Origin of the sequence: Pseudoalteromonas sp. MB41 (genome assembly GCF_020966275.1) — a bacterium.
In the GTDB taxonomy this organism is placed as follows: domain Bacteria; phylum Pseudomonadota; class Gammaproteobacteria; order Enterobacterales; family Alteromonadaceae; genus Pseudoalteromonas; species Pseudoalteromonas lipolytica.
Window position 1 is genome coordinate 519,045 of sequence record NZ_JAJJZF010000001.1, and the last position, 57,671, is coordinate 576,715.

Here is a 57,671-nt window from a genome sequence, read left to right on the forward strand (position 1 = left end):
TTGTTTGACTGCTCTGATATGCTCTGCGTTAATTTGCGTTACTAAGCCTGCGTAATTCTCATACCGCTGACTAAATGGCAACGTAGCATCAGGCATATCAAATACCTGATAACTTACTGTGTGCCACTCGCTATCGTTCGGTTGATGTGTGCGAACAATCCCGCTAAGGTTGGCAAAATCTTGGCGTTTCGTCCACAACTCACCATCGAGCCAAACATCAGGCAATGGGGCTGTAAACCAAACGGGTGCATGGATGAGGTGACCATTACGAGTGACAAGTTTATTTCCTGTCCAAATGGCTCTTATACCGTCATACTTTTCGCTCACTAAGTAATCATTAATATTTACCTTGTCTGCATCATAAACATTAGCAAGGAGAACATCTGGGGTGACTGCTGCGGTGGATGAAAAACTGATAACGAGTAAAAACACGGACAGGTGTTTTTTAATAAAGGTAATCATAATTGCTTCCTTGCAGTAATTAATAACAACGTGACCATAATCGAGTAGTCACGTTTTCCTTTACTATAGTTTAGTTTGTACCCATTTGAAAACTTCTTGAAGATTTGCCATGACCGCGGCTGCTTTTGAAAAATCGTGTTCAACGGTAAAGTGATTAGGCACTGCAAACACACTAACATTAGCGTTATTTGCTGCTGTAACACCGGTAAATGTATCTTCAACAGCGATAGCCTCATCGGCATTAATATTCAGGCTTTTAAGGGCGAGTTGATAGGGTTCACCTGCAGGTTTAGGGTTTTTGACATCGTCTTTCGTGACAATACAATCAAACCAATCAAATATGCCATATCCCTTTAAAATCGGATACGCTTCATCTTTAGCACTTCCTGTTACTAAGGCCATTTTTAAACCACTTTCTTTAACTTGCTCAAGCACGTCTTTTGCGTGTGGCATTAAAGCCGGTAAGTTTGCACTCACAAAATGACCAAATGCAGTGTATTTCGCGTCTGTAAGCGCCTGAGGCGAAATAGTTAATTGATAGTTTTCAACCACTTCTTTCGCTGCCTCAAGGGTTGGCCTGCCCGAAAATCGCTGGCAAAAAGTGGCTTCATCATAGTGAACGCCAAACGGCGCTAAAATGTCATTCCAGATATTAAAATGCACACTTTCAGAGTCGACAAGTGTGCCATCCATATCAAACAATACTGCTTTTAAAGTCATCCTCATTCCTTTTACAGTCTAAAAGATAAAAGGTGCCATTTGGCACCTTCGATAAATATAATATGTTACTCAGTTAAACCCGCAGGTGGCTCTGCAAAAGCCTCTTCACCCGTTTCAACATCAACCAACTCATAGCCACGCTGCTTTCTAACCACTTTCAATATAGGTTTTGAAAAAGCGGTTTTTAAACGATCTGCATCGGCTTCTAGTTCTTCAACAGTATGACCAAACGGTGCGGCACCTGTTTCAGACCAATTGGTCACTTTGCCATTGAGATTATATTCAACTTCGTGAATTTGATATTGTGCAGCCTCATCTTTAGTCGCTTCACAAAAAATGACACGGTAATTCCAAAATCCAGCCATGATAGTTCTCTTATAAATTAAGTTATAACCCGTACTTTATCAGTAACAAGAAGGTTTATAAACGAAAAAACCCGCTATAAAGCGGGTTTTAAAAACGTAACGTTTAAGGTTAGAAGAACTTAACCTTAAACTCTACACCAACAAAGCGGCCTTCATTAACCATTGCTGTGTTGTTGTTGAAGTCGATTGCACCAATTGCTTGTTGCTCGTCAAATAAGTTACGTGCAAATACAGCAGCTTCATACTCATAGTCACCTTCTGACCATGCATAACCACTACGTAAACCCACTTCTGTTAATGACTTGCCTTCAAACTCAACTGACTCATATAAGAAGTAGTTGATTTCGCTACGGTAAGACACGTCAGCATAGGTGAAGAATTCACCGCCAGCGAGTTCTTTACTGTAACGTAGTGTAAGGTTTGAAATCCACTCAGGTGCATGTGGTAAGCTGTTTCCATCAATAAACGCTTTGCCATCAACAACCGGGTCGGTAATTGTTAAACTTGGACGCTGTGGAACCGCAATAGATACGTTTTTGTCTTTAAGTTCAGTGTTATTATAACTTAAGTTAAATGTTGCGTTTAACTCATCAGTTAACATCCACTCTGTGTCTAGCTCAAAACCATAACCAGTTGTTTTATCAGCATTAAGTAAGCGAGTTGTGTTCGCTGTACCACCAACAGCAGTTAACTGCTGGTCGTCCATATTAAAATAGAACACGGTCGCATTAACACGGCCACGGCCGTCTAATACATCTGATTTAACACCCATTTCATAAGATGTCACGGTTTCTGAATCCGCTTTGGTTACTTCGTCTGCAAAAGTAATACGGCCCTGAATACTAGGTGCACGGAATGTATTAGCAACACGCGCATATAGATTTACATCATCATTTAACTTGTAAGAAGCTGAAATATCCCAACTGATATGATCATCACTCGCATCTTCTGTACGCGTTATATCAGTTTGGCACTGCATTAAGTCGTTGTTACATTCGTTTAAATCAGCTGGTACAATTTTACGGACCGCAACAAAGTCTTTATCGTCATCTGAGTAGCGAAGGCCCGCTGTTAGCTTTAAATCGTCGGTTAAAGTGTAATCGACCGTACCAAATACAGCCCAAGCTTTAGTATCTTGCTGCTGATTAACATAGCCATTCAATGCACCACCAGCCAAAGTATTATAACCAAAGTTATCAATGCTTACTGACTCGTCGAAGTAGAATAAGCCCGTTTGATAGTTAAAATCACCGACAAAATTACTCGAGATACGAAGTTCTTGTGTGTATTGGTCATGCTTTGGTAAACCACTTTCACTTTCTGAAGGGAAAGGAATAATACCAGGACCTTGGTAGTCGCCTAAGAATGCTGCGCCATAGCCACCATCAATATCACCACGAGAGTTAACTTTTGCACTTTCCCAGCCTGTGATTGAAGTAATCGTATGGGCTTCAAGATCATACTCAAGTTTTAAGCTTACACCTTCAGCATCTACTCTTTGGAATTCACGTGCAGCGGCATCATGATAGACCACATCGTCTTTAAAGCCATCGACTAAGTCGTTTGAACCCGCTTTGATGGCATTCGCACGGAATGGAATTGGAGTACCTTCCATGTTACGAACGTGGTAATTAAGTAATGCTGAAAAATCGTCTTTTTCATACAAGAACTGTATACGAGCAGCTCTATCGGTATAGCCACCTAGTATGTCATCTTGTTCAAAACCTGGGGCGCGATTATCAATATAATCATCTTTATCTTGCCATAAAACAGAAACACGAGCTGATAAATTATCTGTCAGGCCACCACCAACAGCACCTCTAAAGTCAATCGCATTATTAGTACCGTAAGAAACTGAGCTAAACCCGTCAAACTCTTGACTTGGTTTTACTGTGTCAAACTTGACAAGACCGGCTGGCGTGTTGCGACCGAACAACGTACCTTGTGGACCACGAAGTACTTCTACACGTGCCACGTCAAATACAGGAAAGCCTTTTAAGATTGCGTTTTCTTGAACGACATCATCAACAACAAGCGATACCGGTTGTGAAGCATTTAAATCGAAGTCAGTGTTACCTAGACCACGAACATAAAAGCGAGGGAATGTACGACCATACGAAGATTCAATTGATAAGCTTGGAATTTTCGCATTCATAAAACGAATATCCATACCAGCTGAACTATAAGCATCAAGCTTATCACCCTGTAGAGCCGAAACAGCAACAGGTACTTCCTGTGCGTTCTCTACACGCTTACGCGCGGTGATTTGAATGACTTCTAATTGGTTGGTTTTTTCAGCAGTGGCTTCTTCTGCAATAGAAGAAAATGAAGTACCTGCTACTGCAGAGAACAACGTTGCATTAATTAGGGTTGCTAACGTAGATCTTTTCATTGCTTTCATGTCGGGTTTTAACCTTTTTAATGCACTCTTATTCAACGGTGATGATGTTGCGTCAATTCATTTGACGGGTTCGGCCAATTTTTCGCGCCTTGTAATAAGCTGCGCGGACCTCTTAATCGAGAGTGCAAAACGAGGTAAAGAGGCTGAACGAACGCTGACGATTATAACACTTCATAACGCTTTTACTGCATTAAAAATGATAAATAAACAAGTTTTTTACAACAGTTAGCGACAACATCGACACATTTAGAGGATTTTATGCAAATATTTTTTATTTTAGCGGACATATGTCCTGTTCAATTAAATACAAGAATGTGTATACATTATGCACAAATGATAACGACTGTCATTTAAGCGTTCATTGTCACTAATCGGTTACTCGCGCAAATTCTGGGTTAGCAAGCTCACAATGATGCTCGTTCAACAACCCCAAAATAGCCAAGTTCAACTCCTCAATTACTTCCATATAAAATGCAAAATCAACAGGCTCTACGTAGCTTAGTACATCAACTTGCAAAGCCCAAGGTGTAAAGCCTTTAAAGCGTACCCGACATGGCTCAAACGCTATGTGTTGATGTTTCTCTAATAACTCTCTCACTGCCTGCATGAAGCTTTCTAAGTTCTGCTTGGGTGTGTTTGCACTAAGCATCAGCTTTGGCCGATACGAAATACGCTCTCGCTCAGAAATATTTTCCAGTTGCATATCAACAAATTTAGCATTGGCCACATAGATAACAGAGCGGTCTAATGTACGAATACGCGTGGCTCTAAGCCCTATCTCTTCAATTGTTCCAAGGTGGCTGCCAAATTTACATAAGCTACCAATTTTGACCGGTGCCGAGATATATAAGGTGATTGCGCCTATAATATTTTCGACCGTTTTTTGTGCTGCAAGCGCAATTGCTAAGCCACCTATCCCTAAACCAGCCAATAACGTCGTCGCATTAAACCCCAAATTCTCAAACCACATAAACAGCACAATAATGACGATGCTGGTTTTAAGTACATTGCTTACAGGACGTAATAAAAACACTCCCTGTGGTTTATCTTGCATAATGAAGCGATTACTTAGCCTATGCTTGGCGATATCAACCGCTCTTAAGCATACCCATGCCCAAGCTATTAATAACACCGTTGCGCCATGAAATAGAGCCAGTACGGCAATGGTCACATTAGATTGATCACTTAACGATCGCGACATTAATACGGCCAGTAATAAACAAACAGGCCCGTTAATAAACCGTACGACATCTTTTTCGACTGGAACCTTTAAATGCGCAAGCACAAAGGTCACTATGCGCGTTAAAATGACTGCAACCACTAAAAATAACAAAAATGTGAATGCAAAATAAATCCACTGCCAGAGCATTACCCCTAAAAACTCGACATCAGGCAAGCGCTTATATAACCATTCACCCACTCGATTATATCCATACTCTTTCGTCAGTAAGGGAATTTGACTTACCGTTGCATTTGAAATTTTCCAAATACGGTTGCCTGTTTTTTCATCTGGCACGATTTGCAATAAAATTTGCACCTTGCCCTGTGATGTCGAGATCTCTCCCACTAAGTCACGATAACTCGGCACACTTTCATTTTGCTTTCCTTTTGGCTTATTACTTAAGCTATCAACATCAACCCATAAGGTTCGGTCGAGGACCACAGATAAGTTTTCGGCAAGTTGTGCCTTACCAATAGCTTCAACATCTTTCGGCAGGTTACGATAATCGAGGTAAAAACTGGCACGTTCAAAGTCACGGGCACGGGTTGCTTTTAAATAGCCTTGCATTGAACTTCGCGGGGTCATCCGAGAAAAGGCATCGAACGGTAATTCATCAGTCGGTTCAACTAACTTAGAATCAGGTTGTGAGGTAACGGCTTGTTGGGTTTGGTTCTCGGGTTTTGTTTCGGTGTGCTCTTCTTTATTGTCTTTATCGATAAGCGACTTAACGGTCACTTCGGGAGTTGTCGTTGCAGTCACAGGCTGCGAAAACAGTACCATGCAACACAGTAATAACCCAACTAGCTCTAGCGTAAACTTCTTAGCTATACTCTTCACACTTCTTTCCTTGTCCGAAAAACTTTAAACCATAGAAAAATTTATCTTTTTAAATTAGAGCATGCTTTCATTAACTGTACAAAAAATAATTAAATTTCTTTGCAAGCTGTATCTGAAATGTTAGTTATAGAGAGACTTAAGCAAAGGAAAATTATCATGCACATTTCAAATTCGCTGGTTCCACATTGGTCCTCCTTATTCATTCACGGTGTTATCGCTATTATTTTTGGTTTATGCGGCTGGCTTGCGCCTGAAGCATCCCTCGCCGTATTGATGTTTATTTTTGCTGCATACTTTTTTGTTGATGGCTCGATTAGAGCCTGGTTAGCGTTTGCTTCTAAAAAAGATAACCCGCTATGGTGGATGCTCCTCATAGGCGGTCTAATTTCTATTGCAGCAGCTTTAGTGACCTTATTTGCCCCCAATGTCACTGCGATTCTAATGCTTTATTTTATTGCAGCTTGGGCTATCGCTATTGGTGTCATTGAAATTGTCATTGCAAGTAAGCTACGTAAAGAAATAAGCAATGAATGGCTTTTGATTGGCAGTGGGGTTATCTCAATTGTTTTTGGTGGCTACCTTATGTTTAATCCGGGTGCCGGTATCATTACATTACTATGGCTCGTTGCTAGCTATGCGATTGTGTTTGGACTCATCATGGTGCTTCTGTCGTTTAAACTTAAAAAACTGCATGAGGCAACGTAAAAAAAGCGGCAAATGCCGCTTTTCTTATTGTTATTTTGAATGTGTTCTTTTCAAGGCTATCTGCCCATCAATATGAATATCGCGCTGTGGGAAAGCTATCGTTACATTATGCTCAGCAAAAATTTTATAAATGCTAAAGCGTAATTCACTGCGTACCTGACGAAGCGGGGCTTCAGACTCAGCACACACCCAAAATATTGCACTAAACGTGAGTGAACTGTCAGCAAAGTCATCGAACAATACTGACGAGGCTGGTTTTTTTAAAATAGCAGGATGCTCATCTAGCACTTGCTTAATCAGCCTTTCAACTAACACCACATCAGAGCCATATGCAACACCCACGTTTACCGATGAACGCGCATTACGGTCAATCAACGTCCAGTTAGTGACTGTGTTTTCGAGCAATTGACTATTTGGTACCAACATATGCACGCCATCATTGCGACGAATACGAGTTGAACGTGTATTAATTGTCTCAACCACGCCTTTTGCATCACCCACCTCTAAGAAGTCACCGATTCTAATCGGGCGTTCCCACATGAGTATCCAGCCACTAATAAAGTTGTTAATGATATTTTGTGCACCAAAACCGACGCCAATTGCTATCGCACCAGAGACAAATGCAAATGCCGTTAACGGAATATTCAGTACCTCAAGTGAAGTAAACACAAGCACTGCGATGGTAACAACAAGGTAAATACGCGTGAATAAATGAACTGTGTCTGGCCCTAGGTTTTTTGCCAACAGTGCTTTTTTAATTAATCGACCTATCCATGTGACCACAAACCACATTAAAAACAGCACCAAAGGTACTTGAATAACTTTTAGCACAGTGATTTGTACATCGTTATATGTAAACAAAACAAACGATAATGCAGATTGCAAATCAGCAAGGGTCATAAATGAACATTCCTAGTAAAAAGTCGTGTTTGATTCAGTTGTCACTAAGTTTAACACGGCATAATAGATGAAATCTTAGTAAATTCTAAGATCTTTATGCGCAAAAAGCGCTATTTATTAACTCTTTTAGACCATAAGTGCTATATACATAGTGAAAGCTTTTAATAGCATGAGGAGAGCACAATGTCACAAATGACACTTACACAAAAACTTGCAACATTACAGCCACTCGTTGACTTAAACCTTTTTGAATCAAGTCTAGAGTATCGCAACCGCATTTTGAACTTACTTGCCGAACAAGAACATTCATTAGCATTAATTAACAAAGAGTTCGGCAACGCCATGCCAGAAAATTTTGGTTCAGAGAAAAAGTTTGTCTTGGGTTACAACTAACTTATGGCACGCTTTAAAGCATCCATCAATATGGGACAGCGTATACCACTTTTTATCTAGCGAGCCATCACACTAATTGATGGCTTTTTTAGCGCCACCCACACCAAATCGACTAATTATTTCTAAAATACGAAAAATAAAAGATAAATATTGTTATTTGGCATCAAAAATTTGATAGATTATAGAAAATTTATCCACATTATTGGAGCCATCATGCGTAAGACCCTAATAGCCACCACCGTTGCTAGTGTATTTTTATTATCAGCTTGTAGTCCAGAGCAAGCTAACACACAAAGTCAACCTATTGTTGAAACACAAAAAAAGAATACTGAGTCTATATTTTTCAAGCCGAGCCCTTTGCAATATATGGCTCCTGAGTTTGATAAAATATCAACAAACGACTACGAACCTGCATTTGAAGCAGGTATTGCCGAGCAAAAAACTGAAATCTTAAAGATTGCCAATAACCCAGAGCCTGCAACATTTGAAAATACACTCGTTGCAATGGAGTTATCAGGTGAGCTATTAGATCGCGTATCCGATGCCTTTTTTAACTTATCTGGATTAATTTCTGACAGCGAGTACCAACGCATTGACGCTAAAATGGCGCCAATTTTATCTGCTCATACCGACGATATTTATCTAAACCAAGCGCTCTTCAATCGTGTGCAAGCTATCTATGACAATGCAGAAAACCTCAGTGCTGAAGACAAACATTTAGTCGATTTTTATTTTAAAAAATTTATCAACGCGGGCGCTAAACTAAACGAAGCAGACAAAGTAAGAATGCGTGAAATCAACGCTGAACTTGCAAAACTTTCAACCGATTTTTCACAAAATCTCTTAAAATCGTTCAAAGAAGATGTAATTTTAGTCACAGATAAAACCGAACTTGCTGGTTTATCTGATGGTGAAATTGCAAGCCTTGCAGCCGCGGCTGACAAAGCGGGTAAAGAAGGTTATATGATCACACTGGTGAACACCACTCGCCAACCTATTTTACAAAGCCTTGAAAATCGTAAACTGCGTGAAAAAATTTGGACTACATCTGCAAATCGTGCGCAAGCAACAAACGGCCCTATCATTCTCAAGGAAACCAAATTGCGCGCTGAAAAAGCGGCATTACTTGGTTTCAAAGATTGGGCTTCTTATGTATTGACGATGCGAATGGCGAAAACGCCAGAAAATGTATACGGTATTTTAGATGACTTAGCACCAAAGGCAGTTGCTAAAGCCGAAGCGGAAGCGGAGCAAATTCAACAGGTAATCAATAAATCAGGTGAAACGTTTGCTCTACAACCTTGGGATTGGGCATTTTATGCAGAAAAAGTACGTCAAGAAAAGTACGACTTAGACCCAGCTTTAGTTAAGCCTTACTTTGAAATGCAATCAGTGATCCACGATGGCTTGTTCTTTGCCATGAATAAACTCTATGGTATCACCTTTAAAGAGCGTAAAGATTTGCCTGTATATCACGAAGACGTCATGGTGTTCGAAGTATTCAATGAAGATGGCAGTGCCATTGGCCTATTTTACATGGATCCATATGCACGTGAAGGCAAACGAGGGGGTGCATGGATGAGTGCCTATGTAGGTCAAAGTGGTTTAAAAGGCACCAAGCCTGTCATCTACAATGCGCAAAATATCCCCAAACCTGCAGAAGGCCAACCAACACTGATGACCTTCTCTGAGGTGACAACTTTATTTCATGAGTTTGGTCACGCTGCTCATGGTTTATTCTCTGACGTAAAATACCCAAGTTTAGCGGGGACAAAAACGTCTCGTGACTTTGTCGAATTCCCATCACAAGCAAACGAAGACTGGAATGTTGAGCCGACGGTACTTGCGAACTATGCCAAGCACTACAAAACAGGTGAGCCAATTCCAAAAGAGTTACTTGCAAAAGTACTTGAGTCACAAAAGTTCAACCAAGGCTTCGATACAACTGAGTATTTAGCTGCGGCACTCCTTGATATGGAATGGCACTCATTCGGTGTTGATGCCGATATCACAGACGTACAAAAGTTTGAACATGATGCGTTAGACAAACATGGTATTGCGTACTACCCCGTGCCGCCGCGCTATAAATCTTGCTACTTCAGCCACACTTTTGCCGGTGGTTACTCAGCAGGTTACTACGCTTATCTTTGGACTGAAGTATTCGCTGCAGATGCATTCACTCATATGACTGAAAAAGGCGGCTTAACCCGCAAAAACGGTGATCACTTCCGTAAAGAAATTTTATCTAAAGGTAATAGCCGCGACTTAATGCAAAGCTATATTGAGTTCCGTGGTCAAAAGCCAACAACCGACGCGTTATTAAAGCGTCGTGGCTTAGTTGAATAACCTCAATGTTGTTTAGAGTATGAGGGGCACCCCTCATACTTTTTAAGTATTAATTAATTTTTCACCCCGCTTTTACTCCTATTCACCTCAAAGCAATTGTCAGTTAACTCGTTTTTGCTAATCTCAAAGAAAAACATAAGTTCACACATGAAAAACGCTTTACTTTTAGGACTTTGCTCAGCTTTAGCTGCATGTTCATCAATCCCAGATGAGCACGCCGACATTGTTATCGATAACGCTCAGATCATTGATATGCACACTGGAGAAATCGCAGCAAACCAATCACTGGCTATTCGTGATGGCATTATCATACAACGCAGTAACCAGCCACTCAGTACCCAATATCAAAGTTCAACATTTATAGATGCAAAAGGTCAGTATGTCATGCCGGGTCTTTGGGATATGCATGTCCATTTTGGCGGTGGTGAAAAGCTCATAGAAGAAAACAAACAATTACTCCCCCTCTATTTAGCCCACGGCGTGACAACGGTGCGTGATGCTGCGGCTGATCTGAGTGAGTCAGTTCTCAGTTGGCGTGAACAAGTCAAACAAGGTCAGTTAGTCGGCCCAACTATTTTTACATCAGGCCCCAAACTTGAAGGAAAAGGCTCTATTTGGCCCGGCGACTTAGAAGTTGAGACGACTGAAGAAATGCACGCAGCAATGGATTTGCTAGACACCATGAATGTCGACTTTATCAAAATTACCGACAGTGCATTAACGCCTGAGCTTTATCTAAAGGCAGTAAAAGAGGTTAAAAAACGGGGTTACCAAATTTCAGGTCATATCCCGTTTTCGTTGTCTGTGACTGATGTCTCCAAGGCAGGTCTTGATGCCATCGAGCATATGACTTACATGCTAAAAGCAGCCGCCAAAAACGAAGCGAATATTTCAGCCAAAGTAGCCTCTAAAGAACTCACCTATCGCACCGCTCTGCCTATTATTACCGCTCAATTTGATGAATCTACAGCCAGAGAAAAGTTTACGGTACTCGCTAGCAACGACACAGCGGTTGTGCCTACTTTAATTGGTGGCAAGATCACCGCCTATCTCGATGAAGATAATCATCAGCAAGACGCTTTTTTAAATTACATTGGCAAGGGCTTAAAAGCGACCTACCAATGGCGTGTAGACAGAGCTAATAAAGATACCCCTGAACAAATCATTCAGCGAAAAGCTCGCTTCACAAAAACGGCACAATTGTTACCACTGGCACAACAAGCGGGTGTAAGCATTATTGCAGGCACCGATGCAGGCTTTTTAAATTCGTTTATCTATCCTGGGCTTTCTTTACATCAAGAGTTAGCAATCTTTACTGATTATGGTCTTACACCGTTGCAAACACTTCAATCAGCAACACTTGCAGGGCCTAAATTTTTAAATAAACAGAAACAGTATGGGGCACTTACCAAAGGTAAAGTGGCCGACATCATTTTGCTTTCACAAAATCCCCTAACAGATATTCGAAACACCAAAACGCTTAGCGGTGTGATCAGTCATAACACATTTTACGACCGTAATGCTTTGGATAGATTAAAACAGCAAGCAAAAGCGTTCGTGGCAAACCAACCCTAACCCCCCCATTGCCCATGGCTGCGTATTATTGTCATGGGCAATTTTAATTATTTGTTATCTCATATACACTGCCCCTTTTATAACAAAACTAAAACAACATGACTTACTTATTCGCTGTTACCCTTCTGTGGGCCTTTTCATTTAGTCTTATTGGCGTGTATTTAGCAGGGCAAGTAGATGCGTGGTTTAGTGTGTTAATGCGAATAGGCTTAGCAACGTGCGTGTTCTTACCCTTTTTACAATGGCGAAAAACCCCTAAAGCCTTAGCACTAAAGCTCATGGCAATAGGCGCGGTACAGCTTGGTGTCATGTACAGCTTTTATTACCATTCGTTTTTGTACCTTAGTGTGCCCGAGGTACTACTATTTACTGTTATGACGCCACTTTACATCACCCTGTTAAACGATTTGCTTGAAAAACGTTTTAATGCCAAATTTTTATTCGCCGCAATGCTGGCTATTTTGGGAGCCGTCGCTATACGTTACGAGGGCGTTGATGAGAACTACCTCATTGGTATGTTAATGGTTCAGGCTGCCAATATCTGTTTTGCTACCGGGCAAGTAACCTACAAACGTTTGATGCAAGATGAGCAGCTACCGCACTCTCGGGTATTTGCTTGGTTCTTTATTGGTGCCCTAATTGTTGCACTGATTTGTTACGGTTTGTTTGGCGATACCAGCAAGCTGCCCACCACAACGACACAATGGGGCGTACTCATTTACTTAGGCACGATTGCCTCTGGGCTTGGCTACTTTGCATGGAATAAAGGCGCAACTATTGTGAATGTTGGCGCGCTTGCAGTAATGAATAACCTACTGATCCCAGCAGGGATAATAGTTAACATTGTTATTTGGAATCGTGATGCCGATATCACCAAGCTTGCCATCGGCGCGGCGATTATCTTATTAGCACTTATTATAAATCAGAAACTTAATAAAACTGCCATGGAGTAATGATAAGCTAAACTCTATTCGATTAGAGGGATGCTGTTATGCGCGCATTTGTTTTATGTTGTTTAGTGTTCATTATTCAAGGCTGTAAGAATCTGCCTGTAGATCAGGTGGTACAAGTTGGCGCTAGGCCTTACTATTTAATCGACAATATGCCTGATGGGCCGTTAAAGCAGCAACTTGCTGCATGTGGCAATGGCCCTTTTTACAAAACTGATTTTGTCATTGGTCATCGCGGTGCCCCCATGCAGTTTCCTGAGCATAGTAAAGAGTCATATTTAGCCGCAGCAAGAATGGGGGCTGGCGTACTTGAATGTGACGTTGCCTTTACCAAAGATAAGCAACTCGTGTGTCGTCATTCACAATGTGATTTACACACCACTACCAACATTTTAGCTATTCCAGAACTCGCTGCAAAATGCAGCCAACCTTTTACCCCGGCCAAAGACGGCCAACCGGCTCAGGCTAAATGCTGCACTAGCGATATCACACAAACTGAGTTTTTAACGTTAAAAGCAAAAATGGATGGCGCCAATCCAAACGCAAAAACGGTTGCAGAGTATTTGCAAGGAACGCCAAACTGGCGCACTGATTTATATGCAAACAGTGGCACAGTAATGACCCACCAGCAAAGCATTGCGCTGTTTAAAGAACTCGGTGTGAAAATGACCCCTGAGCTAAAAAGCCCAGCAGTTAGCATGCCCTTTGATGGTTTTAGCCAGCAAGATTATGCGCAAAAAATGCTTGATGAATATCAGGCCTTAGGCGTGAATAGCCAAGATGTTTATCCGCAATCATTTAATCTTAACGATGTGAAGTATTGGCTAAACAATCACCCTGAATTTGCAAACAACAGTATTTACCTTGATGGCCGAGATGAGCAAGCACACTTTAATGCTATGGATGAAACAAGCTGGCAGCCATCAATGCAGGCTCTGTATGACGATGGAGTACGCATTATTGCACCGCCAATGTGGATGCTATTAAGTCTTGATCAGTCAGGTAAAATCGTGCCCTCGCTGTATGCTATTAAAGCTAAACAAGCCGGACTGAACATCATTACTTGGAGTTTAGAGCGCTCAGGCCCATTAAGTAATGGTGGTGGATATTATTACCAGTCGATTGCCCCTGTGATTAAACAAGATGGGCAAATGATGACTGTGATAGACGTCCTTGCTAAGCAAGTGGGAGTGATGGCTATTTTCTCTGATTGGCCTGCTACTCTTACCTATTACGCAAGCTGTATGCAGTACCCTGCCTCAAAGAATTAACTGAGCATCAATAAATTTCAAGGGCTTTTACTCGTCCAAAAGGTGGGGCTGAGGTATTATTGGTTAAACCGTTTTTAGAGGATTAACATGATTATTCAACACCATAGCCACGACATAGATACCCAAACAGGTCTGATGCGAACCAGCATTTACCGCCCAGCTGTCGAAGGCCAATTCCCATGTATTATTTTCTACTCTGAAATTTTTCAAGAAACAGCCCCCATTGCACGCTCTGCCGCTATGCTCGCAGGCCATGGTTTTATCGTGTTAGTGCCTGAGGTTTTTCATGAGTTAAACCCACTCGGCACGGTGCTTGCCTACGATGATGAAGGCAAAGATAAAGGCAATGCCGACAAATGGGCTAAACCACTTGAAAGCCAGGACACTGATACCACAGCCCTTATCGCATTTGCCCGCGCGCAAGCGTATTGCACAGGCTATGTGGGAGCGATGGGTGTATGTATTGGTGGTCACCTTGCTTATCGTGCCGCACTGAATCCTGATATCAAAGCCGCATTTTGTTTATATGCAACAGACATACACAGTGACACATTGCCCGCACAATCAGGCAATAACTCGTTTGAGCGCATGGCAGATATACAAGGAGAAATTCACTTTATTTGGGGCAAACAAGACCCACATGTACCAAAAGAAGGCCGCCTTAAAATTTACCAACAAGCCATTGCTACCGGAATTAATTACCAGTGGCAAGAAGTTAACGCACAACATGCATTTATGCGCGATGAGGGAGAGCGTTACGACCCAGCTCTCGCTTTAACTATGTACCAACAAGCTGTTGCATTGTTTAATCGTACTTTGCGTTAACCCTGTTTGCTTAAATACCCATCGTGGCAACTTGATTAGCAAAATAATCCTTTAAGTAATCAAGCAATACTCGCAATTTTTTGCTTCCCGCAGCCCCAGGCGGGAAGACACCATACAATTCAATATCAGCCGATTTATACTCATCCAGTACGGTACGTAAAAGCCCGGCTTTTACTTTTGGCCACGCGTCATAAACAGGGATTTTTGCAAGACCATGCCCCGCTTCAACAAATGCCGTGCGCGCTGCGGCATTATTAGTGCTAATCCCGCCTTTAAGGGGAACATCAAAGCGACGCTTATCTTTTTCTAGGCTCAGTGTGGCGCTACTTCGCTGATACACAACCCAAGTATGGTTCGCTAAATCATCTATGCTTTCGGGCACTGGGTGCTTGGCAAAATAACCAACAGAGCCACATATACACGTTTTCATTGTTGCCAGTTTAGTTGCTTGTAAACTTGAATCAGCAAGCGCAATACCTCGGATCGCTAAATCTATCCCCTCTTTAATAATGTCGACAACGTCATCGCTTAGTTGCAGATCAATATCGATTTTTGGATACAAGCGTTTAAATTGTGCAAGCGCAGGCACAATAAGCTGCAAACCAGCATTCACTGGGCAACTGAGCTTTATCACCCCGACAGGTTCATTTTTTAAGTTTTCTAGATGCAAATTAGCCGCTTGGGCATGTTCAGCAATTGCGTGACAACGCTCATAATAGACTTTACCCGCTTCTGTTAAGGTCATAGTACGCGTTGAGCGGTTTAATAAGGTAAGCTGTAATTGCTGCTCTAGTTTCTTTAAATGATAACTCACCACAGCGCGAAAGACCCAGTTGCTCGGCTGCCTTCGTTAAACTCCCCTGCTGCACAATATGTGCAAATACCACCATACTTTTTAACTGTTCAAACGATACATTCATGGCATTCTCCTAAAACCTCGCTCGATTGTATCAATAATTAAACCAATGAAGTCAATTTTATCTGCGTTGTTAAACTTAGCTTTAACCCCTATAGTGATATCAACGCTATTCATTAAACAATTAACGAGGATTAATTATGTCAGCGAAGAAAATCTTAATGGTACTTACTTCACACGATGAATTAGGTGACACGGGTCATAAAACAGGGTTTTGGGTAGAAGAATTTGCAGCCCCTTACTATGCCTTTATTGATGCAGGCGTCGACGTTACATTAGCATCTGTGAAAGGGGGGCAACCGCCTGTAGACCCAAATAGTGCCGCTCCTGATGCTGCAACAGAGGCAACTAAACGCTTTGAAGAAGACAGCGCCGCAAAAATCTTAATGGCAAACAGCAAACCGTTGAGCGAAATGAATGCCGATGAATTCGACGCTGTATTTTACCCAGGCGGCCATGGTCCGCTGTGGGATTTAGTTGATAACCAAGACTCTATTCGTTTAATTGAACAGTTTTTAAACTCTAATAAGCCTGTTGGTGCGGTATGCCATGCCAGTGCCGTCTTATTAAATGCCAAAAATGCCGAGGGTAAGTCGGTAGTGTTTGACAAAAAAGTGACGGGGTTCAGTAACTCTGAAGAAGAGGCTGTACAACTAACGAATGTTGTACCACTTCTTGTTGAAGATGAACTCATTAAACAAGGTGGTCAATACCAAAAAACCGATGACTGGGGCGTGCTGGCTATCGAAGATGGGTTATTGATCACCGGCCAAAACCCAGCAAGCTCAGAACTTGCAGCTAAAAAACTACTTACTAAACTTGGCTAAAAACACAGATAACAACCAGTAAACACCTTGCAAAACAAGGTGTTTACCTTCACTCTTAATACGTTATACTGATTCAGTCGAATTGATTTAAGAGCCTTCAACCATGACTGAAAAATCAGCTACTAAACTTCCCCCTATCAGCAGTAAACGGTTCGCTATTCTGGGCATAATGCTACTGTGTCTTGTACTACAAATTATCAATACACTGCCCGGTATAAACCTTAATGGCTTAGGTATCTTGCCTCGCCAACTATCGGGCCTTTCAGGCATATTTTTTGCCCCCTTTTTACACGGTGGCTGGGCACACCTTTTTAGTAATTTAGTGCCCTTTGCAATTCTCGCATGGTTAGTATGTCAATACAGTGTAAAACGCTTTTGGCTGGTATTTGTCAGTACTGCATTGCTTGGAGGATTGTTAGTGTGGATATTTGGCCGCAGCAATATACATGTGGGCTTAAGTGGCGTAATTTATGGCTTGTGGGGCTACTTAATTTGCTATGGTATTATGCATCGCTCATTCAAAGCGATTCTCATCAGTATTGCTGTCGTCATACTTTATAGTGGCTTAATTTGGGGTGTATTCCCCCAGCGTATTCATATCTCGTTCGAAAGCCACTTGTTCGGCGCTATTAGCGGTGCATTTATCGGTTATCTCTTTGCAAAGCGAGACAAACAGCATCTTCGATAATTTTAAGGAGTTATGAATTTAACTCCTTAATGCTAATGTAACCATTACCACACCATGGTCGGTGCTTTGATCATCGTAGGCAAATTGTGGATTGATTAAGTGCTGATCATAGGTGTGATAGTCGATGACTTCGTAGAAGCTACCTTGAAAGCCTGCATCAAATTCTCTGGAAAGCAAAATGTAATCAAACACCGAACTGCTGCTACCAAAGTAATGGGTTGCCTCTCTCTCATTGTCCGTTACAACATGGCGTTGATAAAGTTGCCAACTATCTTGCAGCGCATACTTGGCGGTAAACGCTTTGCTATGTCGACTAGCGGTGAATCGCAATGAGTCAGTGATTAAATGGTTAAGTACGCCATCATGCAGTTCATTATTAAAATCTCCCATCACAATAACAGGATTGTCTGTCTGTGATCTGCGATTGATAATTTCAATTAATAATAACGCCGCTTCACTGCCCCTTTGTATGCTTGATGCCCAGCGCCCTGCTACTTGGTCTTTTAGCTGCAAAAGCAGATTTTGCTCCTCGGTTTTGCTGTTATCTTCAACGCTATTAAGCAGGCTACGCTTTGATTTAAAATGCACAACATAACAATCGACATAACCAATATGTGGCACATCTATCGTGGCGCGAATAATCCGACGACTGTAACAAAACTCCCCGACAAGCCCCATTTGCTGTGCATAGTGAGGGTCGGGTTCAACCTCAGTTAAAGCCATAATTTTATAGCGAGAAGCAATTGCAACAACCGGGTCTCGATATATAAACTCATCGATAACGCTCGGCTCATCAACCACCGCAAAGTGCGCATAGCCTGCATCGTTCACTTGCTGTTTTAATGCATCAATACTAAACACTTCTTGAAAGCCAATAATATCCGGTTGCTGATTGTGAAGATAATCAGCCAACCAACGCTGCTTCTTAGCCCATTGCTCAGCACTATAAATACGCTGAAAATCATAAAACGCATCGGGGGGTGCTAAATAATTGTATAAATTAAATGTCGCTACCTTTAATTGATTAGTTGCTGTCACTGATTACCTTTTCGTGCAACCATTCGGTTGCAATTATTGCATCTTCAAAATACTTCACTTCACCCGTTGTGAACCAATTACCCACTTTGCTGGCTACTTTTTGCCACTTTTTATTACCCAGTACCGCAACACGACAAAATTCCTTGTTGTGTTTCAGCCCTAATTTAAAGTCATCCCAAGCCGCTTGTAATTCCCACCCTTCCAGTTCTGTAATATCTACATATGCTCTAATTTTTGCGCGAGGCACTGCTTTAAGTGCATTATCCACTAAAGGGGTGAGCGTTTCGTAATCAGCGTGGGTAAGCTTACCAACGACTTTAAAAGTTAGGTAAAAGGTACTACCAATGCGCTCTAAACCAATGGCCAAACCGTGTTTTTTCATCTCATGCTCCTTAACAGTCGTCGACTTCGGTATTAAATTACTTTAAATTTAATTACTTAGGTACTTATTACACTCAGTAATAATGCTATTTTCTAACTCTACTTCCCTTGACTAGGTTGATCAACTAGGATGGTAATCTCGTAACAACATTCATTAAAGCACAATTTAGGGAGTTTCAATGAGTAATACCGACAGTTATACGCCACCTAAAGTGTGGCAATGGGACGCTGAAAATGGGGGAGAATGGGCTAAAACAAACCGTCCTGTAGCGGGTGCAACCCATGAACAAGACTTACCTGTTGGTAAGCATGCTTTGCAGCTGTACTCACTTGCGACACCAAACGGTCAAAAAGTGACAATTATGCTCGAAGAGCTATTAGAGCTTGGTATCGACGACGCTGATTATGATGCGTTCTTAATTAAAATAGCGGATGGCGATCAATTCTCTTCTGGCTTTGTTAGTGTCAACCCGAATTCAAAAATTCCAGCCTTAATGGATCATAGCACCACGCCAGTTACCCGCGTATTTGAATCGGGCGCTATTTTACAGTATTTAGCAGAAAAGTTTGATGCGCTTATTCCCAGCGACCATACCAGTAAAACAGAGTGTCGTAATTGGTTATTTTGGCAAATGGGTTCAGCACCCTACTTAGGCGGTGGTTTTGGCCATTTTTACAGTTATGCACCGTTTAAAATGCAATACCCTATTGACCGTTTCACCATGGAAGTAAAGCGCCAGTTAGATGTATTAAATCGTCACTTAAGTGATCATGATTACATGGCTGGTAGCGAATACTCCATTGCCGATATTGCTATTTGGCCATGGTACGGCAGTTTGGTACTGGGTTATTTATACGATGCTGCTGAGTTTTTAGATGTTGAGTCATACAGCCATGTATTACGCTGGGCAAAACAAATTGAACGTCGCCCTGCAGTTAAACGAGGTCGCCGTGTAAATCGTACGTGGGGTGATGAAGCTGAGCAACTTGTAGAACGCCACAGTAAGAACGATTTTTAACAGTGGGGCTGCTATGCAGCCCTTTGCTACATAAATTCCTCTATCCGATTCAAAGATGAAAAAGCTCAGTAAAGAAGACATCTATCAAAGACTCAGCAATACCGAAGACGCTCGCGCCTGCAAGGCCATTGATGAGGCCGCGTGTAAGGTTGTGCCAGGTAACTTTATTACCCTTTTAGTGAGTCAACTTTTTAGTAAATTTGCCGATGCTCTGCTCAACCCAAAAGTAACCTTGCCTTGGTTATTACACAGCATTAATGTGCCCAGCAGCTTCATTGCGTGGCTAGTTCCTATTAGAGAGTCTGGCTCGATGTTGCCGCAACTTGCTATTGCCAACGTTATCCGCCAACTTAAAGTACGCAAGTGGGTGTGGGTTGTCGGCGCCATTGTGCAAGCATTATGCATTGTAGCAATGCTCATTACCGCATTAACCCTAACAGGAAGTAGTGCCGGGTATGCCATTCTCACTCTTTTAGTTGTGTTTAGCCTTGCTCGGGGCTTTAACTCTATCGCCGCTAAAGATGTACTTGGAAAAGTGATTCCCAAACAGCAACGTGGCAACATTAGTGGTCTTGCCGCCAGTTTTGCAGGCTTTGCGACACTTACGTTTGGTTTAGGCTTATGGTATTTACAAACGTTAGGCTACGAAAATGGTGTTTATGTTGCGTTGATGCTGGCAGCCCTCATGTGGATATTTGCTGCCCTGAGCTACAGTCGCATCAAAGAATATGAAGGGGCGACTGAAGGAGCTAAAAATGGTTTATTGCATGCGTTTAAGAAACTAAAGCTACTGTACGAAGATAAACAATTTGCCCACTTCATTGTTACGCGTGCTTTATTGCTTTGCTCTGCACTTAGCGCTCCTTTTTATATTGTTTTAGCCAGCGAACAAGCTTTTGATTTTTCTTTGCTTGCTACTTTTATGGCCCTTTCTGGGCTTGCAAGTCTCGTTTCAGCACCCATTTGGGGTAGGTTGAGTGACCTATCAAGTCGACGCGTTTTAATTTTTGCAGCCATGTTAGTCACTCTCAATGGCTTAGCCGTTTATTTAATCGCACACTTTAGCCCTGCAACCCTCCGTGAGTTTTGGCTTCTCCCGTTATGTTATTTTTTGCTCACTGTTGCTCATCAGGGAGTTCGTCTTGGTCGTAAAACGTACTTGGTAGATATGGCTGAAGGCAACAAACGAACCGATTATGTATCGGTAAGTAATACGGTGATCGGTCTTATATTATTGGCACTTGGGAGTGTTGGCTTATTAAATGCGTATTTAAGCACCGCAGAGCTGATTCTATTTTACAGTGTGCTGGGTATTGCTGGCGCTATCAGTGCTTGGTTTTTACCTGATGCCTAGACCCCGCCTCAAAAAAAACGCATAATCATGCCGTTTTTATTACATAAAAAGGATTTATCATGAAAAAGCTCTGCTTAGTACTTGCGGCTACACTTGTTTTATCAGCATGCAGTACAAGTGTACCTATTCGTAACTTCGACAGTAACCCTGTCCCACAAACCGCCAATAAAACACACACTGCTGACAGTGTTAAAACAAATATTCTCAAAGCATGTATGAAACTTGGCTGGACATGTCGCGCGAGCGAAGACGGTAAAATATTAGGAAAGCTTGATATTAGAAAGCACCAGCTGCGTGTTGATATTAACTACAACGCCACTGAGTACTCAATTGATTACAAAGACTCGATCAACTTAGATTATGATGGCGATAAAATTCACCGCCAATACATTAACTGGGTTTCAAACTTAGTCAGAAATATTGATGCAGAGTTAGCTTATTAATAAAAAGGCGACCTAAGTCGCCTTTTTTAGTCGCTTTTTAAATGTTCATCAAAGAAATCTAAAAACGCTTTTAATGTTGTAATACGATAAGGCTGATGTGACAGATAATGATCTCCCTCTTCGAGTTCAATATACGTGACATTTTTTCCTTCATCGCTCAGCTCATCTTCCATCTCACGGCTATGATAAACAGGCACAACGTTATCGTCTGAACCATGCACGAGCAAAACTGGACGGTTAATTTGCTTTGCAAAATTAACCGGTGAGTATTTTGCCAACTCATCGTCGTCGGTACCAAATTGCTTACGCACAATTTCTTTATTTGTAAAGTAACGCGCTTTACTCACAATGCGTTCTAAATCGGTGACACCCGCAAAACTCGCGGCACATGTAAATGTTTCAGGATGCTTAACAACAGCCATCAACGCGGCGTAACCACCATAACTTGCGCCGCCGATGCAAATTTTATCTTTATTAGCGATACCTTGTGAAACTAACCAAAGAGCGGCATCTTGCAAATCATCTTGCATTTTTTTACCAAACCCTTGCACTGCAGCCATTTCAAATTCATGACCATACCCACTTGAGCCTCTAAAATTCGGTTGTAAAACGGCATACCCATTGTATGCAAGTAAAGCAGTCCAATAATCAAAACCTGAGTAGTCACGCGCCATAGGTCCCCCATGAGGGAATATAATTGTTGGTAACGTATCCCCTTCTTTATAGCCCACGGGCAAGGTTAAGTACCCTTCAATCGTTAAACCATCACGTGCCTTATAACTAATTTTTTCTTTCCCTGAATAAACACTGTCATCAATGTCTGGGTACGCGCTGGCGAACACGGTGAGTTCATTGGTGTCACGGTTACCAAGCATATATGTTCCCGTGCTTCCATCACCTGTCAGGTAAAGTACATATTGGCGCTGGTTTTCACTGGTATCGATTATATCAATATCAAACTTATCAGCCGGTAATACCGCACGCAGTGATGTATACAGCTTATTTAAATCGTCATCCCAATAACGGATCCCTTCTTCAATATTTGAATGAGTAAACCCTGCAACTTCGCCCGTCAGAGGAGAGTAAAAAATCCCTCCATCAAAGTCGTAATTATCATCACTAAAAACGAGCTCTTGCTTTTTCGTGGTTAAATCCATTTTAAATAATGCGTCATAGCCATTTTGAATGGCTTTAAAATAGATAATATTGGGGTCTTTATCAAAGCCTAATATTGTCACACTCTCTTGGCTAAATGCTTTAAATTTGAATAATGAGCGGCGGTCTAATGAATCTTCGTCATACAGGAAATATTCAAATTCATCTTCATCCATTTTTCGAGCAATACGCACATTACCTTGACGGTCAGCTATCCAATCGGTCACTTTGCTGCGCTCGCGTTGAACTCTTTTCTTTCTTAGCGTGTTAAGATCGAGCTCATAGACTCCTGGTGTATTTGCTATTTCAAAGTCGCCTTGAATCAAGATTTTATCTTTTTTGTCAGGTAAAAAACTTATAACTTGATCAGCAAACTGGGGTTGGCGTTCATCACGTCCATAGTTAGGCTTAATGGCAAGCTTTGCTTTGCCTTTATCATTAATATTGTACGCATAAAGGCGAGTAGATGAATATTTAGGGCCGCCAATTTGACGTTGTATATAGCGTGCACCGAGAAGTAATACCTCATCGTTTGCCCACGTATACCAATCAAAGAAAATCGTATGATTATCAGCGCGAATAATGGGAACGGCTTCTTGTGTTTTGCGGTTGTACACCATTAACACCAGCTCACCTTTTATATTACGAATAAAGGATAAGTGCGTGCCACTTGGTGACAATTTAACCTGGCTGGTAGCTCTTAATGAAGCAAATGATTCAACAGACAGTGACGGCTTTTCTTCTGCGCGAGCAGTCAAGCACAGTACTACAAAAATACTTAGCATTAAGTATTTCATATAAAAGTCCTTTTTTTAAAATTGTTAAATGAGCATAACATTAAGCATTTAAAAAGTGCGAACAGAAATTATAGCAGCGTTGCAACCGTTCTATTAAAGCGAACGTATCACTCAATTTTTACCATTATTATTTCATTCATACCCTCATTATAATCGTTACATCAATTCAGTTTCTTAGGTGACATGATGAAAAAAGTACTTGTGTTAAATTCATCTTTAAATGGTGAACAAGGTAATTCGACTAAACTTAGCCAGCTATTTGTTGAGCAACTATCAAGCAAACAACAAATTGCTGTCACCACTCGCGATTTAAGCAACGATGCTATTGCTCACTTAACGCAAACAGAAATGGCAGCATGGATGACTGACGCTAACGAACGTAGCGACGAGCAAAAAGCACTGGCGGCTATCTCTGACGAGTTAATTGCAGAACTTACTGATAACGAATTAATTGTTATTGGTATGCCTATGTATAACTTTGGTATTCCATCAACATTCAAAGCATGGATTGACCGTATCGCACGCGCTGGTATTACGTTTAAATACACAGAGCAAGGCGCTGTCGGTTTGCTTGAAAACAAAAAAGTCGTTGTACTCGCTGCTCGTGGCGGTATATACCAAGGCACTGACATGGATACACAAACTAAATACTTAAAAGATGTACTTGGTTTTGTGGGTATCTCAGATATTAACTTTATCTATGCCGAAGGCTTAGCAATGCCGGGGGCAGAGCAAAGCTTGCAAGCTGCAGAGCAACAAATTAGTTCATTTACAGATAACCTGTAAAAAATGGAGCGGCCACGATGACAGTGGCCGCTTTTACTTTTAGATACTCGCCATTCAATCGTACACCTCGCCATAATCAACTATTTCTCTCCTTGAATAATCATATCTGCGTTCTCATACGTATCAATCACGTGTTCAAGCAATTAACTATCAAGCTATGCCCACTGCAGGGAAACAAAAAATCAATATAGTATGGTTTAAACGTGATTTACGGCTTTCTGATCATGCACCACTCGCACAGGCCGCCGATTCACCTTTACCCTGTTTGCTTATCTATAATTTTGAGCCAATTTTGTTAGATGATCCTCATTATAGCCACCGTCACTGGCGATTTGTTTATCAGTCATTATGTGATCTCAATGCACAGCTAAAAAAACAACAAGCCGAAATTGCAATTTACAATCAAGACATGATCTCCTTGCTTGAATCTTTATCTAATGAGTTTGATATTAAGGCCATATACAGTCATCAAGAAATTGGCTTACTCAATACCTTTGAACGTGATAAAGCAGTGCATAAATGGCTCAAAGAAAAAGCTATTGTTTGGCATGAAACGCCCTTAGGTGCAGTCGTAAGGGCACGACCAGCGCAATTTGATTGGCAGCAGCATTGGCAAACCGTGATGCAGCAACCTTTAATCACGCCTAACTGGCATTCTTTTAATGCTATTTTACCTTCGGGCTACAGTGCTTGCGAGCATGTAAAACAGTATCAAACAAATGATGAGCAGTTTCAGCACGGAGGACCCCACGCAGCCAGAGCCGTATTAAAAAGCTTTATAGAGACAAGAGCTCAGAGCTATCAACAAGGTATTTCGAGCCCATCAAAAAGCAAAGAGTCGTGCTCACGTCTTTCACCCTATTTAGCATGGGGAAACTTAAGCCTTCGTCAAGTGTATCAAACTCTCAGATACTACTTACCCAAACGCCCTTCGAGTTGGCGCCGTTCGCTGCATGCATTCGAATCACGATTGCATTGGCACTGTCATTTTATGCAAAAGTTTGAAACTCAATGCGGCATGGAGTTCGCACCGCAAAATCCTGCGTATCAACACTACCCCTATCGAAATGACGACAAGGTTAGCGAGCACCTATCACGGTTTGAACACGGCAACACAGGCATCCCGCTTATTGACGCCTGTATGCGATGTCTTGCAGCTACAGGCTATATTAACTTTAGAATGCGGGCGATGTTAGTCAGCTTTATGACCCATCATTTAAATATTCACTGGCATTGTGTCAGTCTTATATTGTCGCGCTACTTTTTAGATTTTGAGCCCGGGATTCACTATCCTCAAATACAAATGCAAGCCTCTGTCACTGGCACTAATACGATTCGACTGTACAACCCCATAAAACAATCCGAAGATAAAGACGCAGACGGCATATTTATTAAAACATGGTGCCCAGAGCTTAGTAATTTACCCATCGAGTATATCCACCAGCCATGGCAACAGCCACCAATGGAAGCGTTATTTAATAATTTTAAATTGGGTGAAGATTACCCTGAGCCCATGGTTGATTTAACGCAAGCAGCAAAGGAAGCCCGCGAAAGGTTGTGGGCGTTTAGAGAGCGTGATGATGTAAAACATGGTGCCAGAGCGGTACTCAAAAAGCACATCCTCAGTTTACAAAGGCAACACAATGGCACATAAAAAAGTGAACTTACCGACAAAAATATGCCCTGTATGCCAGCGCCCTTTTGCATGGCGTAAAAAATGGCAACGAGACTGGCAACACGTTAAATACTGCTCAGAACGTTGTAAATACACTAAAAACAAAGCGGAATAAAACAATTTAAAAGGAGGCTTAAAGCTCACAAAGCAAACAGTTATCCTGTTATACTCACGGTGTGCGCACACTACAGCACAACCAACGTGTTACTCATAGCACGTTAAAATCCTGATTTATCACTGCTTAACATTCAGCACTTATTAACACCTTTTACTATGCATCACTTTACAGCGTAGGCTTTCGCTTGCCTGTGAATCCTTTTCGAGTTTATTAACACATGCGTTAATGAACATATAATCAAGGTTGTAGCATGAATAAATTAAAGATCGGCGTCATTGGCACTTCACGCAAAACAGATGAACGACGTTACCCTATTCACCCAGAGCACTTAAAACGGATTCCTGAAGAACACAGAAAGCAGCTTATTTTTGAACAAGGCTACGGAAAAGACTTTAATATAACAGATGATGAAATCGCAGCGCTTACAGGCGGTATCGCCTCTCGCAGCGCACTTTTAAAAGACCTTGGTACAGTGATTATCGCTAAACCCGTTCTTGCCGATTTAAACGAATTAAAAGAAGGCGGGACTCTGTGGGGGTATGCTCACTGTGTTCAACAACGCGATATTACCCAAGCAGCATTAGATAGAAAATTAACCTTAATAGCCTTTGAAGATATGTTTGTTTGGTCACCAAATGGGCATGCGGGTCGTCACACTTTTTATAAAAACAACGAAATGGCTGGTTACTGCGCCGTTATCCATGCATTGCAATTAAAAGGGGTTGACGGTCATTACGGAAATCAACGCAAAACCGTTATTTTTAGTTTTGGTGCTGTTAGTCGTGGCGCAATTTATGCGTTACAAGCTCATGGTTTTAGAGACATTACAATTTGTATTCAACGCCCTGATCATGAAGTTCGTGAAGAGGTTTTAAACTGTTATTACGTTAAAGTACGTCAAGGCTCTGAGGGAGAAGCCCGGATGATGGTCGTAGAACACGACGGAACACACAGACCCTTAATCGACCTCATTAGTGAAGCCGATATTATTGTTAATGGCACTTTTCAAGAAACAGCGAACCCAGTGCATTTTGTGATTGAGTCAGAGGCTGACTGCCTTAAACCGAATAGCTTAATTATAGATGTAAGTTGCGATGAAGGTATGGGGTTCTTTTTTGCTAAACCCACGTCATTTGCCGAACCAATGTTTCGTTATAAAACCATTGATTATTACGCTGTTGACCACACGCCTAGCTATTTATGGGAAAGTGCAACACGTTCAATCTCTGCTGCGTTAATTGTTTATCTACCCAGCGTGTTAGCGGGAAGAGCGCAATGGCAAAAAGATGAAACAATTCGACGCGCCATCAATATTGAAAACGGAATAGTAAAAAATAAGGCTATTTTGTCATTCCAAAACCGCCAGTTAACATCGCCCTATCAGGTCCTCTAAATTTACAAAATAAATCGACGTTATTTTTATGTGGTGTTAATTGTCCCAAGTTAGATTGAACGCAAACAGAAAATAACGTCTTACCAATCAGCTAACGCCATACTAACTTGTTCATAGCGAACGGCTTGTGCACAGTCACCTTGGCCTTTAAGTTGCAACGTATCGTGTAAGTGACACTTTTTTCGGCGAAAACCATGAAAGCATTTCACACTCGCCGAAATAATTACAAAGGAGATGACTATGACGATTAAAAAAACCGCACATTCGAGCTGGTCTGGCGACATTAAATCAGGTAAAGGAAGTATTAGTACCCAAAGCGGTGCTTTAGATAAACAACCGTATGGGTTTAATACCCGCTTTGAGGGCAAGGCTGGTACGAACCCCGAAGAATTAGTTGCAGCAGCACACAGTAGTTGCTTCAGTATGGCACTGTCGCTGGCATTAACAGAAGCAGGGTTTACTGCCGATGACATTACAACCAAAGCCACCGTCAGTCTTGATGAAGTCGATGATGGTTTTGAGGTCAGCCATATCGCTCTTGAGGTAACAGCAAAAATAGCTGATATCTCTGAAGAGACGTTTAACGAGCTGTGCCAGCAAACTAAACAAGGTTGCCCTATATCAAAACTGATGAATGCAGAAATTTCCCTTAGCCAAAAATTAAATTAACTAAACAAAAGCGCCACTTCATTGAAGTGGCGTTTTTACGTTTGCAAATGATTACATATTTCCGAGCTTTATCATCATCGCGGTGTACATTTTTAAATTCAGCGCTAATTGCTGCTCAGTAATAAACTCATGTTCTGAGTGACCCGTGTATTTTTTACCTGGCATTGATGGCCCAAACGATACAGCATTATCAAACAGCTTTGCATTTGTGCCCCCGCCAATCGACACAAACCCCGCGTCTTCATCACCCGTAAAGTGCTTAAAAATATCCAATAAAGCTTGTGCATGCGGTGCGCTGTCTAACAGCATAGGCGTGCCAATAACAATATCAGTGTCTTTTAATGTCACGTTATTACGTGTTTGCCACGCAGTCAGCGCATTATTAATTTGCTGCTTTAATACGTCTTCTTGCTTTCCGACAGGGCGACGCATATTAACCGACAGCTTAATTTCATTCCCATCACGTGATAACAATGTTGGCGACACAGTCATAGGCCCCATAAAATCATGTTGATAAGCAATTTCACCAAACTGAGCGCCATATAAGTCAAGGCCAATTAACTGGTTAATAAACTCGATTGCTTGACCGTCGCTGTTGTTTTCAAGGTCTAGTCCTTTAAATATTTCAGCAAGATGCGCTATGGCATTTTCGCCCGACTCCGGCTCAGACGAGTGAGCTGAGGTCCCTTTTACTTGCACCAATAAACCTTCTTCTTGTTCTTTTATCGCCACTTTCACGTTTTTAAGTTTACCAACGTTATCGTGTAATTTTGCCACAGTCGCGGCATCCGCATTATGCACTAACACACTGGCATCTTCTGGTATTTGACTTACAAAAGCACCGCCTTTTAAATCAGTGACATATAAGCCTGTTTGCGCTGAAGTGGCTGAAAATGTTGGCGCAATTAAACTCCAGCCTTTTTCTGCCACTACGACCGGATACGACGCATCAATCGTCACCGCATACTTAGGTTGCTGGTAGGTTTTCATAAACTCTTTAAGTGGCGCCCAATCCGACTCTTCAGCAAGGTATACCATCAGTTCAATACGGTTATTTAGAGTAACCCCTTTATCTTTAATGGCTTTCATTGCATGGAGTGCTGTGGCAATTGCGCCCTTATCATCCTCAGTACCACGGGCAATCAGCTTTCCAGGTTCAGAGGTTTTATCCATTTTAAACGGGCTTTGTTGCCATTTACTGGCATCAGCAGGTTGAACATCCCCGTGCGTAACAATCGTTACTTTCTCAGCTTGGTTGCCCATGCCTATTAATACTGTGTAGCCTAAATCTTGATAATCAAAACCAAACTGCGCCGCTTTCATTTTTAAAAATGATTTAAAGCCAATAAAGTCTGGATTATCGGGCGTAGCTAGGCCCTCTTTATTGACCGTTGGATACGAAACTAGATTTTCGAGGGTATGAATTTGTGCTTGTTGATAGCGCTCGACCGCATAGTTAGCCAGTTGTTCACTTTGTTCAGCGATGGCAGCCTGACCAGAAAAGGCACTAAATAAGAATGCAGCAAGTAATGAATGTTTCAAGATAAGCTCCAGAGTTTTAGAAGGTTTTCGCAAGTAGACCTTGATTGTAACGGTTATAATCGCGACATGATATCTCTTGTGCGACGAAAACTGCTCGGCTTCTGAGCAATTGCTCTGTACAATACTGACTGGCCTATCCCATAACTTACAAAGTACCATGAACCGTAGAAAAAAGATCTTCACTAAACTGAAACAAAAAGACAAACGCGCCAATGCTAAATTACACAAAAGCAGTAAGCCTGCGTATGTTTCAAAAGCTGAGCGTGAAAAACTAGCGCAACAAGAAAATGAGATGTAGCCGCGATTTTACATCACATAATTTTTTAGCATAAACCTGGGGCACATCTCATCCCCGCTATTTTTAGGTCGTGCTTTAGCGCGTCTTTATTTTGCCCTAAAGCAACACCTGCTAGCACGCTACCTATTTACTCAATATCAATTAAACTCAAAATGCGCAATTTCAATCAGGTAACCATTTAAGGGTCATGACACACTTAACACACTTCTGAATAAGCATTAACGAGTCATCATGAAAACGAAGCAACAACAACGTATTGAGCATGTTTGTGATTATATTAGTCAGCATCTCAATGACTCTTTATCACTCGACACTTTGAGTGATGTAGCCTGTTGTTCAAAATATCATTTTCACCGTTTATTTGCCGCTTCAGTGGGAGTCAGTGTGACTAAGTACACGCAACTTGCTCGCTTAAAACGTGCATCATTTCGACTAGCATTTGAGCATCAAGTCAAAGTGATTGATATTGCACTCGAAGCACAGTTTGATAGCCCAGAGGCATTTAGCCGCGCCTTTAAACGCACTTTTACACAGTCTCCTAGTGAATTCAGAAGCAAACCAAACTGGCCTAACTGGCACTCTCAGTTTGAATTTTCTTTACCTGATAAAAAGGACTGTTTTATGAATGTAAACATTGTCGACTTAAAAGCCCAGCCCGTTGCTTTATTAACCCATCAAGGCGCTGCAAATACCCTTATGAATACCGCCGCACATTTTATTGACTGGCGAAAAAGCTCAGGATTATCACCGGTTAAAACCAGCAACACCTATGGTATTCCATACAGTGACCCTGCAACAACTGAAGATCATGCCTTTCGTTTTGACTTTGCCGGCAGCATTACAAAGCCAATTCCTGATAACCCACAAGGAGTCAGAAATGGCGAGATCCCAGCGGGACGCTGTGCCGTAGTGCGCCATAATGGTTCACACGATACGATTAGCGATACAGTGTATTATTTATACCGCGAGTGGCTACCACAAAGTGGTGAAGAAGTGCGTGATTTTCCGTGTTTCTTTCATTACCTCAATTTAATTCATGAGGTGGATGAATGTGATTTGCAAACTGATATTTATTTGCCGATTAAGTGACACGAAGCGTGTAAGCAGGTTGTAGGCGCGATTTGACATCGCGCCTACAAATACAAAACCCCTTGCCTAAAACCGATAACTGATACTGGCATTATAGGAGCGACCTTGTCCTGCTAGCTGCTCAAAGCCAGTGCGCATATCGTGCTTATAATTAGCAATGTTCACTCCGCCAAGTGGCTGCTGATAATACGCATCAAGTAAGTTAGTAATTGCTAACTTAAAGGTTAAATTTTGCCATGTTTTTTTACTTGAAATGCCTAATAAATTATAGCTATCGGTTTGGTTTTCTAATCGGCGCTCATCCACCTTGTCTTTACTGTCAACCCATTGCCAACTCAAGGTGCTTTCCCAGCCTTTATACGCGTGTTCAAGGCTTAGTTCTGTGTGCCATGGCATAATTTGATATAAATCTTCGTGGCTGTCATCGCGCTCGCCATAATTGCTGGTATACGCTCCTTTTAACTGCCATTTACCTGCTTGCTTCGAATTATACAGCTCAATAAGGCCTGCTAATTTTAGCCCATACAACGTCGCATCTAAATTAGTAAAAGTAAGAATATGTCGCTTGGTATGAGCACTGTCAGTGCGGTTAAAGCTTTGCGTCACTTCAGCATCAATATAGTCATTTACCTGCGTGTACCAGGCATTCGCCGTTATTTGCCAGCTATCATCTTTTGCCTGCTTAGTGTAGCTAGCGCTTAGCGTATGAGCGGTTTCGGCTTTTAAATCAGGATTACCAATGTAGCCATTACCATCACCAAACCAGCCAATCATGGTACTTGCCATAGTGCCAACACCCCAGCTGTAACGCTCATATAAATTAGGGGCTCTGTTTTTACGGGCAAAACCAAATTGCAGCTCATCATTGCGACTTATTTGGTAGCGTGCAAGCAGACTAATATCAACTAAAGTATCGTCACGTTTGCGATCCCGCTGATTAAATTCCATCGCAGCCTGTGCATCGGTTTTTGACATGTCCATCATTGAGTTCATATGACCCACACCGCCCATAGCCCCTTTGTTATAGGCTTGTACGTCGCCTGTATTTGTTGTTACCTGTTCAATACGCATGCCTGCCGACAGCCACCATGCTTGATTAACTTGACTTTCATACTCTGCGAATGCACCCAGACGATTACGTTTACCATCATTAATATTTACGTATTCGTTCGGCCCCATCATCATTGACCCTTCAACAGCAGGCCACCAATCATCGATACGATAACTGTAATATTCGTGCCCAAACAAAAGTGACGATTCTGCAGATAAGTCTAAACGCCAGTGCAACTGATAACTGTAGTCTTGTGCGTCGGTATTCATAGGCATCATGCCGGGTTTCTCTGTACTAAAAAAACCCATTTTGTGCTTCACGTCGTGGGCATTTACTTGTACATGTAATGCGCCCTCTTCAAGATCACGTTGGTACTGTGCCACCATCCCAAAGCTTGTGTTATCCGTCATATCCATGTATTGATTTGGAAAACCCTGATAGGGAATTTTTTGATGGCTAAATTTTACTATAACCTGCTGTTTGTCATCACGAATAGCACCTGTTAATGCATGATTTTGCACACGATATAACGTGTCGAGTACGCGCTCCCCATGACCATCGTTATAACTGTTAGCCTCTTCAAAGCTGCCTTGATAAGACACGCTTACATTGTTGCTCGCAATACCCATACCTAGCCCATAGGCTTGGCTGTCGCTAACGCTTTTATATTGTGCGGTGGTATAACCTGAGCGCCAAGTCAGCTGCTCCGAATCGCTAAACTCAGGCGCAATAGTATTCACACGAATAACCCCGGCAATATTATCGCCCCCGCTGCTAACCGGTGATACCCCCGCAACAACACTGTACGATGTTACTTGATTAGCTGAGACATAGGACAAGGGTGGGTTCATTTGATTAGCGCACGCCGCAGTGACATCCGCACCATCCACTAATACTTTAACCCTGTCTCCCATCATGCCATTTAATACAGGTAAGCTTGATACACCACCCGCCGCTGAAAAATCAACGCCTAAATCAGATAACAGCGAATCGGCAGAGCCAAGCAATTGATGACTATTTTGGGCATGACCTTGCACTTCGATCACTTCAATCGAATCATCAGCAACAGCAGAGACACTTAAAATAGCGCAAATCAATGCAGCAACTTTAGTAACTAAAAAACGAGGGGGAGTTAAATGCGTGTTCATAAGTCTATAAAATAAAAAGTTAATTTATAAACCGATTATAAAACGCATTAATTTGGCTGAACACGTGACATATTGTCGCACCCGCTGCGCAGCCAAAACTGACAGAACACAAAAAATACTAGCGTAATACCACCAACGGAATACGGCTATCTTCAAGCATTTTTAATGTGGTGCTGCCCAAAAAGAATTGTCGCCATTTAGAGTGACCAAATGCCCCCATCACCATAAGATCAACGGCATGGTCGCTTTTGTAACGCCATAACGCCTCATATACATCGCCATCGAGCATGCGTGCTCTCACATTAAACCCATGCTCTGCTAAGCGTGCCGATGCGGTGTCCAGCTTATCTTGGCAATGACCATCATGCTTATCGACCATGACTAAATGACAACCTAAGCCTTTTAAAATCCCCCCTTTAATAATTTGGCTTATTGCTTGGTCAGTACTGTCACTGCCATCGTAAGCCAGCATAAAATTAGTGGGAGCATGAAACTGCGGCGGCACAATTGCCACAGGAGTATGAACTTGACGAATTAAGGTTTCGATATGCGACCCTAGCATCTTAAAATTATCACCGTGTCCTTTTCCTGCACGGCCAATAATCATTACTCTGGCACTGTCTTCATGTGTCAGTAACGCATCGACTAAACTCATTGAAAGCTGTTGTTTTTCAACAGCGGTCAGCCCTGCATGCTCAGCTTTCTTTACAGCTTCCTCTAACAGTAAATGGCCATGTTGAGCAGCGACTTTATTGCGCTCTTGTTCAAGTTTGGCAAGCTGTTCAAGTAATGATGTTTGCGAACCTAAGCCAATAATCGCCGTAAGGTCATCACTACCCTGTTGCAAAGGAGGCTCTAGCGCATGTAAAAAACGTATGGGGTGCGAAGTACGTTTGGCTATCCAAATAGCAGCCTCTGTCACTGCACTGGTGATAGTTGAACCATCAATACAGGCGAATATCTTTTCCATTGCCACTCCCTCCAAAGCCAAGTCTATATACACAGTATAGTTGGGATTTATATTTGTATTTATTTTGAAATGCTCAGCCTTAAGAAGTTCAACTTTATTCGTTATAGCAAACTAATATAGAACGTTCCAAAAAGTACTGGTTTACTCTATTTTATTTGTATTACAATAGCGCATCGCACCTCTTATCATCAGAACGCAACATGGTTCTGGCATTTTCTATTTCTCTTAAAACATGTTTTAAAGGAGTTACATGACTAACGTCACCAAAACTCAAGGCCGCGAAAGCACCTTTACAATCTTAATCGTATTAGCCTTAGGAACATTTATTCTTGGCCTCTCTGAGTTTTCAATGATGCCAATGCTGCCGCTTATTAGCGAAACATTTTCATCAACTCCGGCACAAAGTGGGTATGCCATTAGCGCCTATGCTATTGGTGTGGTGGTGGGTGCGCCACTTTTTATGATCACCACAGCCAATATGCGAAAACGTAATGCCCTGCTTATGTTTGTTACTATGATGTTTTTATTCAATGGCTTAAGTGCTTTTTCACATTCTCTTGAGCAATTGATTTTATTTCGCTTTTTAAGTGGCTTGCCCCATGGAGCCTATTTTGCCGCCGCTATTTTACTGGCCGCCGACATTGCCCCTGCCGACAAACGAGCCAGCTTTATGTCAAAAGTATTTATGGGCTTAACCGTGGCGACCATCGTGGGTGTACCAATGGTGACGTTAGTGGGACAAAACTTTAGTTGGCGCTATTGTTTAGCTGGCACCGCAGTGCTTGCTCTTGTTGCTTTAGTGCTAATTGTAAAATACGTACCAAACGTTAAGAACTCATCACCCACTTCAATTCTAGACGAATTAAGTGTGCTGAAAAACAAGCTAGTATGGACTATTTTAGGCATCATTATTATTGGTTTTGGCGGCGTATTTTGTGTTTACACTTACATTGCCGACACTATTTTAATTGTGACTCATACGCCCGCTTACACGATATCAATCGCTATGATCATGTTTGGTATTGGCTGCACCTTAGGCAACTATGTGTTAGGAAAGGCAGCCGACCATTCACCACTAAAAACCACAGGGGCAGCACTTATAGGTGCCGTCGTATTTGCAGCAAGTTATGTCAGTGCCAGCCACAATATTTGGCTACTTTATACGGTGATTTTCTTTATTGGTTTTAGTGTTGGTTTGGGTACTGTTATTCAATCACTATTAATGGATGTATCACCACAAGGCCATGCCATGATAGGTGCACTCGTACAATGCGCATTTAATACAGCCAATGCCATTGGCCCTTGGCTTGGTGGTATGGCCATTGCCCAAGGTGCATTGCCCAGTCAAACGGGTTATGTCTCGGCAGCCCTCTTTTTAGGCGGCTTTATGATGTGGTCATTAAGCGCAATACAAATGAAAAAGTTACGCGTTGAAAGTTAACCAGTTAGTCAAATTTGTAGCCGCGATTTCATATCGCGTAGAAGGAGTGGCGTTAAAACGCCCCCTTCAACTTGCTACTCTCTTTTTATTCATCCCGAAATATCTCTTCGTTCCTTACGTTAAATACACTTTATAAAAACATATATACACTCGATATGTTGATTTTTTTGTTTCAAAAAAGGCAACGCACTTGCCGTGAATCTCATAATATAGTATTAATCAAGAGTGTGCGTGGCATGAACAAAATCGGTCCAGGCGATTAATTTTAATAAAAAGAAGATAACACTATGAGTACGGCGCTGTTTTTCGTTGGTGAGTGGCAAGTTACCCCCAGCACAAATTCAATACGACGTGGCGAGCAAGTAAAACACATCGAACCAAAAGCAATGGATGTATTATTGCTGCTATGCGAAAAACAAGGTGAACTGTTAACCAGCGATGAAATTATCAATCACTGTTGGCCAAATGTAGCGCTTGGCGATAACCCGCTACATAAAGTGATCACGCAGCTACGCAAAGCATTTGACGATAAAGCAAGTAACCCGCAGTACATCGAGACCATTCGTAAACGCGGTTACCGCGTTATTGCCGAAATCAACTTTGTGCTCAACGAAGAACAAAAAGCCAGCCAAACCAGTTGGCAAGGTGATTCGCCTTTTGTTGGCTTAAGTGCGTTTGCACCTGAGCAAGCCGATGTGTTTTTTGGCCGTAATAAACAAATAGAAACCTTATTACAGCGAGTGTCAGCTCAAATAGAGTTTGGTCGCGCGTTTTGCTTAATATTGGGGGCCAGTGGTTCAGGTAAATCGTCGTTAGTTAACGCAGGTGTATTGCCCGCTTTAATGTCGAGTAATGGCTACGATGGCATTAGAGTACACAGTTACTGCCAACTCGACTTTGCCGATGTGAGTAAAGAGCGCTTACTGCTTGATTTAGCCTCAACCTTGCTCGATTTAGAAATAAACGACGCACCTGTACTTCGCGATATAAGCGCCGATACACTGGCTGAATTGTTATTAACAGATCCAGAACAGGTTATTACCCGCTGTAAAGCAGCCCTTGCAACGCTAAATACAGAGCACACTACGCCCTATTTATTTTTATTTATCGACAGGCTCGAAGTGCTATTGTCATCGCCGCTATTTAGCGATGACGAGCGCAACCAGCTTTTAGCACTTATTGAGCGCTTAGCAACCAGTGACTGTATAATCATTTTTAGCGCTTGTCGTAATGATTTTTACCCACAAGTGGTGAGTCAACCAAGTTTAATGGCAGGTAAAGCCAATGGCGCACATTTTGACTTATTAGCGCCAACTCGCTCTGAGCTTAAGCAAATGATCCGTTTGCCAGCACTTGCAGCAGGCTTAAGTTGGCAACATCACCCAGAGCATCACACACCGCTTGATGAACAACTTTGTAACGACACCGCCAATAACCCTGATGCACTGCCGATGCTGCAATACACTTTGCAACAGCTTTACTTGCAGCGCAGCCCAGACAACGAACTGCTGTTTACTGAATACCAAGCCCTAGGCACCATCGAAGGAGCCATCGGTCAAAAAGCCGAACAGGTATTTTGCCAATTACCCAAAGAACAACAAACTGAACTTGCCGCAGTCCTTTCAAAGCTGATCACGCTAAACCCAGATGGCGAAACACTCACCAGCCGCGCAGCACGTTGGAGCGAATTAACCAGCCCTGCTGCAACCAAGCTTGTTAAGGCCATGGTCGACAGCCGTTTGTTTGTATCGCACCTTAAAAATGAGCAAGCCTGTTTTAGCCTTGCCCACGAAGCGTTGCTGCGCCATTGGCAACGCGCTATCGATTGGGTGCAAGAACACCAACAAAGCTTAGCAATAAAGAGCCGCGTGCAACTAGCTACCGAGCGTTGGCTGCTTGAACAAAAACACAGCGACTTTTTATTAGCCCAAGGCAAACCGCTGCAAGAAGCACACAGCCTAGTTAAAAACCCTATGTTTAGCTTATCAAGCGACGAACAAGCGTTAATTAAAGCTTCTAGCAATAAAGCGAAACGTAAAAAACGCGTGTTACAAATAACGGTGGCTGCACTTGTTTGCTTAACCTTTATTGCCACATTTATGAGCGTGCGCAGCTACCATGCAGAGCAAGTAGCAAAACAAAAACGCCAAGAAGCTGAGAGTTTATTGGGTTTTATGGTCGGTGAATTTGCCGACAAACTCAGAAGCGTTAATCGTATGGATTTACTGGATGGTATTAGCAATAAGGCTCTTGAGTATTTTTCCAATCAAGACGAAGAAGCTGCCTCGTTGTTTGACTTTAGCGATAAACAAGCTCAGTTTAATAACCGCTTTCAATACGCTCAAACCTTAGAGGCCATGGGCGAAGTCGCCTATTCGCGCGGCAAAACCGACGAAGCCTTCACCGCCTTTGAAAATGCGCGAACGCGCCTAGAATCTTTACTAAAAATTCAACCCAACAACCTTGATGTTTTAATGCTTGCAGGGGCTAATGCTTTTTGGCTTGGTAACTTAACTTATGAGCAAAGTAATTACCTAGCTACTGAACCAATGTTTAAACGTTACTTGGCTTACAGCGAAAAAATGTATCAGCTTGCCCCTAATGACTTTAATTCGATTATGGAGCTATCTTACTCACACAATTCACTGGGTTCACTGTATTTAAAGCAGTTTAATTACGCACTCGCAAAGCAGAGCTTTACTGAGTCTTTAAAACTTAAAAACCAAGCCCTTGAGCTAAAACCTAATAACAAAAATTTATTACGCGATAAAACAGACACCATTAGTTGGATTGCAACCACAGAAGAAAGGCTAGGTAATTTAAACGCAGCTCTCGAACTGCTTGAACAAGCCACTCAAGAACTAGTCAACATGCTTGAAACGTCACCGAATGATGCAAGCTTACATAATTATTTAGCAAACACTTATATGCAACAAAGCTTTTTATTGAGCTACTTCCCAAATAAGAGAGCGGCATTTTTAAAAGCAGAAAAAGCAACTAATGCGATTAATAGAGCTAGGATCCAAGATCCAAAAAATCAAAAGTTTCAACGCACTTTTTATAGAACGCTTGCATATCAATTAATGCTATTAGATAAAAGTAAAACAAGTGACAGAGTACCAGAAGTTTTAAGTTACATTGATGAACAGGGATTTTCAGATACGACTTTAATAAACGTTCAAATAGGTGTGATTCATTATTTAATAAATCGAAACCTTTTAAATGAAGCTGAAGAGCTACTATTAAAACTAGAAAGCAACTCAGATTTTATTGAGAGAATATCTGACACTAGCAAAATAGAAAACAACTCTGCACTAATAAAAGCTAATTTAATTAAAGCAAAGCTCGCTAAAGACAAAATATCAAAACAACAAGCATGCCAAGAAACTATTAATACAATCGAAGAAAACAATAATGGTAGTAAAAGCATTAAAATGACCTACCCCCTAATTCAAGCATATACTTGCTTAAATAAAGAAAGTGAAATCAATACACTAAAAAACAAACTGATTGAGTTAGGTATCACTAACTTTGAACTATAAAAATTAAAGGGAAAAACATGAGCGAAAATCAAACTTACAATTTTACAGTGAATGTTTCACTTAACACTGAAAATGAAGCTGTATTTACATACTTCCAAGACGGTCAGCAAGTTTCTGGTGGCGGTACTGTTAACCAAAGAAACAGCCTAGGTATCTATACATTAGATGAAACAACGAGTGCAGCAGGATTTGTATTTACAGGTGCTAACTTTTCAAATATTGAGGGCGAATGTGCGCAAGACTTTAACCACTCTGTTACTGATAATGGCCAAACGATTCAGATTTCAGATTCTGATGAGAATAGCGGTAAAGCATGTATGGTTTTCACTGTAGAGTGCAATGGCATAAGTTATGAAAGTGCCGATCCGCAAGTAAACAATGAAAAAGAAAACTAAACAACACCCACATAAGGCTCCATCAAGGAGCCTTTTACTACTTATAAACAATAACTTAAAACCAGAAGATTACCGGAAGGTTAATTTGCACTTTTTTAAGTAACTTTATAGACACCAAAATCGTTTGCATCGGCAAAAAGGAAACGAACGTGTCTACTAACAAAAATGAACAACCAAACACAGCTAAATCAGAAGCGAAAAATACACTGTCGCAGTCTATCAATTCAGAGCAACTTGCACTAATTGTACAAATGTTTCAGAACATTCCTGAGGGAGTGTTTATCATTAATGGTCAAGGCACATTTGAATTTGCAAACCCGATGGCGGCACAACTTTTAGGTGATAACCAAGAAGCGTTAATCGGTCAAAACCTGTTACATTACCTACACGACACCGACCGTGACAAATACATGTATACCCTACTCAGTTGGTTAGATCATAAAGACTCGCCCATTAGCCTTGGGCCAAACGAAGTTAAAATTAACCGTGCCGATAGTAAAACCCTTGAAGCGGATTTATGTATTTCAAGCTTGCCAAAAAATATAGCTATTGCAGAAAACTTATTTATTTGTGTATTACATGATTTATCATCACACAAAGAGCAATATAATCGCTTAGTTAAACAAGCCACCACTGACCATTTAACCGGTCTTGCAAACCGCCTTACATTAGAAGAGTCATTAAAAAAACATTGGCAAGAAAGCGTACAAACTAATCAAGCGATTAGTACTATATTAATCGACATTGATTATTTTAAATTATTTAATGACCGATTCGGTCATGTTAAAGGCGATAAATGCTTACAAAAAGTCGCGAGTATAATTGCCGAATCATTGCCTTCTCGCGATTGTTTAGCTGCGCGTTATGGTGGCGAAGAATTCGCCATTATATTACCTCGCTGCCAAAAAGACACCGCAGAGGCCATCGCTAAACATATTCAAATTAAAATAAATAATACGCTATTTACCGACATTGGTTTACCGAGCGACTTTAGAATAAGTGTAAGCCAAGGTATTGCATGTGAATATAATAATCAATATCGCACATCAGAAGCGCTAATTTGTGCAGCCGACACCGCGTTATATCGTGCAAAGACAGAAGGCAGAAATAAAATTAGCACGAGCCTATAAACACTTAATTAACAAACTAAAAACCTAGTTAACAAGTCGTATTGGTTACGCATATACTATACTTTAATATTATTTGTTTGTTCCCACTTTGCATTTTACACTGCGCTAAAATAGATAAGTCAGATGGGAATCAACAATGGCATTATTCAACAAATTACCTTTGCAACTTGCAATTGCAAGTACGCTTGCTGCATCAGTGACTGCAATCGCTGCTGAGCAACCTGCTGAAAATACAGCAAAAGACATTGAAGTTATTTCAGTGACGGGCACACGTCGTAGTTTACGTAGCCTGTCTGAAAGTACAGTACCGGTTGATTTATTAACAAGCCGCGACTTAGCAAGCACAGGTCAGCTTGAAATTAGCCAAGTACTGGCCTCTCAATTACCAAGCTTCAACTACCCAAGTGCGACCCTTGCTGATGGTACAGACCACGCAAAACCTGCTGTATTACGTGGCCTTGCACCTGATCACACACTGGTATTAGTCAACGGTAAACGCCGTCATGCGGGTGCACTATTAAATTTAGGTGGCACAGTGGGTCGTGGTTCAACGGCAGTTGATTTAAATAATATTCCTACCTCTGCGATTAAGCGCGTAGAAGTACTGCGTGATGGCGCAGCGGCACAGTATGGCTCCGATGCCATTGCTGGTGTAATTAACATTGTACTAAAAGATGCCGATGAAGGCGGTAGTGTAAGCTACACCTATGGTGAGTACGACACGCAAATGGCAGGCTCGCCACAGTTATTAAGCACAGGCACAGACAGCGAAGGCAACTTAAGCTTTGCAAAAGGCGCTGACCGTAAATTAAACGATGGTATTTCACGCACCGCAAGCGCTAATGCGGGTTTTTCATTTGCAGATAATGGCTTTATTAATATTTCAATTGAATCACGTAATAACGAGCCAACCAACCGCTCAGGTATTGACCAGCGTGAGCAATATAGCCGCGATGCAAACGGTAACCTAGACCCACGTGAATTCGACTTTGACCGCTACAACCACCGTTTTGGTAAAGCTGATATCGAAGATATTGCTGTGTTTTATAACCTAGGTTACGAGTTTGATAACTCGCTATCACTTTACTCATTTGCCAGTTACTCAAACCGTAAAGGTAACTCAGCGGGTTTTTACCGTCGTGCCAAAGACTCTCGTAACTTAACTGAGGTTTACCCAGACGGTTTCTTACCAGAAATTGATACCGACGTAGATGACTACTCATTTGCTATTGGCCTTAACGGCGAAACCAATGACTGGGCATGGGATATAAGCAGCAATTATGGTCGTAATGACTTTGCGTTAGGGGTAAGCAATAGCTTGAACACCTCAATGGGTGTAAATAGCCCAACTGAGTTTGATAACGGTGCGCTTGTCTACGAGCAATACCTCGTTAACATGGATGCCAGCAATACCCTTGATTTAGGTTTACCCGACGATGTATTTGTGACAATTGGCGCTGAATACCGCCACGAAAACTACCAAATCAAAGCAGGTGAAAAAGCCTCTTATATCACAGTACTTGATGAAGAAGGCAACCCTGTTGCGGCGGGTGGCGCACAAGTTTTAGCGGGCTTTTCACCAGAAAGTGCCACCGACAAGAGCCGCCATAATGTCGCGGTATTTGCTGAGTTTGATACGTACCTAACAACCGACTGGAATGTGGTTCTTGCGGGTCGCTTTGAAGATTACAGTGACTTTGGCAGTACCTTTACATCGAAACTGGCTTCGCGTTACAGCATTAATGAATCACTGTCGCTACGCGGTGCAATCAGCACAGGATTTAGAGCACCATCACTTGCACAAACGTCTTACAAATCGGTAAGCACAGTGTTTGAAAATGGTATTCCAAGTGAAGTTGGTTTGTTCCCTGTTGATGAACCTGCCGCAAAAGCACTGGGTGCTCGTGACCTTGATGCAGAAGAATCAGTCAACATGACTGCAGGCTTTATCTTTACGCAAGGCGGTTTTAGTTTAACACTTGATGCGTATCGCATTGACATTGATGACCGTATCGTCTTGTCTGAAAATTTAAGCGGCCCAGAAGTAGAGGCTATTTTAGCCGAAGCAGGCGAAGTTAATACTCAAAGTGTTCGCTACTTTACCAATGCCATTGATTCACGTACGCAAGGTGTTGATATTGTTGCAACCTATTCATTAGGCTTAGAAAGCTACGGCGATTTACGCTTAAGTGCGGCTGTTAACTTTAATGATACTGAAGTGACTCATGTTAAAGAAAACCCCGCTGAGCTGGAAGCGCTTGGTGACAGCTACGAGTACTTTGCACGCCGTGAAATCACCCGCTTTGAAGATGGCACGCCAGCAGATAAGTGGAACTTGTCGGCAACCTGGGACTTTGAAAACTTTCAAACAACATTACGTGCTACGCGTTATGGTGAAGTTGTGGATACATCAAGCACACCAGAAGGTGATGAAGTCATTGATGCAAAATGGATCACGGACTTAGAAGTCGCATACCGCCCATCTGAACAGTGGAAATTTGCTGTTGGCGCAAACAACTTATTTGATCAGTATCCACAAGATACTGTAAGCAATATAGGCTACAGCGACTTTAATCAAATTTTCACCTACAGTGCATTCACACCTTATAGCTTAGATGGCCGTTTTATCTACGGAAACATCACCTATAGCTTCTAAAAATAAGCGGTGCTGGCTTAGGCTAGCACCGCGTCCTACTTTGTAAGTAAAGCCCGCGAGTAAAAATATCTCGCTTGTAACCAACTTTTTTCAGACCTGCTGCGACTAACTTAATAACTTAACCCATTAGGACAGCATCATGAATTTAGTACGCATTACGACATCAGCTCTATTAGCCGCAGCCACCACAGCCTGTATTGGCCTTTCAAGCGCAAGCACGACTATTGACGATAACAACTACCGTGTTATCACGTTTAAAGACTGTAAAAAAGTTCATGAAGGCACGTTAAACAACGAGCAAATTGCCGCCTATCAACAATTAAAACGTGAACAAGAAAAGCTTGAATCACTGGAGTTGCCACTAAGCGACATGGAAGAGCAAGTCACGGCCTATTCACAGCAAATAGAAGCGATTACAAAAAAAGCCGTGGTCGAAGATGAAAACCACCTTAGAATAAATAAAAGTCTGTTAAAAGAACAAGATAAACTAACTAAACAGCTTGATGAATTAATCGCCTCGCATGATGCCGACTTCAAAGCGTTAGATGAACAAGCTAAGCACATGGAAAAAGCTACCACGTTATTTGATGAGGCTATGAAACCAATGATGGAGCAAAATGAGACGACCCATTTGCAAATTTTAGCGCCGGGTGAAACTGAAAAACCGGGGTGTTTTTACACTATATAAAGCCTAAAGCTGCGTTTTGAGCTGTGTATAAAGTTTGGCATGAGATGGGCGAATGTCTTCTTTATGCACTTGCTTAAACCAATGTGCAGCTTGAGCTCGGTTACCCGCTTGCCAGTGAATTTGTGCCAAACGAAGTTTATAGATTGCTATTACAAGTCGGTCTGACTTCGCGTCCATGTAGTTTAGCGACTCGACATAAAAGTGATTTGCTTTATCGTATTGTGACAATAATTGATGAGTGCGGGCTAGATTCCCCATTGCCACTGATATTTTTCGGCTATGGTCAGTTTTCAAAATCCATTCAACCGCAGAAACCCGACTAACCAAAGCGCGCTCAATATCGCCTAACGAATGGAACACATTTGCTTTGTTTGACGCCAGCTCAAAATGAAAAATAGGATCTTTACTTTTACCAAAACGACGCTCAGCTCTATCAAGAATATGCAAAGCAGTTTCTTTGTTGCCAAACACATGCTGTAAGTTAGCCAATTCGACCATACGCATAGGGTTACCAAACGAGTCATAAATGGCTTGCAGTTTATCAAAGGCTTTCGTTGCGTATTTACGGCCCGTTTCATAGTCACCTAAATAGTGCATTGATTTAGCATAGTAAAAATACACTTGAACTTGAAATACGATGGGTAAGTCGGATTTTTCAATAAAAGGTTCGGTACTGTCTTTTAACGTTTGATAAGCCAGTTTGTCGTAATAATAATCAAATTGGTATGACTTTATCTCATACCATTTATCAGAATAAAGCTGCGCACTGGCTAATTGCTGCTCAATGAAGTCTAAGCAGCTTACCTGCGACTGCTGAGCGCAATATACCTCGTGATCGCTAAAATTTTCAGACGCGGCCGCATAAAAACAGCCGAAGCCTAACAATAAGGTTAACGTTTTCTTCATTCACTAACATCTCAGTGAGAACACAACCAAAAAAATAACAAAAAGTAATACTTTATGACAGTTCTTTTTGACGTGTTTGATAATTTTAACGTGCAATCGCGTGTTTATTATACCAATTAGCTAAATTGCGTATTATTGTAGACTGCTCTAACCCTAAGTATCCGTTTTATATACAAAAATTATTAGTATCAATTTTTAGTTTTACACAAGATAAGTAAACAACGTATCCACTGATACCGTTAAATAGAAGCCAATAAGTATGAAGAACTATTGGCTTCACTGTGATTTATAGTAGCAACAGGCTTCCTAACCCGAGAAAGGTCACAAAACCAACAATATCTGTCACCGTGGTTAAAATTACAGAACCAGACAATGCAGGATCAATTTTAAGCTTATCTAGAATAGACGGTATCACAACGCCAGACAGCGAGGCAGCCACTAAATTAAGTAAAATGGCAATAGTGATAGTCACACTTAACATCCCGTCGTTAAACCAAAAATAAGTGAGTACACCAATCACCAATGCCCATACACAGCCATTTAATGCCCCTACCCTAAGCTCCTTTTGCAATAAAGCTCTGCGGTTAGAGTCGGTAACCTGTCCAAGCGCTAAACCGCGCACAATCACGGTCAATGTTTGGCTACCTGCAATGCCTCCCATCGACGCAACCACTGGCATCAATACCGCAAGTGCCACGACTTGCTCAATGGTGGCACCAAACAAACCAATAAACCAAGATGCTAAAAATGCAGTCGCTAAGTTAATGCCTAGCCAAATACCGCGGTTTTTCGCTGATTTGGTGACACTTGAGAACAGGTCTTCGTCTTCACGTAGACCACCCGCTTTCGCAGCGGCTTCGTCGGTCACTTCTTGGCGTAATTCATAGGCCGATGACACCGCTAGACGCCCTAATAACTTATTGTCGGCATTCACCACTGGCATCGCCATTTTTTCACTGTGGATCACGACCTCTGCCGCTTCATATAAGTCATCATCAGCATGTAATGCTGATGTATCTAGGTTTGCATGCTCTAATAAGGTATCGGCATCATTGGCTTTAAATAAGGCATTTACAGGCACTTCACCAATCAACGTGCCTTTACGACTTACCAAATAAATTACTTCGGTGTATTGCGGCAAGCCTTTTTGCAAAATTTTACGAGCGCCCGCCACCGTCTGCTTTTCTGACACTTTTAACGCATCAAAGTCTAACCAGTGACCGAGTTGCTCAGGGTTATACTGCTGAGCAAGTTCGTAACGCTTTGTTTGTACTTCATCAAGCTGGCGACGCGCATAATCAACAAAACGCTCTGGAATAATTTCTTCAAGTTCGAGTAGCTCTTCTACGCTCACTTCATCAAGTAACTTAAACCCTTGCGCTTCGTCTAAACTTTGTAATAACCACCGACAGCTGTCTCCCCCCAAATTAATGAAGATTTCATGCTGTGTGTCTTCGTCAAGCAGTTGCCAAATTTCTAATCGTTGTTCTTTGGGTAATGCTTCAAACAGCAGCGAGAGATGTTCTGTCGACAGTTTTTCTTTGGCGTCGGCAAGTAACTTATTTTTTCGCGTTGTGGTGTCACACTGAAGCAACTCATCAATGAGTTGTGGAAGTTGATCAACAGGATACTCAATCATCTAAGAGCTCGGTTAAATACATCAATAACAACAGTCTAACGCAGCTTTATTAAAATAACTGCCCCATCATTGATTTATTTTTCCTTGTATCATCTCAGTCATGTGCATTAACTTTTCGCTGTATACCTTATTAATCTTTATAACGAAATACCGGCTTATACCTTCAACTGACTTGGGGTAAGCCCAGTCCAGCGCTTAAACGCGCGCCTGAAATTAGCAATATCATAAAATGATAAGCGCATTGCGACCTGCTCATTACATTGTTCACGCATAGCCAGTAAGTATATGGCTTTGCGTTTACTTTGTTCTTCATACAACGCTGAAAAACGTACACCGTGAGCTTTTAACTTTCGCTTAAACGTCGCAGAGCTCATTGCAAACTGGCTTGCGACTTGTTCTAAATTAAGCGCTGGGTTTTGATAAATGACTCTGCTCACCGCTTCAACAAAGGTGCTGTTTGCTGTGTTTAATGTTGCCAATTGAGAGTTAACTTGTGAAAAGCGAAAACTACTAAAGGTAGGGTTTGTAAGCCTTAATGCTTGTTTGCTTAATACCCAGCGAGTAATGGGCTGTTCAAACGCAACGTTTAGCCCTAAATGTTGCTCATACTCTTGGCTGTGCCTTGCCCGTTTATAAGCGAAATCAAACTGACATGGCACCCGCTCGCCAGCCACTTTTTTAAGCGTTTGATAAAATGCAGCACTGTAAATTTCGAGCACATATTGGCTCATTTCATCATCAAGACCCACAGCATTTTGCAACTCAATATAATACTGCTCGTTATGCACATAACTGTGGCTAAATAACAGCGGAGCAAGTTGCATACGCAAGGCGTCTAGTTGCTTTAGAGCTTGACCAATGCTCAAACTTTGCAAAACACCTTGCGCCACAACCGAGGTGTCATTAGCAAGTTGGCTACCTAACAAAAAGCCACTGTCGGCCGATTTCATTAACAGCTTAAACTGCATCAATAAACGCAATTGCTGAGAGAGACTAAACTGATGCTGTACACTCATTAAGTCTTGCTCAAATACCCCCGTGCCTCTGAGTAATTTATGTAAACCAATACCGCGACTTAGAGCAAGCTCTACCAGAGTCGTAATCAGACCTTGCGCGGTTAGATACTTATCATCTTGATTAAGATACTGCTTCACAATGGCTGACTCTGTGTTGTTTTTGTTGTTGTAATGCGGCGTGTAAACGCGCGCTCAAACAGTGTGCTGTATCTCCTTGCTCACTGCCCACTAACGCAACGGTTGCATGCTGAAACTTCGCGTGTTTTTCGCCCTCAACCTTAAATGCGCAGTGACTCAGTGCCGAAGATATTTGTGCCACCAGCTCTTTGCCTTGTAACGCGGTGGTGTTTGGCATTAGCACCATAAAACAATCACCCGCATAGCGACATACCACATCAGTAAGACGACAATTCATTATCATAAGCTCACTGACTTCTCGCAGTAACCTGTCACCTTCGATAAAACCAAACTCGGCATTAAAATCGGCAAATCCACGAATATCAATGGCCGCAAGTTGCAACGGCTGCGACTCATTCAACTGCTCTTTTAACACCGTTTGTAAGTAATCGGCTTTATAAAGCCCAGTAATTGAGCACACTAATTCATGCTCACGGTGCATTGCTTCACGGCGCTTTAACTGACGATTAAGCACAAACTGCTCTTGGTGCCATTGATACAAACCTAGGCTTGTGAAAACCATACCAATGGGTGCAGGTAAAGACTCAATCAGACTTAGCCACGTATTCGTTGGCTGATGTAACCATTCATCAAATAAGTCCAGCGAGGCCGAAAACATAAAAAGACCAAGCCCTAACACTAAAAAGCAGGTGACTTTTCCGGGGGGTCTCGAAATGAGCAGTGCAAATATCCATGTTAGCGTCATCATCACAATGCCGCCCTCGCCGACAATATCCAGCCATGATATGTCGGCCAGCGCTTTTCGCTCTCCGTCATATGCACTGAGGATAAAAGCGCTCACAAATAGCGCAATAACCGCATTTGTTAAAAACCGATGATGAATAAAAGGATTAAATCGCATGAAAGACACCTAACTATGAATCGTGCTGCCATGCTAACCCGTTCGCATTTTTAGCAGCAGGGTCATATTAGCTCAATGATGTGACAGCAAAACGACACTCCCCCCTTTTTGATGACTTTAATCGCTGTATTTACCTTGATTAAGCGGGGTGATTACAGCTCAAAATGCTTTATAAACGCCTCTAATAGCTTGTTTTTAAAGGCTGCCAGCGGTTTTCTGTCACATTTGCGTCATTTAAGCTGGGTACTTTGCTCACCAAACCAAGGACAAGTAGGAGCAAATCCATGAAACAGTTTAAAACGAAGGCACTTGTAAGCGCCCTCGCCTTATGTCAATTCGGTGCCTTTGCACAAGAGTCAGACACCAACAATGAAAAGAAAGTAAAAGTATCAGAAGAGCTCGTTGTGTATGGTGAAATAGGTTATCGCAACCGTTCACAAGAGCTGGCCCCAACCCTTGAATACTCACAAGAGTATTTTCAACGTTTTGAGCCACTTACCGCTGGTGATGCTTTAAAACGTGTTCCTAGTGTGACATTTTTATCTGACGTATTAGAGTCAGATGGCGCCCGTATGCGTGGCTTGAGCCCGGCTTACACTAAAGTACTTATTAATGGTGAAGAAGTACCAGGGGCAGGCGCTGATCGCTCATTCTTTGTTGACCGCATTCCTGCTGAACTGATCGAGCGTGTAGAAATCATTCGCGCTTCAAGTGCTAATCGTTCTGCCGATGCAATTGCAGGAACTCTTAATATTGTTCTGCGTGATGGCTACAGCTTAGACGGTGGTTATATTCGTGCTGGCGGCCTGCGTTACGACGACGGCGAATTAAAAGAAAGCTTTGCAGGTGTGTACGGAACTGAATTTGCCGGTGGGCGTTTGTTACTTGGCGCAAACTTACAAGGACGCTATAACCCAAAACAAAAATCTAGCTTGCGGTATGGCGATAGCCCTGAAAACAACGAAAATTACAAAACTGAAGAATTTGATAACCGCGAAGATCAATCTGATATTCGCGATGGCGACGACACGTCACTGAATGCCAGTTACGAAATTGCCTTTGATAATGGCAGCAAGTTTGATATCAGTGCCATTTGGGTTGATACCGACCGGACTGAAGATGAACGCTCATTTGAATACGATGACCCAACAGCAACAAGTAACGCAATTGTAGAAGGCGGGAATCTCGAAACCGATAACGCCAATGTGTCTTTCATTGATCAAACTAACTACAACATTAACTCTGGTTACGAGTTACCGCTATTTGGTGGCACCAGTAAATTTAAAGTAGGTTATGCCCGCTTCGAAGAGTCGGTCTACGAGCAAGAGGTCGAAATTGACACCTCAGAACTCCCAATGGTGTTCGAAGAAGAGGAAGAAACCGTTGATATCGACGATAAAGAGTGGTCACTGCAATGGCAACATAGCCTATTTGCTGGTGAAAATAAAACCATTCAGTTTGGTGCATTTGTGCAAGGTAAAGAGCGTGATACAGCGGTTTATCAAGCAGAAGATGAAAATGAGCAAAGTTTTGCAAGTTGGGATCAATTTAGTCAAAACCCACTGTCGCTTGCCGGCTTTAACAATGAATTTGAAGCCGCCGCGGGGGGTGTAAATAAGCTTAAAGAAGACCGTCTAGATGTATTCGCACTCATCAAACACGAAGACCAAGATTTCTCGTGGGAAATGGGGGTACGCTACGAAACAACCGACTCAACCATCACGGATAATGTTAATTATGTGACGGCGAAGAATGATTACGATTTTTTCTTACCATCGGCCCACTTACGCTACAACGTTTCTGAAAACGGCCGTGTTAGCGCCTCTGTGGCTCGTAGCTTACGTCGCCCAGATTTTGACTACATTACCCCTGCTCTGCTTGAAAAAGAGCTGGGTGATAACGACTTTTTAGGTAATCCAGACCTACAACCCGAATCATCGTGGGGGATGGATCTTGGCTACGAATACCGGTTAGGTAAAAGCGGTGTAGTGGGTGTTAACGTGTTCTACCGTGATGTAAGTGACTTAATTGAAATTGCCAATACCAGCCAACAAGGTTCTGAAGGCGAAGGCACCTATATTTTACAACCGCGCAACACCGGTGATGGTAATGTAAAAGGGATTGAGCTTGATTTATCAACACCTTTAACAGCCTTAAGTATGCCTAATACAGGGATTTTCTTTAACTATTCATGGCTTGACTCTGACGTTAATGACAATTTTGGTTCACGTAAATTTAATGACCAATCTGACTACGTATTTAACGTTGGCTTTATTCAAGACTTACCAGATCTGGGCGCTTCATTTGGTGCCACATACCGTAAACAAGGCGATGCGTATGGCCGCATAGTGGGTGAAGAAGTAACAACACACTACGGAGCCGACCTTGAGGTATTCGTAGAAAAACGCTGGCAAGACATCACCCTACGATTAGTCGGCTCAAATTTGCTCGATGCAAGCAAAGACGAAACGTTCAACAAATTCGATACGCTTGATGATCAAGTCAACCGTGACTTTGACGAGTATGAGCTGGAGTCTGAAGAAGCAGGGCCTGTTATTCAATTAATGCTGCGTTACGCATTTTAATTTTAATAGACCGTTTTAAGGCAGCTCATTGCTGCCTTGTTTTATCTTGGGAAATCACATGAATATCACACAATCATTTAACCTTATCGCCAGTGCTATTTTGCTCAGTACAGTGGCGGCTTGTAGCCAAACGAACGCCCCTGTCGATAGTGCTAATCAGGTTCGCGCATTTGGACCCACTGAAAATGTACAAGGTTCACAAGCAGCAGCACTCACCAATAACACATGGTTAATAAGCTCAGAAAGCCAAGGGTTACAACTCATTGATGAAATGGGCAACAGCCATACTTTACAAAGCGGTAACTTTGAAACCTTGTCGGTGAAGGCGCTTGATAACGGCCACTACCTTGTCGCAAGTATTGACAATGAAGCAGACCAAGCCGTTATATTTAAACTTCAAAAAGATGCCCAATGGCAATTAAAAACGTTAAGCAGAATTACGCCACCAAAAGCGAAACCCGAAGCGGTGTGTTTATTTTCAAACTCTACCACACACGCGGTGTCGGCGTTTGTGAGTGATGCGCGCGGCCTTATTCGCGAAACCTTGGTTTATGATGTCAAAAACAATCACCCTTTAAACCTTGAATTACGTGAATTTGCAGGAATAAGTGACACATCTGGCTGTGCGGTCGACGATCACAATAAAACCCTTTACTTAAGTGAGGGAGAAGTGGGTATTTGGCGAATTAATGCCGATGCCGAGTCGCGCGCAGATAAAACGCCTGTCGCACTTATGGCCCCATTTGGCAACTTGGTTCCTGAGATTGGCGGCTTAAGCACGACAAGCGATGGCAGCCTGTGGTTTACAACCACTGAAGATAACACGCTACATCGCTATGAGAGCAAAAATAAACGCTTCAGCAGCTGGCAATTTGCAGGTGACTTAGCACTCGAATCAGCAGCGGTCCACTTTAACAATACCAAAGCTGATATTGTTTTTTACGATGATGAATCGGGGCATTATGTAAAAGGCTTCATCAACACGCCGTATCAAGAACAGGTAAAACCTACCAAACAGGCGGTCACTTACATTACCGCACAAGCGCAAACAGATGCTGTGCGAGCTTTTGGAGACGCCGCTGACGATCCTGCAATATGGATCAACACACATGATAAAGCGCACAGCTTAATTCTTGGCACTGATAAACGCCGCGGTTTAATGGTGTATAACCTTGCAGGGAACGAGCTTCAAGCATTAGAAACGGGCCGTTTAAATAACGTTGATGTACGCCAGAATAATAGCATTGATAACCCAGCCCATACGTGGATCACCGGCAGTAACCGCACTCATAACAGTATCAGTGTGTATACCGTTGATACACAAAACAAGGTGCAACACTTAGCCGAATTGCCCACCACACTGACTGAGATTTACGGTATGTGTATGTATTCATCATCCACGGGTAACTACGTGTTCATGAATGATAAATCGGGACTATTTCAACAGTACAAATTAACCGGTAACGCCACCTCAGTTAATGCCAAGCTGGTGCGAGAATTTAATGTACCTAGCCAACCAGAGGGTTGCAGCGCGGATGATAAAACCGGTGAACTCTTTTTAGGTGAAGAAGACGAAGGTATTTGGTTTATTGGCGCTGAACCAACAGCAGGCACACAGCCCGTGATGTTACAAACAATCAACGACATGTTGGTTGATGACATAGAAGGCATGGAAATTTATCACGCCACAGATACGCGTTATTTAGTCGTGTCTAGTCAAGGAGATAACAGCTATGTGCTGTATAAAATCATCGACGGCAACGTGCCGCGCCTTGAATTTGCTGGTAAATTCGCAATTAGTAATAACCTTGAACGTGCCATTGACGGCGTTTCAGAAACCGACGGATTAACGGTCACAGCAACCCCAATGCCGGGCTATCCTGAAGGAGTGTTAATTGTGCAAGATGGCTATAACCGTATGCCACAAGCACCGCAAAACTTTAAGATTATTGACTGGCGTGAAGTGAAAAAAGCGCTGAAATAACCGCTAAAGTGACTCCGTTAAGGTGTTGGGCTTACCTCAACACCTTTTTTATTGAGTTAGGTGACCTGTGGCATTACCTTAGCGATAAAACAGGTAACTAAAACAGCCCACCAGCGCCCCATAAATCAGCATAGGGAAAAAGGTTTTTTTAAGCACGGGGCCTTCTTGATTGTTCACCCCAACAATACTGGCCACAGCAATAATGTTGCTGATACAAATCATGTTGCCCATTGCCGCTCCTGTCGATTGAAGAGCCAGCACTAAGGTTTCTGATAACCCAACCTGTTGGGCAATACCATATTGAATCCCCCCAAAAGTAAGATTAGAAACTGTCGCAGACCCCGAAAAAAACGTACCTAGCGCACCAAGGTATGATGCAAATAACACCCAATGCTCACCGGTTAAATTAGCAAACGTATTGGCGATATAAAATATCGGCGCCTTATGCCCTCCTTGCATTAACACATTCACCATCACTAACGCGCCAATTAATGCCACACAAGGCAATGCAATTCGGCTTAAGGTGTCATGAACCATGTGCGACACCTGCTTTTTATTCATCTTAAGCAGCGGAACACTCACCAATACAACCAACACAAACGGAATCAGTGCTGGTACAAACAAGGTTTTATATGACCAACTAACGGCTGTACCGAACAGCTCATGCAACGATATTATCAGTGCTTTACTGAGCTCAAATTGGGCAAATCCTAAATGAATACTCAACCAAACGGTTTCATCATTTAAAAGTGCTTTAATACCTAACTGATGAATACGCGTCAGCACAAGCACCAAAATCAATAACACAAGCGGAAAAAAAGCCAAGAATAACGCCTTGCCATCTATGGGCTTATTAGAGACGGGGGGCTGTTGTGACTTAACCAGTCCAATGCCCTTTTTTGCCAAAAATATAGTCACCAATAACCCCACTGCTCCGCCAATGAGTGATGGAAACTCGTAATTCCACTGCGCAAACAACCAATAAGGTAAAACACATGACAGCACACTTAAATAAACAAAAACGCTGTTTTTGCGCACCGTGTGAAAAGGCAATACTAAACACAGCGCAATCATGGGTATCACCAAAGCGGCAACCACATGACACAGCGCTGTCCACTGAGAGATAGCCAACACCTGTTGCTCGTTTAACGAAAGTGCCGAAAAACCAAACCACGTTGGCGTTCCCACAGCCCCAAACGACACAGGAATCGAGTTTAAAATAAGCGTAAACACAATCACTTTAAAAGGCGAAAAGCCAAGCCCGACTAAAATAGGTGCCGCAATTGCCGCGGGGGTGCCAAACCCCGACGCGCCTTCGAGCATAAATGCAAACGCCCACCCTATAATCATTAACTGCGCAACGTGATTACCGCTAATCGACTCTAACCAATGCTTAATCGTGGTTTCACCACCCGACACCGCTAACATTCGATTAAGTAAAATTGCCCCGGCGATAATTGAAATAGGAGTCAGTACCGACAACATGCCCATAAAGGAGTTGGCGAGGAGTAAACGAGGATCGGCTTGAAAATAAAGTAACTGAAGCAGCACACCAGCCAATGCCGACACAGGGAGTGCAACATAAGAAGGCACGGGACTGCGCTTAACCATCATCCATATGAGTAAAAAAATGGGCAACGCAGCCACAAAGGTATTCATGATATATCCTGTCTATAATTAGCGTCCATTACCCGCTAAGTATAGACAGAATAACTAAATTTATAGGCACGAAATAAATTAAATCAGCGTACTTAACCACCAAAGTAGTAACACTAAAATCGACAGCCCTACCAATGCTTTGGTTTTATGCTTTTGAATAATGCGTTCAGCATGATTACCTGCGTAATACACCACAAGCGCTAAACCAAAATATCGAATAGAGCGTGCTATCACGGTCGCAAGTAAAAACAGCACCAACGAAAACTTTGTTGCCCCCGCGGCTAACATCGCAATTTGAAACGGAATGGGGATAATGCCAAGACTCAACACAAACCAAAATCCTTGCCCTTGCATCTTTTGTTTTACTTGCTCGAATTGCTCAGGGTTTGAAAAGGTATTGATAACCCAATCCCCAACTACATCAAATAAGTAATACCCTAACGCATAGCCAAATACAGCACCGATAATACACCCGACTGTCGCCATCAGCGCAATTAACCACAACTTTTCGCGGCGTGCTTGCATAAGTGGCACAAGCACCGCTTCAAGAGGTATGGGCACAATAGTCGATTCTAAAAACGAGGCGATCGTGATTGATCTCAGCATATGTTTAGAATCAACAAACTGCCGTGTTTTTTGCTTAAGCTTTTTTGCTATACCCATCATTTATCCTTAACAATCGTGTTGCTTTTAAGGTTACAGCAAAAATGATTAACCGTCGCTTACGGTGCGTGGATATAGCGGCTACGTCCTTGATTTTTAGCTTGATACAACGCCTGATCGGCTCGTTTCATGGTGCTGCTAAAGGTTTCGGTTGCTCTTTTTATCGCTGATCCCGCACTCACACTGAGCGTTTTACCGGGTGAAATCATCACATTATTTGCTAAACCTAATAACTGCTCACATATCGTTTGCACGACATTGAGATCATCTGTGGGAATATAAAGCGCAAACTCTTCTCCCCCTATGCGGGCAAATAAAATACTCGGATCAAGCTGTTGTCGGCACTGATAAACAAAGTCGATCAAGACTTGATCACCCACATCATGACCGTGTTCATCATTAATTGCTTTAAAGTGATCAATATCGATAATAACTAAGCTGTGTGTTTTGGTTTGGTTTAACTGAACAAAATGGTAAAAATAGCGGCGGTTATAGGCTTTGGTGAGTACATCTGTTTTAAGCTCTTCGGCTAAGTTTTTGTGCGCTTTTGCTAAGTCTGACAAAGCCAAAAACAACCCAAAGCTGGTGACTAACATGCCAATTGTTCTAAACATGTCTTCGATATAAATACCAATCCATACCGGTTGATAAACCAGCTCATCAAGAAAGTCGAAGGTTAAGCCAATACTCCATAAATAGATCCCACTGCTCAAAAATAAGTAACTTAACTTAGCAACCGCCGACGTTTGTACAAATGAAAAGATAAAAATTAGGATCAATAAATTAATCACATCAGAGAGTACGCCATTTATATAAATATTGACTTCTAGACGATTAAAAATTGATAAATAACCCACCACAATACACAACAGAGTTACAATAAAGAAGCTAATAAATAATTGCTTCAAAAGTATCGGGGCAGGAGCAGAATTAGCACTCCCCTCAAGAGGAATCATCGTCTCATTCATAGGCATAACTACAATTTACAGCAAGTGAACAAACAGTATCAAAGGGTAAATAGATGTACAGAAAATTACACTCTGTTCACCTAAAAACCAGCATTTGGGCTGGAGTAATTAATCTAAAAACAAGACATAAGGGGTAATAAAATTACCCAAATTAGTACCATAGGATATAAGGTGTCGCATTCAAGCCGATATTTTCTTATTATCTGTGCCATCACTAACGACTCATACCCAATGTAATGACTAACGCACGTTTTATTCCCTTTCGAAAGCACGACATTATCACCCTATGCAATGATTATTTAGATGCGCAACACCGTGCCTCATTTCTAGAGTTTTGCAGCTTATTGCAAAGTGTTATTCATTATCAGTATCACGGCTTACTTGAGTCATTAAAAAATAGCTATGCGCCATTTGATCCTAACTCAGACACTCGCTCACTCACGTCGATTAATGAAGAGGCGCGCAGAAAGTACCAAAACGAATTTGCTAAGCACTTTGCCACAGTGCTCAATGCCGCTAATTTTGAAACCATCACGACTCAAGACTTACAAGAGGCATTAACCGAAGAGTCTTTGTTTAAAGTGCGTTTAGAAGTCGAGTTTGATGACTTCGCTGAAGTGGTGTTTTATCGCCGAGGCGAATCACAAAAAACCGAAACGTTACGTACCTGGTGGGGGCTGAAAAAAAAGCACATATCGTTTACTAATTACGATCGGGTTGCGGTTTTTATCCGCTTTAAAGACCAACAATACTTTATCGATAAAGGCCGCATGCCGGTGGGTTTTGAGCCTAGTTCAACAATCGTCAAATTGTTTCAAAACGTCCCCAAAGCCGATTTAGAAATGCTGTTTCCAAACAGCGAAGTAAAAATGCGCCCCATTGATAAACTCATTATTGGCTCATCAGCCCTTATCGGGGGAGCGGTGGTGCTTGTTACTAAGCTTGGCGCATCAATTTTACTGTTAATTGCCATGCTTGCATTTTGGGGTGGCTGGCGCAGCGAAGAAGTGCATATGAGCCAACAGCACTTT

The 57,671-nt window shown here is 42.0% G+C and carries 48 protein-coding genes and 1 pseudogene (2 of these 49 cut by a window edge); 28 read left to right on the forward strand and 21 right to left on the reverse strand.

Going from position 1 to position 57,671, the window contains the following annotated elements; genetic code table 11:
• The 5 genes from LPA49_RS02410 to LPA49_RS02430 form a co-directional block, all read right to left on the reverse strand.
• A protein-coding gene (locus LPA49_RS02410; protein WP_075593751.1) for a DNA ligase crosses the window boundary here: on the reverse strand, positions 1–462 show its 5' portion. Its footprint begins 384 nt before the window's first position; the window shows 462 of its 846 coding nt (coding positions 1–462); its start codon is at positions 460–462; the stop codon falls past the left edge of the window.
• Positions 463–525: 63 nt separating this feature from the next.
• Positions 526–1,182 (reverse strand): HAD family phosphatase, encoded by a 657-nt coding sequence (locus tag LPA49_RS02415; RefSeq protein ID WP_074989565.1) that lies wholly within the window; start codon positions 1,180–1,182, stop codon positions 526–528.
• Between the two features lie 65 nt (positions 1,183–1,247).
• Positions 1,248–1,547: a hypothetical protein gene (locus tag LPA49_RS02420; protein ID WP_036966929.1), complete on the reverse strand. Its 300-nt coding sequence runs from the start codon at positions 1,545–1,547 to the stop codon at positions 1,248–1,250.
• A gap of 109 nt (positions 1,548–1,656) precedes the next feature.
• The gene (locus LPA49_RS02425) at positions 1,657–3,948 is read right to left on the reverse strand and encodes a TonB-dependent receptor (protein ID WP_036966926.1); all 2,292 of its coding nucleotides are present in this window, start codon (positions 3,946–3,948) and stop codon (positions 1,657–1,659) included.
• A 367-nt stretch (positions 3,949–4,315) separates the two neighbouring features.
• Positions 4,316–6,007: a mechanosensitive ion channel domain-containing protein gene (locus LPA49_RS02430; RefSeq protein ID WP_230235388.1), complete on the reverse strand. Its 1,692-nt coding sequence runs from the start codon at positions 6,005–6,007 to the stop codon at positions 4,316–4,318.
• A 156-nt stretch (positions 6,008–6,163) separates the two neighbouring features.
• Between LPA49_RS02430 and LPA49_RS02435 the strand changes: the two genes are divergently transcribed.
• A complete protein-coding gene (locus tag LPA49_RS02435) occupies positions 6,164–6,712 on the forward strand; it encodes an HdeD family acid-resistance protein (protein WP_036966921.1) in 549 nt (182 codons plus the stop codon).
• Between the two features lie 30 nt (positions 6,713–6,742).
• On the opposite strand, the gene LPA49_RS02440 is transcribed toward LPA49_RS02435, so the two are convergent.
• Complete coding sequence (locus tag LPA49_RS02440; protein ID WP_036966919.1) at positions 6,743–7,612, reverse strand: mechanosensitive ion channel family protein; 870 nt, start codon at positions 7,610–7,612, stop codon at positions 6,743–6,745.
• Positions 7,613–7,795: 183 nt separating this feature from the next.
• Between LPA49_RS02440 and LPA49_RS02445 the strand changes: the two genes are divergently transcribed.
• From LPA49_RS02445 to LPA49_RS02470, 6 genes are all read left to right on the forward strand, one after another.
• Positions 7,796–8,005, forward strand: a complete 210-nt coding sequence (locus tag LPA49_RS02445; protein ID WP_036966917.1) for a hypothetical protein — start codon at positions 7,796–7,798, stop codon at positions 8,003–8,005.
• A 213-nt stretch (positions 8,006–8,218) separates the two neighbouring features.
• Positions 8,219–10,351 (forward strand): M3 family metallopeptidase, encoded by a 2,133-nt coding sequence (locus LPA49_RS02450; RefSeq protein WP_075593752.1) that lies wholly within the window; start codon positions 8,219–8,221, stop codon positions 10,349–10,351.
• 147 nt (positions 10,352–10,498) lie between these two features.
• The gene (locus LPA49_RS02455) at positions 10,499–11,926 is read left to right on the forward strand and encodes an amidohydrolase family protein (RefSeq protein ID WP_065978575.1); all 1,428 of its coding nucleotides are present in this window, start codon (positions 10,499–10,501) and stop codon (positions 11,924–11,926) included.
• Between the two features lie 98 nt (positions 11,927–12,024).
• Positions 12,025–12,879, forward strand: a complete 855-nt coding sequence (locus tag LPA49_RS02460; RefSeq protein WP_065978576.1) for a carboxylate/amino acid/amine transporter — start codon at positions 12,025–12,027, stop codon at positions 12,877–12,879.
• A 38-nt stretch (positions 12,880–12,917) separates the two neighbouring features.
• On the forward strand, positions 12,918–14,147 hold the full coding sequence (locus LPA49_RS02465) for a glycerophosphodiester phosphodiesterase family protein (RefSeq protein ID WP_075593753.1): 1,230 nt from the start codon (positions 12,918–12,920) through the stop codon (positions 14,145–14,147).
• A gap of 87 nt (positions 14,148–14,234) precedes the next feature.
• Positions 14,235–14,972, forward strand: a complete 738-nt coding sequence (locus LPA49_RS02470; RefSeq protein WP_065978578.1) for a dienelactone hydrolase family protein — start codon at positions 14,235–14,237, stop codon at positions 14,970–14,972.
• Between the two features lie 10 nt (positions 14,973–14,982).
• Here LPA49_RS02470 and LPA49_RS02475 read toward each other — a convergent pair.
• Positions 14,983–15,892: pseudogene (locus LPA49_RS02475) on the reverse strand (LysR substrate-binding domain-containing protein).
• A gap of 136 nt (positions 15,893–16,028) precedes the next feature.
• Here LPA49_RS02475 and LPA49_RS02480 point away from each other — a divergent pair.
• Together LPA49_RS02480 and LPA49_RS02485 are read left to right on the forward strand one after the other, a co-directional pair.
• The gene (locus LPA49_RS02480; protein ID WP_075593754.1) at positions 16,029–16,715 is read left to right on the forward strand and encodes a type 1 glutamine amidotransferase domain-containing protein; all 687 of its coding nucleotides are present in this window, start codon (positions 16,029–16,031) and stop codon (positions 16,713–16,715) included.
• 103 nt (positions 16,716–16,818) lie between these two features.
• The gene (locus tag LPA49_RS02485; protein WP_065978581.1) at positions 16,819–17,403 is read left to right on the forward strand and encodes a rhomboid family intramembrane serine protease; all 585 of its coding nucleotides are present in this window, start codon (positions 16,819–16,821) and stop codon (positions 17,401–17,403) included.
• 18 nt (positions 17,404–17,421) lie between these two features.
• On the opposite strand, the gene LPA49_RS02490 is transcribed toward LPA49_RS02485, so the two are convergent.
• Positions 17,422–18,441, reverse strand: a complete 1,020-nt coding sequence (locus LPA49_RS02490) for an endonuclease/exonuclease/phosphatase family protein (RefSeq protein ID WP_036966891.1) — start codon at positions 18,439–18,441, stop codon at positions 17,422–17,424.
• Positions 18,428–18,823 (reverse strand): STAS/SEC14 domain-containing protein, encoded by a 396-nt coding sequence (locus LPA49_RS02495; RefSeq protein WP_036966888.1) that lies wholly within the window; start codon positions 18,821–18,823, stop codon positions 18,428–18,430. Before LPA49_RS02495 ends, LPA49_RS02490 begins: the two co-directional genes overlap by 14 nt.
• Positions 18,824–19,001: 178 nt before the next feature.
• On the opposite strand from LPA49_RS02495, the gene yghU reads away from it, so the two are divergent.
• Genes yghU through LPA49_RS02510 form a run of 3 tightly spaced genes read left to right on the forward strand, consistent with a single transcriptional unit; the run spans position 19,002 to position 21,638 of the window.
• Positions 19,002–19,841 carry a glutathione-dependent disulfide-bond oxidoreductase gene (gene yghU / locus LPA49_RS02500; protein ID WP_036966885.1) on the forward strand — a complete coding sequence of 280 codons (840 nt, stop codon included), beginning with the start codon at positions 19,002–19,004 and terminating at the stop codon, positions 19,839–19,841.
• Between the two features lie 55 nt (positions 19,842–19,896).
• Positions 19,897–21,195: an MFS transporter gene (locus LPA49_RS02505; RefSeq protein ID WP_036966882.1), complete on the forward strand. Its 1,299-nt coding sequence runs from the start codon at positions 19,897–19,899 to the stop codon at positions 21,193–21,195.
• Positions 21,196–21,254: 59 nt separating this feature from the next.
• Positions 21,255–21,638, forward strand: coding sequence for a hypothetical protein (locus tag LPA49_RS02510; protein ID WP_036966879.1), 384 nt, complete (start codon positions 21,255–21,257; stop codon positions 21,636–21,638).
• Positions 21,639–21,664: 26 nt separating this feature from the next.
• Here the strand turns inward: LPA49_RS02510 and LPA49_RS02515 are convergent, their stop codons facing one another.
• The gene (locus LPA49_RS02515; RefSeq protein WP_075593755.1) at positions 21,665–23,590 is read right to left on the reverse strand and encodes a S9 family peptidase; all 1,926 of its coding nucleotides are present in this window, start codon (positions 23,588–23,590) and stop codon (positions 21,665–21,667) included.
• Positions 23,591–23,776: 186 nt separating this feature from the next.
• On the opposite strand from LPA49_RS02515, the gene LPA49_RS02520 reads away from it, so the two are divergent.
• From LPA49_RS02520 to LPA49_RS02535, 4 genes are all read left to right on the forward strand, one after another.
• A complete protein-coding gene (locus tag LPA49_RS02520; protein ID WP_036966872.1) occupies positions 23,777–24,376 on the forward strand; it encodes an FMN-dependent NADH-azoreductase in 600 nt (199 codons plus the stop codon).
• Positions 24,377–24,533: 157 nt separating this feature from the next.
• Complete coding sequence (locus LPA49_RS02525) at positions 24,534–26,030, forward strand: cryptochrome/deoxyribodipyrimidine photo-lyase family protein (protein WP_075593756.1); 1,497 nt, start codon at positions 24,534–24,536, stop codon at positions 26,028–26,030.
• Positions 26,020–26,166, forward strand: coding sequence for a DUF2256 domain-containing protein (locus tag LPA49_RS02530; RefSeq protein ID WP_074988977.1), 147 nt, complete (start codon positions 26,020–26,022; stop codon positions 26,164–26,166). The genes LPA49_RS02525 and LPA49_RS02530 overlap by 11 nt, the downstream gene beginning before the upstream one ends.
• A gap of 253 nt (positions 26,167–26,419) precedes the next feature.
• Complete coding sequence (locus LPA49_RS02535; protein WP_075593757.1) at positions 26,420–27,562, forward strand: N(5)-(carboxyethyl)ornithine synthase; 1,143 nt, start codon at positions 26,420–26,422, stop codon at positions 27,560–27,562.
• An 80-nt stretch (positions 27,563–27,642) separates the two neighbouring features.
• Here the strand turns inward: LPA49_RS02535 and LPA49_RS22300 are convergent, their stop codons facing one another.
• A complete protein-coding gene (locus tag LPA49_RS22300; RefSeq protein WP_256719279.1) occupies positions 27,643–27,771 on the reverse strand; it encodes a hypothetical protein in 129 nt (42 codons plus the stop codon).
• 31 nt (positions 27,772–27,802) lie between these two features.
• On the opposite strand from LPA49_RS22300, the gene LPA49_RS02540 reads away from it, so the two are divergent.
• Entirely contained in the window at positions 27,803–28,231 is a 429-nt protein-coding gene (locus LPA49_RS02540; RefSeq protein ID WP_036966864.1) for an OsmC family protein, read from the forward strand.
• A 51-nt stretch (positions 28,232–28,282) separates the two neighbouring features.
• Here LPA49_RS02540 and LPA49_RS02545 read toward each other — a convergent pair whose 3' ends face one another.
• The gene (locus LPA49_RS02545; protein ID WP_036966861.1) at positions 28,283–29,773 is read right to left on the reverse strand and encodes a dipeptidase; all 1,491 of its coding nucleotides are present in this window, start codon (positions 29,771–29,773) and stop codon (positions 28,283–28,285) included.
• Positions 29,774–29,930: 157 nt separating this feature from the next.
• Between LPA49_RS02545 and LPA49_RS02550 the strand changes: the two genes are divergently transcribed.
• Positions 29,931–30,071, forward strand: a complete 141-nt coding sequence (locus LPA49_RS02550; RefSeq protein ID WP_074988980.1) for a DUF2986 domain-containing protein — start codon at positions 29,931–29,933, stop codon at positions 30,069–30,071.
• Positions 30,072–30,302: 231 nt separating this feature from the next.
• Positions 30,303–31,160, forward strand: coding sequence for a GyrI-like domain-containing protein (locus LPA49_RS02555; protein ID WP_065978586.1), 858 nt, complete (start codon positions 30,303–30,305; stop codon positions 31,158–31,160).
• A gap of 66 nt (positions 31,161–31,226) precedes the next feature.
• Here LPA49_RS02555 and LPA49_RS02560 read toward each other — a convergent pair whose 3' ends face one another.
• Together LPA49_RS02560 and LPA49_RS02565 are read right to left on the reverse strand one after the other, a co-directional pair.
• Positions 31,227–33,359, reverse strand: coding sequence for a TonB-dependent siderophore receptor (locus tag LPA49_RS02560; RefSeq protein ID WP_118844488.1), 2,133 nt, complete (start codon positions 33,357–33,359; stop codon positions 31,227–31,229).
• A 118-nt stretch (positions 33,360–33,477) separates the two neighbouring features.
• Positions 33,478–34,329, reverse strand: coding sequence for a universal stress protein (locus LPA49_RS02565; protein WP_065978588.1), 852 nt, complete (start codon positions 34,327–34,329; stop codon positions 33,478–33,480).
• 250 nt (positions 34,330–34,579) lie between these two features.
• On the opposite strand from LPA49_RS02565, the gene LPA49_RS02570 reads away from it, so the two are divergent.
• The 6 genes from LPA49_RS02570 to LPA49_RS02595 all read left to right on the forward strand — a co-directional run bounded on the left by LPA49_RS02570 (position 34,580) and on the right by LPA49_RS02595 (position 44,181).
• Positions 34,580–35,770, forward strand: a complete 1,191-nt coding sequence (locus tag LPA49_RS02570) for an MFS transporter (protein ID WP_036966850.1) — start codon at positions 34,580–34,582, stop codon at positions 35,768–35,770.
• 287 nt (positions 35,771–36,057) lie between these two features.
• Positions 36,058–39,312 carry a winged helix-turn-helix domain-containing protein gene (locus LPA49_RS02575; RefSeq protein ID WP_036966847.1) on the forward strand — a complete coding sequence of 1,085 codons (3,255 nt, stop codon included), beginning with the start codon at positions 36,058–36,060 and terminating at the stop codon, positions 39,310–39,312.
• 17 nt (positions 39,313–39,329) lie between these two features.
• Positions 39,330–39,707 (forward strand): DP-EP family protein, encoded by a 378-nt coding sequence (locus LPA49_RS02580; protein ID WP_036966844.1) that lies wholly within the window; start codon positions 39,330–39,332, stop codon positions 39,705–39,707.
• A 149-nt stretch (positions 39,708–39,856) separates the two neighbouring features.
• Positions 39,857–40,837, forward strand: a complete 981-nt coding sequence (locus tag LPA49_RS02585) for a GGDEF domain-containing protein (protein WP_075593759.1) — start codon at positions 39,857–39,859, stop codon at positions 40,835–40,837.
• 136 nt (positions 40,838–40,973) lie between these two features.
• A complete protein-coding gene (locus LPA49_RS02590) occupies positions 40,974–43,493 on the forward strand; it encodes a TonB-dependent siderophore receptor (protein ID WP_065978592.1) in 2,520 nt (839 codons plus the stop codon).
• A gap of 139 nt (positions 43,494–43,632) precedes the next feature.
• Positions 43,633–44,181 (forward strand): hypothetical protein, encoded by a 549-nt coding sequence (locus LPA49_RS02595; protein WP_075593760.1) that lies wholly within the window; start codon positions 43,633–43,635, stop codon positions 44,179–44,181.
• Positions 44,182–44,184: 3 nt separating this feature from the next.
• Here LPA49_RS02595 and LPA49_RS02600 read toward each other — a convergent pair whose 3' ends face one another.
• From LPA49_RS02600 to LPA49_RS02615, 4 genes are all read right to left on the reverse strand, one after another.
• Positions 44,185–45,087 carry a lipopolysaccharide assembly protein LapB gene (locus LPA49_RS02600; RefSeq protein WP_075593761.1) on the reverse strand — a complete coding sequence of 301 codons (903 nt, stop codon included), beginning with the start codon at positions 45,085–45,087 and terminating at the stop codon, positions 44,185–44,187.
• Between the two features lie 286 nt (positions 45,088–45,373).
• Positions 45,374–46,726: a magnesium transporter gene (locus LPA49_RS02605; RefSeq protein WP_036966832.1), complete on the reverse strand. Its 1,353-nt coding sequence runs from the start codon at positions 46,724–46,726 to the stop codon at positions 45,374–45,376.
• Positions 46,727–46,881: 155 nt separating this feature from the next.
• Positions 46,882–47,880 (reverse strand): AraC family transcriptional regulator ligand-binding domain-containing protein, encoded by a 999-nt coding sequence (locus LPA49_RS02610; RefSeq protein ID WP_075593762.1) that lies wholly within the window; start codon positions 47,878–47,880, stop codon positions 46,882–46,884.
• Positions 47,864–48,781: a sensor domain-containing diguanylate cyclase gene (locus tag LPA49_RS02615; RefSeq protein WP_036966826.1), complete on the reverse strand. Its 918-nt coding sequence runs from the start codon at positions 48,779–48,781 to the stop codon at positions 47,864–47,866. Before LPA49_RS02615 ends, LPA49_RS02610 begins: the two co-directional genes overlap by 17 nt.
• A gap of 284 nt (positions 48,782–49,065) precedes the next feature.
• On the opposite strand from LPA49_RS02615, the gene LPA49_RS02620 reads away from it, so the two are divergent.
• Positions 49,066–51,366: a TonB-dependent siderophore receptor gene (locus tag LPA49_RS02620; RefSeq protein WP_075593763.1), complete on the forward strand. Its 2,301-nt coding sequence runs from the start codon at positions 49,066–49,068 to the stop codon at positions 51,364–51,366.
• A gap of 58 nt (positions 51,367–51,424) precedes the next feature.
• Positions 51,425–53,350: a phytase gene (locus tag LPA49_RS02625; RefSeq protein ID WP_075593764.1), complete on the forward strand. Its 1,926-nt coding sequence runs from the start codon at positions 51,425–51,427 to the stop codon at positions 53,348–53,350.
• 78 nt (positions 53,351–53,428) lie between these two features.
• Here the strand turns inward: LPA49_RS02625 and LPA49_RS02630 are convergent, their stop codons facing one another.
• From LPA49_RS02630 to LPA49_RS02640, 3 genes are all read right to left on the reverse strand, one after another.
• Positions 53,429–55,009, reverse strand: a complete 1,581-nt coding sequence (locus LPA49_RS02630) for an L-lactate permease (RefSeq protein ID WP_230235390.1) — start codon at positions 55,007–55,009, stop codon at positions 53,429–53,431.
• A gap of 78 nt (positions 55,010–55,087) precedes the next feature.
• Positions 55,088–55,672, reverse strand: coding sequence for a YqaA family protein (locus LPA49_RS02635; protein ID WP_036966814.1), 585 nt, complete (start codon positions 55,670–55,672; stop codon positions 55,088–55,090).
• 59 nt (positions 55,673–55,731) lie between these two features.
• The gene (locus tag LPA49_RS02640; RefSeq protein ID WP_162898042.1) at positions 55,732–56,640 is read right to left on the reverse strand and encodes a GGDEF domain-containing protein; all 909 of its coding nucleotides are present in this window, start codon (positions 56,638–56,640) and stop codon (positions 55,732–55,734) included.
• 236 nt (positions 56,641–56,876) lie between these two features.
• Between LPA49_RS02640 and LPA49_RS02645 the strand changes: the two genes are divergently transcribed.
• Positions 56,877–57,671, forward strand: the 5' portion of a protein-coding gene (locus LPA49_RS02645) for a TMEM143 family protein (protein ID WP_075593765.1). The gene runs 438 nt beyond the window's last position; only the first 795 of its 1,233 coding nucleotides appear in the window; its start codon is at positions 56,877–56,879; its stop codon lies beyond the right edge, outside the window.

Excerpts from the sequence above, each read along its gene's own strand:
- LPA49_RS02525 (WP_075593756.1), top strand. The coding sequence starts at position 24,534 with ATGCCCACTGCAGGGAAACAAAAAATCAATATAGTATGGTTTAAACGT.
- LPA49_RS02480 (WP_075593754.1), top strand. The coding sequence starts at position 16,029 with ATGTCAGCGAAGAAAATCTTAATGGTACTTACTTCACACGATGAATTA.
- LPA49_RS02440 (WP_036966919.1), bottom strand. The coding sequence starts at position 7,612 with ATGACCCTTGCTGATTTGCAATCTGCATTATCGTTTGTTTTGTTTACA.
- LPA49_RS02580 (WP_036966844.1), top strand. The coding sequence starts at position 39,330 with ATGAGCGAAAATCAAACTTACAATTTTACAGTGAATGTTTCACTTAAC.
- LPA49_RS02445 (WP_036966917.1), top strand. The coding sequence starts at position 7,796 with ATGTCACAAATGACACTTACACAAAAACTTGCAACATTACAGCCACTC.
- LPA49_RS02415 (WP_074989565.1), bottom strand. The coding sequence starts at position 1,182 with ATGACTTTAAAAGCAGTATTGTTTGATATGGATGGCACACTTGTCGAC.
- LPA49_RS02570 (WP_036966850.1), top strand. The coding sequence starts at position 34,580 with ATGACTAACGTCACCAAAACTCAAGGCCGCGAAAGCACCTTTACAATC.
- LPA49_RS02615 (WP_036966826.1), bottom strand. The coding sequence starts at position 48,781 with ATGCGATTTAATCCTTTTATTCATCATCGGTTTTTAACAAATGCGGTT.
- LPA49_RS02640 (WP_162898042.1), bottom strand. The coding sequence starts at position 56,640 with ATGAATGAGACGATGATTCCTCTTGAGGGGAGTGCTAATTCTGCTCCT.
- LPA49_RS02565 (WP_065978588.1), bottom strand. The coding sequence starts at position 34,329 with ATGGAAAAGATATTCGCCTGTATTGATGGTTCAACTATCACCAGTGCA.
- LPA49_RS02485 (WP_065978581.1), top strand. The coding sequence starts at position 16,819 with ATGACTGAAAAATCAGCTACTAAACTTCCCCCTATCAGCAGTAAACGG.
- LPA49_RS02435 (WP_036966921.1), top strand. The coding sequence starts at position 6,164 with ATGCACATTTCAAATTCGCTGGTTCCACATTGGTCCTCCTTATTCATT.
- LPA49_RS02600 (WP_075593761.1), bottom strand. The coding sequence starts at position 45,087 with ATGAAGAAAACGTTAACCTTATTGTTAGGCTTCGGCTGTTTTTATGCG.
- LPA49_RS02460 (WP_065978576.1), top strand. The coding sequence starts at position 12,025 with ATGACTTACTTATTCGCTGTTACCCTTCTGTGGGCCTTTTCATTTAGT.
- LPA49_RS02465 (WP_075593753.1), top strand. The coding sequence starts at position 12,918 with ATGCGCGCATTTGTTTTATGTTGTTTAGTGTTCATTATTCAAGGCTGT.
- LPA49_RS02625 (WP_075593764.1), top strand. The coding sequence starts at position 51,425 with ATGAATATCACACAATCATTTAACCTTATCGCCAGTGCTATTTTGCTC.
- LPA49_RS02540 (WP_036966864.1), top strand. The coding sequence starts at position 27,803 with ATGACGATTAAAAAAACCGCACATTCGAGCTGGTCTGGCGACATTAAA.
- LPA49_RS02530 (WP_074988977.1), top strand. The coding sequence starts at position 26,020 with ATGGCACATAAAAAAGTGAACTTACCGACAAAAATATGCCCTGTATGC.
- LPA49_RS02560 (WP_118844488.1), bottom strand. The coding sequence starts at position 33,359 with ATGAACACGCATTTAACTCCCCCTCGTTTTTTAGTTACTAAAGTTGCT.
- LPA49_RS02450 (WP_075593752.1), top strand. The coding sequence starts at position 8,219 with ATGCGTAAGACCCTAATAGCCACCACCGTTGCTAGTGTATTTTTATTA.
- LPA49_RS02555 (WP_065978586.1), top strand. The coding sequence starts at position 30,303 with ATGAAAACGAAGCAACAACAACGTATTGAGCATGTTTGTGATTATATT.
- LPA49_RS02635 (WP_036966814.1), bottom strand. The coding sequence starts at position 55,672 with ATGGGTATAGCAAAAAAGCTTAAGCAAAAAACACGGCAGTTTGTTGAT.
- LPA49_RS02595 (WP_075593760.1), top strand. The coding sequence starts at position 43,633 with ATGAATTTAGTACGCATTACGACATCAGCTCTATTAGCCGCAGCCACC.
- LPA49_RS02590 (WP_065978592.1), top strand. The coding sequence starts at position 40,974 with ATGGCATTATTCAACAAATTACCTTTGCAACTTGCAATTGCAAGTACG.
- LPA49_RS02620 (WP_075593763.1), top strand. The coding sequence starts at position 49,066 with ATGAAACAGTTTAAAACGAAGGCACTTGTAAGCGCCCTCGCCTTATGT.
- LPA49_RS02470 (WP_065978578.1), top strand. The coding sequence starts at position 14,235 with ATGATTATTCAACACCATAGCCACGACATAGATACCCAAACAGGTCTG.
- LPA49_RS02520 (WP_036966872.1), top strand. The coding sequence starts at position 23,777 with ATGAAAAAAGTACTTGTGTTAAATTCATCTTTAAATGGTGAACAAGGT.
- LPA49_RS02505 (WP_036966882.1), top strand. The coding sequence starts at position 19,897 with ATGAAAAAGCTCAGTAAAGAAGACATCTATCAAAGACTCAGCAATACC.
- LPA49_RS02425 (WP_036966926.1), bottom strand. The coding sequence starts at position 3,948 with ATGAAAGCAATGAAAAGATCTACGTTAGCAACCCTAATTAATGCAACG.
- LPA49_RS02575 (WP_036966847.1), top strand. The coding sequence starts at position 36,058 with ATGAGTACGGCGCTGTTTTTCGTTGGTGAGTGGCAAGTTACCCCCAGC.
- LPA49_RS02455 (WP_065978575.1), top strand. The coding sequence starts at position 10,499 with ATGAAAAACGCTTTACTTTTAGGACTTTGCTCAGCTTTAGCTGCATGT.
- LPA49_RS02550 (WP_074988980.1), top strand. The coding sequence starts at position 29,931 with ATGAACCGTAGAAAAAAGATCTTCACTAAACTGAAACAAAAAGACAAA.
- LPA49_RS02535 (WP_075593757.1), top strand. The coding sequence starts at position 26,420 with ATGAATAAATTAAAGATCGGCGTCATTGGCACTTCACGCAAAACAGAT.
- LPA49_RS02630 (WP_230235390.1), bottom strand. The coding sequence starts at position 55,009 with ATGAATACCTTTGTGGCTGCGTTGCCCATTTTTTTACTCATATGGATG.
- yghU (WP_036966885.1), top strand. The coding sequence starts at position 19,002 with ATGAGTAATACCGACAGTTATACGCCACCTAAAGTGTGGCAATGGGAC.
- LPA49_RS02495 (WP_036966888.1), bottom strand. The coding sequence starts at position 18,823 with ATGAAAAAACACGGTTTGGCCATTGGTTTAGAGCGCATTGGTAGTACC.
- LPA49_RS02420 (WP_036966929.1), bottom strand. The coding sequence starts at position 1,547 with ATGGCTGGATTTTGGAATTACCGTGTCATTTTTTGTGAAGCGACTAAA.
- LPA49_RS02515 (WP_075593755.1), bottom strand. The coding sequence starts at position 23,590 with ATGAAATACTTAATGCTAAGTATTTTTGTAGTACTGTGCTTGACTGCT.
- LPA49_RS02605 (WP_036966832.1), bottom strand. The coding sequence starts at position 46,726 with ATGATTGAGTATCCTGTTGATCAACTTCCACAACTCATTGATGAGTTG.
- LPA49_RS02510 (WP_036966879.1), top strand. The coding sequence starts at position 21,255 with ATGAAAAAGCTCTGCTTAGTACTTGCGGCTACACTTGTTTTATCAGCA.